Origin of the sequence: Brevibacillus reuszeri (assembly GCF_001187725.1) — a bacterium.
In the GTDB taxonomy this organism is placed as follows: domain Bacteria; phylum Bacillota; class Bacilli; order Brevibacillales; family Brevibacillaceae; genus Brevibacillus; species Brevibacillus reuszeri.
Genome location: NZ_LGIQ01000002.1, coordinates 57672 through 115342, shown reverse-complemented (window position 1 = coordinate 115342; position 57671 = coordinate 57672). Strand labels below are relative to the sequence as shown.

The window sequence follows — 57671 nt, the reverse complement described above, 5'->3', positions numbered from 1 at the left end:
TAATCAGCGTTACCCAAAGAAGCTATTCATTGATACCGGTTTTAATTTTACTGAAGTAAAAGCTCGAATCATTAACCCCTATACTCCCCCCAGCCCACAGCCCTCCTTGCGCGAGATCAAAATGATTAATGCTCCCGCACACATTCACCACTCCGGATTTAGTAGCTACAAATGCACATTGACACTGCTTTTCCCAGACAAGCATTCGTATAATGACTATTTGAGCTACGCTGGCTGGACTCATAAGTTTTACGATGAAAAAGGAAGTATTTATTTAGGGAGTGCAGAAGCAATAAAACCCACTGTACAAGAAGCAGGCCGCCGCTACAGCGTCACCGTCAATCTGATTCTTGTAAAAAAGGATTCCATTGAGCGCGAATCTCGCTTTCACTTTCAAGATATAGAAGGGCATTGGGCACAAAAGAATATTGAGGAGATGGCCCACCTCGGACTCATTACAATCATCACACGCGATGGGAAACCCGTCATTTATTTCCGCCCAAACGATTTTGTAACACGTGCCGAATTTGTTACCTTCTTGAATCGTACCAGGCGGTTAGTAGAGCGAATGATCCGGGAATAGCTATGGCTATTCCTTTTTTCTGTCTACTCTATATGATGAGGTGATGAAAATGATTAGTTGGGTTGATGTCAGTGAAAAAGATTGGTTTTTTAATGAAGTACATGAAGCAAGCAATTATTTGATGGCAGACGGTGAGCCTTTTATTCAAGGGATCGCTTACGGTACTTTTGAAAGTAATGCTCCTTATTTGTTTGAAGAACAAAAGGCTTCTAATGGACAAAAAGTTTTTACACTTCAGACCAAACTTGCACCAAGTGCAGAGAACCCTCTCTTTGTTTTTATAGACGGAACGCAAACACTTTATAGAGAGCTCCGTCCAAATAAAACAGATTCAACCAAGACAGACATTGAACTGTACCATGCTCCTTCCCCCAATTCAGTAGTTGCCTTTTCAAGCTATGGAAAGCCTGCTGTTGACCGCTTTGGAAAGCCTATTCCCTCCAACTCTTCTTCCTTCGCCTATCCAAGCAAGGCTCTGGATAATGGAAGAACTTATTATTACAATCCCTTCAGCCGTCAGTACAACGAGTATTTATACGCCTATGGACGTTCTTTGAATCGAATTGATATTCCCGAGGAAGAATGGAAGTCTGCCTCCGGTCAAGAGCTGGCGCGCAAATACATCGGTCTTAAACAAGATGTGTATATCGTAAGCCCTGCTCCAAGTGCAACCATCTATCTCCCATATAATTTGAACGGTGTACAGGTTCGATTCATTTACAACAGCTATGAAAATGGCGCATTGTTCATGAGAGGAGGATATTTTTCAGTAAAAAGTCAAGGAGTTTGGAGAAACGACCGCTTCTTTCCCAATGCTTACATTAATCGGGCAGAAGCTTGTGTACTCATAGACAGGCTTCGCCGTTCCTTTTATCAACGTTTTACCGATTCCAAATCACCTACGAATCTTTTAGAAGAATCCCACACAACCTATGAAGGTCAACGGGTGTTTCGATTGAATGGAACGTATCCAGCGGGTAAGCAGCTGTTAGTAGTAAAAGTGGACGGAAAAACCTTGAAAAAAGCAGATTATCAAGAATTTGATGACCATACTGTATTGTTCAACATACCTGTAGCAGCAGGGAAAGAAGTAACGTTCTTTTATAACAAGGAAGCAAGCTTGCGTTTTCAGGATGTCGGACGTGATAAGTACATGTACAACAGCAACACCGGGGAAAAAATTGCCCTGAATGGGGGACTTACAGGAAGTACTCCATCATGGTGGGCTCCTTCTGTTCTCTCACTGGAAGACGAGCGTTTTGGCAATAACGAAGACTATTTGGTGGAAGGAATTGAGATCAAAAACCTCGTCGATGGAGCAGCTGTCGTGAACAATATGTATGAAGTGTCTCCCTCCAACTCTGATGACAGTGAGAGATGGTTCATGCCCTATTCACTCCTCACACGCGCACAGGCTGTCTCCTTTTTGAATCGCTTTCGTCAATGGTCTTTGGAACGATTTAAGTAGGAGGGTGTTAGCAGATGATATCCAACGAATTACGAAGAATTCTTTCTGAAAGGCTTAAGCTAGGGGAATTATCCAAGCCTGCATGTCGCGTGGAAATAGATCGTCTCGTCTTCGTACCTGGCCGAACAGAAGAGCTCGATTTTATCAAAAATGATCCTGTACAAGAAACGACACTGACACGCACGATCATTCAAACACCTGCAAATGGCGAGACAGCTATGAGCACTATCCCTTTTGTCTTTCCCGTAGAAGGCAAAAGCATGAAAGATATTACTGCCTATATGGGAGACAATCGCAACCACAAGGGAATTGATATTGGGTGCCCGGTAGGGACTGCCATTAAAGCTTCTTGGGCAGGAAAAGTAAGAAAAGTGAGGATGACTGAAAAGTACACAAGCTATGGCTACTACGTAGAAATTCAACATGACGATGGCGTATGGACGAGATATGCCCATATGAGTGAAATCTACGTCAATACAGGCGATAATATTTCGCAAGGTACCATTATTGGAAAAAGCGGAAATACAGGTGATGTCCAATCTGCTGGCGTTTCTATCATGGGTACGTATGATGATCCCAATTCTCCCCGCTCGAAAGGAAAAGGAGCTCACTTACATTTTGAGGTTTGGAAGGGAAACGCTGTTCTCAATCCATACCCCTACATGAATGGGACAAAGCAAATGTTCGCCGCCTCTACCAATACTGGTTCGGGGGTTGTGACTGACTCTACCTTTGTTGGAACACCAGGCGCAACACTTTTTCGCGAAGAGTTTACCGATCGAACATGGTACAACAAATCGGTTTACAAAGTAGATGAGTTGACCAAGAAGCTGTCAATGATTGAGAGAAGCTCGACAGAGAATAGCAATCTAGCCTTTACCTTTGATCCAAATGGGTACAAGACTGGCTTGTTCCCCTCCCCTACTGTCACTACCGGCTTTAACCTGAAATTAACCTCGGTCCATCCAGGAATATTCAGCATGGGCTTTTCAACCGATTTTGGTGAGGGAGCAGGAGAGCTTCGCGTCTTATTCAATGGCAGCCTGCAAGTGAAGCTAAACAAATTCACTAGTACGGATAAGGTAGAAGTCCGCAATATCCCTTTTCCAAATGGCGAAACAGAGATTAGAATTGAATTATTTTGGAATGGAAAGCAAGTCAAGCATTTCTCTCTCCAATATATCGAAATAAAAGAATTACAAGGTCGACCTGATTTGTACGGAAATAAAGATAAAATGGACCCAACCGAGCAACGTCAATTTTTTGAGGAAAGAGACATCACCAGTACCTTTATGGCTGGTCAGCCTCATAAAGTATCCCTGCAGGTCGGAAAATTCGTTTATATGGACACCCTCACACTGGATAACATTACCTACATCGAACTAAACGACCAGTTTGAAATGGACTCCTGCGAAGCACGAATTACGATTTCAAACCCTGGCGGCTACTATAGCCCAGATTATAATCCGTTTTATTTTCCTGAGACCTACAAAGAGACCCCCTGGTCATACTTCGTGAATGGCTTCCATGTCGGCGTTCTCTCAGAAAATACACCCGTTCGGATTTTCATGGGCTATGGCCTTAATTTAATGCGGGTATTTACCGGACTCATAGATCGACTGGATTTAAATGGTGAAGAATCGACAATGACCATTTACTGCCGAGATATGTATAAAAAGATCTTGAACAAAACCTTGACGGAAAACAAGCAGTACCCGAAAAACGTTGGTCATCGTGAGCCCCATGATACGAGTGCTTTCCCTGCATTGTCCAGGCGTGACAAGATCGTTGCAATGGCGAAAAAGCAGTGCAAGCTGCAAGGACCAGAGCTCGATTACAAATTCTTGTTGGCCATCGCCCAGCATGAAACTAAAATGGGAACGCTCGGTCAAGGTCTTCCCCCCGGCGACTTTATTCTAGGCTACGGCTGCTATGACAAACAAAAATGCGATCCTCAGTATCAAGGGATCGAACGACAGCTCTATCGAGGAGCCGTCCGCTATCGAGAGGCCATGGCAAGCAGAGGCTGGCGCTTCTCATCTGTAAACGATGTCCGTTATTTTTGGCAAGGCGGTGATAAAGGAGCGTATCAGTGGGCATCGGATACAAATTGGTATAACAGTGTATGGAGCATCTATCAGCAATACCGAGCAAGTACCGAGTTCGACTCCATCCCAGAATGGGAGGATACCGCACCGGTTTTGACAGAGCCTGTTCCCCCGTCCCCATTTCTTAAATCCTCCATCGTCCAGGACTTGATCGCTCACGCTGGTATGTATGGATGGCGCAGCAATCCCCAAGACATCTTCTACCCATATGCAATCGTTCAAGAGACAAGCTATACACATGCGACTCAGGCAACCGGCAAGGTGATTAAAGCCGTACCAGATAAAGATGGTGAATTTGTGGAGGTCGAAGCGGAATCCATGCTGACCCCACTTGGCTGGAAAAACCCTTTCACTGAACCTCCAGGTCGTACCTTTGAAGCTTACAAATACAGAGTCAGCGAAGCCATAGCAGAGGTTATGAAGGATACCTCTTTCCGTTCCTACTGTGATCGCTACGGCACTTATCGTTTGGAAGAGATTGATATGAAGCGTCCGATAGTGGCTACTTATACCGAGCACGATCAATTAGTCACCATCCATAAAACCATCGACTTTACCAGAGGGCGCAGTCATCTCGTCATCCTGGATGAGGAAGAAAACGCGGGGCATTTTGTGGACACAGAGATTTTGATGGAGCTAAAAGGAGAATTGCGAACAGGCGTAATGAAGGTTCCATTTGCAAAAACAAAAGAACTGAAGCGCTTAGCTGCTCAACGCCTATTCTTTGATATCAAGCGTCTTTGTCGCACCATGCAAATATCTATCCCTGGGAATCCTGCACTTGACGTCCTCGATCGAATCTACATTATCGACTCGAATACAACCACCCGTGAAGCCTATACGATCAAAGGGATTCGTACGATGTTCGATGCGAGAAATGGCTATATGCAAATTCTGGACCTCTTCTGGGGCAATAATGAGGGGGCGATCCTGTAGTGGCAGGAATAGCAAATGATTACTTGATCTATCCCATCCTCGATTTAATTCGCGATGAAGTACAGCGTACCAGTTTTACGGTAGGTAATCCGTTTGCCGAGGAGCCATCTATACGCTTGATTCGTGACCACCCCCTTGATTCAGAAAAGGTGACAGGCATTAAATTATTTTACGAATCGGGATACATGCTAGATATTTCCCTCACCTTCGGCTCTACAGACATCTCCACGTTTCCTTTGGATGTAGATACCGATCACCCCGACTGGGAGTATTACTCACTCTGGCGATTAACCTCCATTGCTGCAGCTGGATATTCTTCTGATGGAAAAACGGTAGGATCTTACCTAATCCGTCTACTCTATGATACGAAGGGGCTCTTAACTGGAACAGATGTTCATCTGATAGAGAAAGCGAGGTAAGTGAACGTGGGATTCTCCGTTGTCTATTCGGGGGGCGGTGTGATTGATAAAGTCCGAGAGCTCCCCTACCCCCATTTTTCAAAGTTCACAGAACCATTCATTCGCGGAAGAATGCTGGACGTTACCGCATCCAAACAGGTTTTTTCCGATACCTACACCCTTCCCTACCCTACAGAATTTTTATCGGTTGCCTTTGCATCCAGTAACTACTGCATCGGTGATTACTGGGAGCTTAGCCTGGATGGTGTGAAGGTTTGCGAGACGATTTATACAAAAGAGCTCCCTGAATCGGTCTCGATGGGTAACAGCTTTGGGATTGTGTATCCGTTAAAGCCCAATGCGCAGGTACGCTTTGACTTCCACAACATTACTGGTACCGAAAAAAAGGTTTGGTACAATGTAAAATTTTTACGCAAAAAACTGTAAAGGAGGCGTACGGATGCCAAGTAAAAAAGTAGCCTGGATTGAGGGCGAGGTTACAGCTGATGTGCTCATCAATAAGCTGGCAGATGAAATCGCAAACGCCAAAATCCCGGATACCACGAACCGCTGGGAAAAAGTATTTGAAGTCAATGAAGACAAGTGGGTTACTTATACAAAAAACTCCGTGGCAAATACGCAAGGTACCTACAAGCATACAGATGGGAAGACCTATCAGGTGTACAAGCTACCTGATTTGCGAGATTTGAAGGCTGTTAGTGCTGGAACCCCCCTTGTTGATAAAGACGGATACATTTATGAAACGAATGGATACGGCAATACAAAAACCGGGAAGAAAATTCAAGTGAACGAATTTGTTTATACCGATGAGGAAGGCAATGAGATTACACTCTCCGTACCTGGGCTTCTGGTAGTAAACGTAAACGAAGATGATCCTACCAATACAGTTGGGAAGAAGTGCTATGTATTGCAGCAAGGTAAATATGAACTGGATGGGGTAACCTTCACTCCCAGTTCAGAGTGGAATGAGTATCGGCTCATCACCCAACTGCCCTCAGACTGGAATGACCTCATAGAAAAAAAGCAATGGACCGTTTATTACTATGGGTCAGCGAGTAGCTACTGGACTTACGTAAATGCTTCCCCTTACACATTTGGAATGGTCAAATACACCGCCAATCCCGTCCACTTCTACGACCGAACTGTCGTGCTAAAAACGGTTCCGGATGTCCCAACAGGCGAAGCTTCTAATGTATATTACGTCATGCTAAAGCACCCTACAGGTCAATACAACTACGTAGATGTGTACTATGGCAAAGAATTTACCGGAAAAAACCCCTCCGGCTCCTCAGCTGATACGTATTCACGAGCTTGCGACATTCGTACCGTCATCCACGGTAAAGTACCCAATATTATCAACCAAAAGGAAGCAGAGCTCCAATATCGAAAGTGGAACAATCCGGATGAAGAGAATAAATACAATCCCCCTCAAGAGGCATGGGCACTCGATTACGATGAAAAGGTAGAAATCAAAAGTCCCCCTTCTCACTTCTTTTATGGAGCAGATTCTGTAGTTTCCTGGGTCCCGAATAAAAAGCGCCGTCCCGATTACTGGGTCGAGTACAACATCTCTGTCAGCAATGATCGTGTAGCGATTGTCATTGTCGGAGATCCCTCCCCTGATATGGATGCCTACTACAACAGCTTTGCCTATATCGGAAAGACAATTCCATTCGCTGATTATGATCAAAAGGGCAATTTCGGTATTACGGTTGGCATGGGTGACCTAACAAAAGAAAAATCAGGATTCCTCCCTTCCGACATCAAGCAAGACAGCAATCAAACCTATTCTGGCTGGGGCCGCTATACCTCTAACGGCATGTATTCCTTCTCCATGCTGCAAACCCGAAGCTCCGTCTATTTCCAAGCTTATTATCCCGCCTTTATTACACAGCTCCCTAATTACAGTGGTGTAGGTACTATCCCACCTGAACTGTCCAAGATGGTTCTAGAGAAAAATGGATTCCAAATGTCTAAATGGACAAAGCGCTACCACGCCTCTCCCATTTATCTTGTGCATCAGTTCGAAGGCTATCGTGGATACCTCGACAGTGTCGTCGCTATCGAAGATCATAACCTGATTAACAAGGACGAGCTTGTAGTAGATACCGAAGAGCCAAAGGATCCACAAAATCCGGAAGCTGGAAACTGGACAGAGGTTTATAAATTCTTCAAAACCAATACCCCCGTCAACTTCTTCAAGTACTCCCCTAATCCCACTGATTCAACCATCGCTATCCTGAAAGAAGTATATTAAAGGAGGAACTCTCTCATGGCCAATTTTAAATATATTGAAAAAATCACGACTTCAAAGGAATTGCTCGACACCATCAAAACTGAAATTGAACAGATTACTGCCTACACTCATAACGCAGCAGCAGGTGAGACCCAAGAGAAATCCACATGGACGGTCATGACTGAACTTACCAAAAAAGATTCTACAAGTGGTAAAACCTCTGAGCTTGTGCTCAAAGGAAGCACCAACATCAATAACGTGAAGAAAGATTTCTATGTAAAATTTGTAAATCCTGGATTTACCAACCTAAAAGAGCACAGCTCTTTGACTGTGCAAGTACTTGAAGAATACAGCCCTACTGCTAAAACCTTTGCTACAGAAGGACACCCTGTAAATTTCGAGTGGGCAGATGAAAAATTTGTCGTCAATGGCAAGCCTACCGACCGCGACATCAACAAACCTGTTTACTTGTACATGAATGTTATGAATAATCGAATCGCCTTGGTAGCAGTGGGCGATCCAGCTGTCCACTTTGAAGATTATCGCAAAAGCTTTTTGTATGTTGGGGCATTGAAGCCTTTTAAATACAATATGGATGATGTCGGCGGTAATATCATGCTAACTGCAGGAGCCGTTGCTCCCGAGCCAACGCTTCCTATTTCCTCTCATGATTATGGTCAATACACTTCGTTTGGAAACAACTCCTTGCAAATGCTTGCAACCAAATCGGGCATTCGCTTCCAGAAGCACTACCCTGCCTTTATTACCCAAGCACCACAGCCTGGAAAGGCATATGTAGACAGTAAGCTGGGAGATACGGGATTGCTTCTGGAGCCACAAGGCTTTAATGCTTCTGCCTGGACACGTCGCTACCATCTGAGCCCTGTCTACGTTGTACACGGTTACGATGGATACCGTGGCAGTTTTGATCAGTGTATTGCTGTATCTAAAAACAACATCCTGCATCTCGATGAGTTGATCGTAGACGTAGACCCTAACGATACTACCAAAAAATACAAGCAAGAAGTATATCGTTACTTCGATCATAATACGGAGCAAAACTTCATGAACTATTCCGCCAATGTGAAAATGGGTATCGCGTTCTTGAAGGAAGTTCGTTACTAAAGAAAATCACTTTAAAACCGTATAGAGAGACAAGGGGGGAAACTAGAATACAGCTCTGGTATTCCCCCCTTCTTTTGGGGAGGTGAACCCTTTGACTATGATTTCTACTCTTGCAGCCTACCAATTCAGATTGGCTGATCACTATGCTTCGCTTCGTAAATATATAGGAAAAGTTACCTTTACAGCACCACCCTCCCGCAGCTATTCCTTCGTTTATATTCCATACGGGAGAAACTCGAGCATTCTCATGCTGGATTATTTAATAGCTAACCGAAAAAGCATGCCAGCAGACGTTCAAGAGTCGCTAGAGGAAATGATCCGATACGACACACGTCCAGCAAATCCCATGGAGCTTGTAGTCGTATCCGATCGTCCTAGCATAAAAGAAAGTAGCCTGTTTGAAGAGGCTCCAGACGCCGACCGTATCATCAGATCGCCTCTTCAGGTCGCTCGGCAAATTCATTTTTCAGATCGGCTGAAGTCAGTAAAATTGGATAAATTCAATCCTGCTACGATGTCTGTCCGTCTCGATAAAGATCAGCTTTACATCGATCTGCCAAAAGACAATGCAGTACGTACGAGCTCTGCTAAAGCCTCTATCATGAAAAAACAGGGGCAAGGCAATCGGACTGATCTCTTTCGGGCCAATCCAATAAATCAGTTACTTACCGGGGAGCGTCCGTCTATTTTGGATCTATTGGTTATGGATAAAAGAAGCGAGGGCAAGCGAGTGTTCTTGGCTCCTATGACTGTGCACCACGAGCGAGGAGCCGGTACACGATTCTCATCTCGTGACTTGTTCATCGATATAAGTACTGGTCAAGCCATTCGGATCACAGACCATCCTCTCTTTGTTGATCAGAACAATCACGTTGCAAAACGCCATGTTCACTTCCGGCTGACTTCCCATCTCATCCAATTATTTGAACGACTTCGTGCAAAAACTACCACCGTGCTCCGTGACATGGATTGGGCGTATCTAAAAGCGCGTCAGTACGAATCCATGCTGCACTTTCTCGACGATGCTAGCAGGTTTGAAAAACAGGACCTGATGATTCAGCATGTAATGAACGCTCACCGCACGGATAATCAGATCGGCTCTGTTTTCCATGATCGTTTTTCAGGGTATCGCCACTTCCTGAACGCTCTTTCTATAAATGCAGATACAAAGCAAGGATCTCGTGCTTACAAACAGGATTTGGTTGTGAACAGCTCTCAGCTGCGTGCAAATCGCCCTATTCAAGCAATCGCTTCCTTGCTCATTGATTTTGCCAAAGGTCAACGCCATTACATTACAGACTTGGCGATTCTATCTTCCAGACTTAGTGGTCAACGGACCATCCAGACAGATGCCTCTCTCCTCACATATTTTGAGCAGAGCCTTCGCATTCAAAATGAACCATTGTTTATCCCAAGAACCCTCTATTCCTCACAAAGAGAAAAAATTAGTCGTCTATGGACTCCCCAGCCATTTCAGTATGGGCAAAAACAGCTTTCTCGCCCCTCCTCTATCCGATTTGACGACATGCGGGGGGATCGCAATCCATTCCGTGTCACTCATTTGTGGGAGCGAAATCGGGAAATCGATTACAGTGGCTCCAAGGCACCGAAGCCCTCTTTTCTCTCCAGTGATGAGGAAATATACAGCTCCCTAGATTCAATTCGTCAGGGTATTTTGGATGACGAGCTGATCGCACATATTCAGAATTCACGTGATGCTTCGCTGGAAGAGATCATGCTTGCCTTGGTAACGAGAGAGCGTGATAGCATCATCGCTGAGGAAATCATACTCGCCACTATTCTTCGCGAAATGCCTGCTCATATTTTGGAGGATATTCTCGCATCGAAAGAGTTTCCGTCCTATTTAATGGATGAAATGATATTTGCCTCTCGTTTCTCCGATGGACAGAGCATTGTGGAAGTGCTGATAGAATGGGCTCTGACTCAGAAATCGTTTGCTGCACAAATCGATGAAGAATTCATTAGTGGAGTCCGTACGCGGATTCAAGCCCTGATCGATTCTGATGTAATGATTGCTACGACTTCAAAAGAACACCCTGGCATTCTCTCTTTTGACACGCTTCAGTCTACACGCCCCTCAGAGGTTACCTCACATATCGATGATGGACTTACAGGCGATCAGGAAGCTTCGCCATCCTATTTGGAAGAAGATATTGTTGGTGAAGATGAATTCCGCCCTGCTGTTCTTTCGATTAAACATCCATTTGGATATATGGACCCTGACCCATCGTATTTGTTTGAAGATCAGGATGCAGACAAATCTCAACATCCTAGCGAGCTCGATGAACCCGTCACAGGCTTGCTGCGCAGCAGACTTACAGAACTGTGCAGTGGGTACTTGTTCGGTACATCACCGCATGAGCGTACAAGCTATATCCTTGAGCTTTACGAATTGGCAGAAAGCTGTTCCCGAACAGGAGAAATTCTCGATGACGAATGGACCAAATATGCCTTGCTCGCTCTTGAACAAGCCATTGTACATGAGCAAATGTTTGCGTATAACCCTGAAGCCGCATCCGTTCTTTTTGAATCCATTCTCGGCTTTAAACAACCTGATCCGGCTGTAGTGAACATTGATTGGATCGCCTCGGACCAAAAGCGTGCTGCATCGCTAATTACCGAGATTGTAGGAAAAAAAGAGCTGGCGGACGCCATTCTCATGGAGTATTTACTAGGACAGAAGGAGCGACAAAAAGGGCATCTGGAGCAGCCAATTTTTTCAGTTCACGATTTCAAAAAAGCGTGGATGGATCGTATAGAAGAAGTAGGACAAGGATTTATATTTGACTACTCCAATGACATTCTCGAGGCAGAACATGATCCTGAGCATTGGTCAGGCGGTTTTGCTGTCCCGGAAGCATATGATCCGCATGATCCTTTCAATGAATATTATCCATGGACTACGGATCTGAATGCCCTTGCACTCGGACAGGACGATTGGAAACGGTTTGGCTCCGGAAAGTGGGAGCTTGATCCACTCCAAGGAAAATTCATCAGCACATCCGGTTCGAGCGGGATGGGTGGATACTATCGAAATGACTTTACGTATACCGACTATCAGTTTGAGGTCAATTTTAAAGTGGACAATCCTTTGGAGGATGACACTGCCGGTATTATCTTCAAATATCTCAACGATCGAAACTACTGGATGTTTGTCGTGAGTGGTGGTACCGCTAGAGGCATGGCTCGCCCTATGCAGCTTTTCAAAGTAGAAAACGGTATATCCACCTTATACGCTACCCCAATGAATCCATTCGCTTGGGAAAAAGGAAAGTGGTACACGCTGCGAGTGATCGTTACGGGCAATCGCATACGTGTCTGGGTAGATTACAACCTGCAATACGACTTTACCGATTAGAGGTGACAATAATGGGTCATACCTTTGGCGTTTTCTCCAAATCTGTAGGAAACGTAACATTTGGTAAAATGCGCTCCTCCTTGGTTGAGGGTGCCTTTCATCCAAATCATCCGAAACATCCTGAGAGTCCCAATCGACCACGTGCTCAGGACCGCTATGCGGGCTATCAAAATCCGTTGCTTGGTGACCCTGGCAAAGGACAAATCAGTCGATGGCAAAGCGTAAAAGTAGATTCTCTCGAAATTGTCATCGATCAAATGATTGAGCAGTTTCTAAGAGATAAGAAGTGGTACGCGAAGGTCCGTTGCCGCGAAGCTTTGTGGAATATGTATCGGAGACTGGAATGGTGGGTCAACCAACAAATTGATCCACAAAAAAACGACTACCAACGAGCACTCTTGATGGTGCGTGACTGCATTTACAAAATACTGAAGAACACCGAGCAGGAAGGTGGCACGCATCACGACGTTTCACTTCCTGTCTGTCCCGCCCCTTACTATCATCACTTCAGCGGATACTATCTCAATCATTATGACGCCATCGATAAGGAAGTCCCTACCTTTGACATGCGAGATCTACCTCTCTCAGATACATTTAACGGACTATTCCGCTACGTCTCATCCACTGAAGATCAAGAATGGCAAGTAGTTCATTCTGTCGGGACAAATGAAATGGCCGGAAACGAGAATATCATGAAGCTGGATGTTACGAGCCTCAAACATGGCAATTCCAGTAAGGTCACGTTTCAATGGCGCTTTAAAAAGCAAGGCTTCATTCGCTTTAAATACCTTGCGAGCACTGCTCCCGGTGACGGGCTGCTCTTTTTTATCAACAATAACCAGGTTGGCGGGGAATGGAACCAGAGTAGCAATTGGCAGGAAGCGAAATTCTCGGTAAAGCCAGGACAGACCTATAAGTTTGACTGGTTTGTACGTCGGATGAGTGATCGACGCTTTGGAAAGAATGCGGTTTATATCAAGGATGTGGAGTGCGTAGAGGTTGTGCAAAGCTTGGATGAGCAGACGCCGCCGGATTTAGATACAATCGGTCCTGATGCTTATGACATCCCTGGATGGGAATGGATTACTTTATCGGACAGTAGCATCATTAGCACCTTTTTTACGGGGATTAACGATAATCATCCTAGAAAGGTTCAGCGTATCATGGATGCAGAATGCTCGGGAGTATTCAGTTTTCAATATGAGATGGGAGTTGAGCCTCCCCCCTCCCCTGAACAGTCCTCTCTATTTTTCAATGACGAATTTACTTCTCGTAGCCAATCTGGGAGTACTGAGCATGGGAGTACTGCCGTCTCACAACACCAGAGTCAGTGGTCTTTGGATGGAAAATCTTCATCGACCCAAGAAGACTTCGCATCAATAGTGTACAATGTTGCTATCGGTGACGACTGTACGGTTGATTTTACAGGAATTATTGAGATGATTTGTCCCCCACGAGAAATTGACCATTATGAGGAGCGTACAACACAAATATCCACACCAATTCACTTCTCCTTTTCTGGAGAAAATCAATGGACGTGGAAAACGATTGATGGCCTTGGAGATGGAATTTATATAGAAGACCCGATTGTTTCTGGTAGAGGTGATGCGATCTATATTGTTAACCTCGAGGCAGACGGTTGGATGGATTTTAGCTATTTTACTGGTTTACGTGATACTGAGTCACTCCGCATTATCATTAATGATGTAGAACATCTCGTAGTATCTGGAGATGAATGGGAGGAAAATGTACGTATTCCATTAGAAAAGGGCACAAACACCATTATTTTTAGAATTTTAGATTCTTTGACAGAAAAACCTATTGAAGAAGAGTACCCTGGCACTTTTTCGTATGGCTCATCACGTGGTAAGCACACTACTCCTATGGGCAGCTACATTGATGTGGAACGTGAGTGGGATACTGATCGATACTCCAGCTCAACAGACGAGGATGGGTCTGAAAATGTTTATGAAATATTTCTTAATCCCGGTACAACATTTGAATTCTCCGAAGAACTAGAACTGAAAAAAATCATTGACGACTCAGAGCCAGATCTATACGAAACCGTGTTTTCGGAAGACTTTAATAAACAGGGAAATTATGCACCTGGAATAAGCGTTGCGGATAACTGGGAATGGGAAGATATTGTTACACGTTACCAAGGTCCTGGTCATGGAGGAGACGGTGTCCTTAAGGTAGAGAACAAGAATGGTACTCGCAATCGGCTTTATCTGGATGATGTTTATCTCGATGAACCAGGCTATGTCAAATTTGAGTATGGTGGCTCTTTTTCAGAATACGAGAATCTACAGCTATATGACAATGGTCGGTTAATTTGGACTGGAAATGAAGGAACGAGTGATCCTCTTGGCATTACAGTAAAAGTACCTCTTGGCTCTGGAAAGCATTCGTTAAAATGGGTATTCGAAGATTATGATGAGATTAGAGTTCCAGATACAACAAATTATGTCCCCCCCAAAAAGCCAGACCCTATAACGGGAGGGGAAGTATGCTATTCAGCTGGGACAGAAAAGCATTTAATCCATTATAATGACTATCCTAATATACCTGGACATGGTTCATTTAATGCTAGAAGATTTTCGCTGAATTATACTACCAGCAATAGTCGTAAGGGTCCTACAATTCTTTACTATGACGGATCAAAACCTATTGGGATTGGTACTGAAACAAATGGAAGAACGATTAGTAGGAACATTTATAATAGTGGGTCCTCAATTACTAAAGCAAAATATTCAGAACGATTAAAAGTATATGCTGGCAAAGGCTACGATGTTCCTAATTCTTTTGATGTACCAATTAAGGGTTGGTATTTCAAGCCTGATAAAAACACCACAGATCCAAGGCCAATTCATTATGATAATACCTACGTGCTAACTTCAGAACAGGTTCAGCCTAATAAAAGAATGAGCAAGGCCATGTGGTATGCAGCCTATGATAGTATTGGCAACGAAGATATATTTGTTGAGTTTGAATATCTATTTTACACTCACGATCTAAATAATGGTCAATCCAATTCTAATTATCAAAAATACACATCACAAAGATATTTAGGCAGAGTTTTACGAGGCCGCCTTAATAACTCTAATGAAATAACATCTACCGATTCTGTTTTTTCACTCACATACAATCAAAATACTGCTGGAAGCATTGGTAAAATACAACTCCCTACTGAAATTAATAATTGGGATAAGAGACTAGTCTACGGACCGAAAAGGCTTAATAATTATTATTCTCCACATAGTGTTGGTACCTATTGCGTTATTTTTGACTTTTATGCCCTAGCCAAAAATTTACCTATACATGGAATAGGTAAAAAACCATATTACCTAGCTATCCGTAATCTAAAGCTAACGTCTACCAGACCACGTAAATTCAGTAACGATTTCGACGAAACCAAAGTTGAATTTACAGTAAGAAATAGTAGCGGTGTTGTCCGAAAAGAGATATATTCAGCAGGGAACACCGGCGTTTCAGAATACTTTATTAATATTGATATCCCTCAAGGTAGATGGTATGGCATAGATTATAAGCTTCTTAAAGGTAAAAGCTATAAAGGTGGTCTTGAAGACAACGGTGGCCTCTTTACTTTAAGTCGTGGAACAGTTGAAGAGACATGGATCGATTACTGTATAGATAAAAAAGGAACCATGTATCCAAGCCATAACTCCCCTTATGAGCCTTCTACCCAACCTCCAACTCGTGTCATCATACCAGAAGACTCGTGGTGTTGGATTGATACCATAGAGGTAAACCAAGAAAAAAGATCAAGATCACTTCGCAGTAATACATTTACCCCTGCTTCTACTTCAAAAAGTAGTTTAAAAGCTGCTTCAAAATCCTATGTCCGTGTACGCGTCTACGATGACGATAATGGAACTCTTCTCTCCGATAAAAAATACGCCGACTTCGATGATGTTCAACTTATCAAAGCAAACATTAAAAATGAAACTAAAAAAGGAAAGAATTATTCGATAAGAGTTAAATTTTTTGGTAATTCTGATGCAGAAGCACGGTTAACCAATGGAGAATACACGTTTTATGACAAGCTTCCGCTCCCAAAATCAGTGGCGTTTGTCTATGATTTGAAAACCACAGCCAACGTACCGATCTGGATGGGCGGTTGTAACGGTAGCAAAATCCATGTAAATGTTTATGACCAATCAGGTTTAAAGATCCAAACAAACTCTTTCGAGACTTCTGACATCCACGAATTTGCTATTGAAGGGCTCTCCAAGCCGAATATATCCAAAGTTCGCGTTGAAATCCTGACTGAGCAACGTGGTGAGGTAAGTGAGTGGACAGGCAAAGAATATTTGACCACCTTTAAACTCAGAAGTGCGAGAGCCATTGAGAATTGGACAATCACTCCCTCCCCTTTTCATAGCCAATTAGACTTTTTCATTGATGGAGTAAAAAAAGGCAGCTATACAAATGCCGGTGGTACCCCTACTTTCTTGGTTGATAAGGGGAGGCATGTTTTCACTTGGGTATTTACAGCTCATGGCAAAGGAGAGGTTTGGGATTATTGCAACATCGATTTCATCAAACTAACCAACTGGATCTGTGACAAGGTATTGGTTACACCCTACTGCGATCCTGGCAATGGTGATAAATGTGTAGAAGCACTCATTAAATGCTTGCTAGCCCTTTGGAAAGAACGTCCTGAGGCATGTGTGATCGGTAAACGAATATGGCTATTTACCTAAGGGGGTAACTCTATGAGTGTAGTTTCTCTTCGAAGGTCGGGGTTCATCTACGAGGATCATTTCGACTCCCCTTCTCTCGATTCCCAATGGAACATGACTCCGAATGATTCAACAAGATGGTCTCTATCTGAAAGCTCTGGCTCGCTCCGTCTCAAAAGCGGAGCGCAGCCTCTCTATCTGTTTTTGGACGTGCTTTCTTCTATCAAGCAATTTGTATTTGATGTGAAAAATTCATACAACCCAACAGAACCTGGAAATACTGGGGGCATTGCCGTCTTTGCGGACAGCAAAGATTTTTTCCATATCGAAGAGTATTATGATAGTTCACTTGGTACCGCCAAAAGCTATCCATGGCTCCGCCTAGTTCGCAGTCTTAATACCTATTCCGCTTATTGGTCAGATGATGGGGTTATCTGGAACATCATTGGTTCAGAAGAATTTAATCGATTAGCCCCTAAGATCGGCATCTACCTCGCCAGCTCTTCCAACGATTATTTGGACGCCCAGCAAGTACGGGTGTTTTCCCTCCCAGAAATCACCGTATCCAATCTATCTCCGAATACCTTTGTCGAGCTGCTTGATTCACAAGGCAACGTCGTTGATGCAAAAACATGTCGGACTGGCAACACCTCTATTCGCTTTGACATGACCAAGCATCCAATTCCATTTACTGGCTCCCTCCGATTTATTGAAGCTGATGGCAAAACAGCCATTAGCTCCAGCGAGACGTTCGAGATGTGGGGTGGAGATGAATATAGCTTTTCTCCTTCCCTTACCCTCTTCTTTATTGATGTGGAGAACAACGAAGTCCAGCTGCAAGACAACACAGAGGAATTTCTTGGGCACATGCTGCAAGGACAATATCGGGAAATCAAAATGCTTGCTCGCAATACAATGAAAAGTGGAACCTTTACCAACATAAAAGCGGTTCTTACGGCTTACGCTGGCACAGATCAGTATAAGAGACTAGTCGAGGTCGCTCCTGATAATCAAGGCACTCCCGGTAAATGGAGTGATACCTTCACGCTGCCCGATACAGTTCCAGGACAGGAGCATGTATTCTGGGCCCGTATCTCGCGCGAAACTGATCCTTTGCTCATCGAAAAGACGACACATGTTCATTTTGGTCTTAATTTGTCTTCCTTCTATTCTATTTAACTCTCCTCGTATACTGACCACAGGATAATTTGCCCTAATTAACGTTACCAAATGAGAAGGAGTGAAACATATGTCGGTTAGGATAGTCCGGACAGGGACTGGGGTGGTCAAGGATCACCATGAATTAGCCAACAAGGGGATGCGTCCCCACGCTGAGATCGATTCATACCTTCAGGAAATGGACGACGCCAGAGAGAATAAGCCCAGCTTGAAGGCTCGATTTGATGATCTGATCAAAAAAGATGACGAGCAAGATCGTCGTCTGAATGGGATAACTGACGGAGTTACTTCTATTCATGGGGCTCTTACTTCTGTCACAAATAAGCTAAATGCTGTTGAAGCTACAAATCAGGTTCAAGACAGCCGTCTCTCACAAATTGAACAAAAAAACCTGCAGCAGGATCAAGCGATCTTAAAGCTACAGGGAGATGCTTCCTCGAATCCAAACGCAGAGGTAGTGGCAGCTCGTAAAGACAGAAACGGCAAAATTTTTCCTAGCTTGAAGTCTAGGCTCGATGATATGCAAAGCAAGATTGGTACGGGTGGGAATGGTGGCGGCGGTGGCGGTTATCTGGATATCCAGACCCCTATCAACGTCATGAAGAACTTCTTCCGTGATGCAGAGGGGCAAAACGTCTCTGTAATACAGACCGGTAGCGTGTATGTGGACGTCTTCAAGGATGGAACAGGGATTGACCCAACGAGGTCTACAGGATTCCTGACAGTGGGTGGTAAGGTATCAGGTGGAATTGTTGATATCACGCCCGTTATGACGGGTCCTAACTCACCTTCACCTTATGTCGCAACTGCTTCGAACGCATATGATATCTACTATGCGTGGAAGGCATTTGATGTTGGTACGAAGGATGGTTATTGGTACTCCTACTCTAAAGAGGCAGGTAAAGGTACATGGTTGCAGATAGACCTCGGTGAGCCCAAGTCCGTATCTAAGGTAGACTTGCAGTCAGGGCTAGTTAGTGGATCTAATTGCGGATTAAAGGATTGGGAAATCGTTGGATCAAACGATGGAACCAATTTTGAACCTGTAGTAAAAGGGTTGCACCCGAACGATACCAGCATTAAAGAGTACCAAGTACCTGCACCAAAAGCATACAGGTACTATCGTATCAACGTGCTAACGAGCCACTATACTTATGCACTGGTGAAGCGATTTAAACTTTACGAAAACGTTGACGACTGTACCATTATAACGAAAGAAATATCTGTACCTACAGGTGTAACTAAGACGATTGTTACATCAGAGTTTGCAGGGTTACCAACGTTCGACATCTCTCTTAATGACGGAGCTATTTGGAACTCTGTCGATCTGAATAAGTTACTCGACCTGTCGGGTCTGTCAGGTTCTAAGATGAGACTTCGCGCAACGATCAGGAAAGAAGATTACGTAGAGTCTCTGGGAGTGACATGGTTTACCGATGACACCCTTATGACTGTGCCGAGCGCTGGTGGAGGTGGAGGAAGTAAGATAGAGGCTGACCCAGTTATCGGCTCTATGCTACTGTACGATACTGTAAACCTCATGAGGACAAATTTCCGACAGTCAGAAGTAAGAAACGTATCTAGGTACTCGCTAACCAATATGGTTATTGATTCCTTCAAGGATGCGGCTGGGATGGATCCTGCTGTCAACTCTAATGTATTTGTTTCAGGCGGGTCTCTCTTCTCAGGATTTAGTGGCAATATTATCCCTACGATGACAGGTGATACGACTCCAAGCGGTAAGGCATCTGCTAGTTCGTACAGTACTGCTTATAACACCTATCCTTGGTATGCCTTTGATAAAAATACAACTGGAACAAATTCAGTATGGGCACCTCAGAATACCTCCACGGGCTGGCTACAGTATGAGTTTCCTTCTCCTAAAATTGTATCAAAGTATACAGTACAGGCCCCTAATGCGACAGATGTTAACCTCCAAGGGTCTCCAAAGAACTGGACATTCGAGGCGTACGATGATGCAAGTTCCAAGTGGATAGCGCTGGATACTCGTACAAATGAAACTGGATGGACGCCAAGTCAGATTAGGCAGTATGTTTTCTTCAACACGAAGGAGTACACAAAGTACAGAATAAACATTACTGCAAATAATGGTCACTCTCTATTGCTTGTGCAGGAATTAGGGATGATGGTAAGCGAAGCCTCCTCCCCTGTAACAATAGCGGAGAAAATAACAAACACCATTTCTAAGATAGTTGTAGTGGCTGAGTTTGACGGACTCGTTACGTTTGACTTGACAATTGATGACGGCCTCACTTGGCTGAAAGATATAAAACTTGATTCCCTTGTCGACATAACAGGCTCAGGTAAAAGTATCCGAATCAGAATGAACATCGCAGAAGGAAGCAAGGTAAACTCGCTAGGATATGCGTGGTTCGATGACTCTGTGGAGTTAATCAAGATAACTCCTGCTACAGGAGGCGATGGCGGCGGTATAGCCATGATACAGGTGGATAAGGTAGGCGTAGTAGCGTCACCTCAATTCCCTTCGGAAGTTAATATAACCATACCTGAGACAACAGACTTTAAGCTCCCGCCTATAGAAGTACTGAGGTTCACTCCATCTGCGAATGATCAGGTCAGCACAGTGGCTACATTCTCTAGTACGGAAGCATGGAATTATGATCATGACAAGTATGTTGTGCTAGACGGTATCATGCACCTAAAAACTGCATTCGATTTGGACGTGGTGGAAGAGTTCTCTCTCCCGTCTGGCAATACCGTGTACTCGTTCACGGTGAATGCAGAGGACTTTATTGACATCGAGAGGATAGAGGTGACCTAAAAGTGGCAAATATAGGCCAGGCATTAAACAACCCAGAGGCTGGGTGGAAAAGAATAGATAACACTCATAGAGCCATAACCTACACAGGTACTTGGAATACTGAAAGTGGGGACTGGAACTACGGAGGCTCTGCCGCCTACAGTTCCACCGCTGGAAGTAAGCTGTCTTTCCGATTCTATGGCGATAAGCTAAGGATCATAGGAGGGATGTACACTGGCAGAACTACAGCTACTACTGTTCGTATAGATGGCATCTTGCAAGGAACGATCAACGAAAATAATAACTCAACGAATGGAGTTTCTCGTGCGCTGGTATTTGAAAAGACAGGTCTATCTAGAGAAGGCCATTTATGTGAGATAACGGTAGTTGGCTCAGGCATGTTCCTGTTCGATGCTATTGATGTTGATACGGTAAGTACGCTTGCTACTTACTTCCCTAAGACGGTTGGTCGTCTCCGTTCATCTATAGAGACTATGGAGGACGGGGACTTCATCCCCTTTCGGATAGATGTAGATACAGTATGGACTTACACATTAAATGACACTTCTGTCCCAGAGGTTCCATTAACTGGACTATCTAATACCGCAGGACAGAAAGGATTTCTCTTTCTAATAAGGGTAAGTAAGGGTATTCTCGTCGCGGACAGGGTAGGTGTAACTGGCGTGTCATGGGATTCGTTGAATATAGGCAATCTCATACAAGGAAAGTATGCCAACACTGGTAACTTAGTTCCTGTTTTGACATCTAACACAAATGGTTCCGTTGTCATATCTGCTTCTTCCATATACCAGCCAACGCAGGACGCATATAAGGCTTTCGATAGAGTCTTACAAGGTGACACCTCTAGGTGGCTGTCGAAGATAGGGTTCCCTCAATGGTTGCAAGTAGACTTAGGTACAGCAAAAGTCACTACTACTTATACTATAATTGCAAGTCAATACCTAGCGGCAAGTCCGAAAGCGTGGACATTCGAAGGATCGAATGACAGTACTAAATGGGATGTGTTGGATACAGTAAGAGGCCAGATCGGGTGGGACGCTACTAAGCGGATTTACCGATTTGAGAATCGCACCCCTTATCGGTATTACAGAATACTAATCACTGAAAACAATGGGTACCAAGGAAATTACGGGATTGAAATTACTGAAATGGAACTACTCTATGAGCAAGGTGTGATTCGATCCTTGACGGGCGGGGTTGGGTTCGCTGACGCTAACGGTAACTTGTCAGCTACCAATAAAGGATTGGGAGCATGGCCTCCCAATAACGAATGGGATAGATACATCATTAACTTCCCCTCACAGTTGATACAAGCAGGGAAGACATACACAGACGTATTCAATCTTGACTTGAATGTTGTTACATGGTGTCAAGATACGCCTAGTATTGGAATGGCGCACCCAGACGGGGGTTTACCAAACCCTTCCACTAACTTGGCAAGAATCCATAGAAATTCGATATTTGCGTGGGCCACATCTAACTGGGGCTCTGAATGGAACGGTACAAAGCAAGGATTTCGTCCAGTACTTGAGTACAGGGAAGGTGAGTAGGTTGGCTATCACAACTAATAAGGTTGTTGCTTTCTACAAGGGAGCAGGCACAAACACCACATGGAAAGACCAAAGTGGTAACAACAGGGACGGTGAGATTTCTGTCACTTACCTCCCTGTTCCGTTCAAGAAGTCATTTAAGACAGATGTACTTACTATGCCTAATGCCACTTACGCTAACGTAAAGATTGCAAGGACAGGATCTATGGACTGCTCCATTAGCGCCTTGGTTAAATACGATGTAGCTACTTCTAGCAATAACTTAGGAATATTCGATAGCGGTAGGATGACAGTTAACTTACTTGGTACAGGAGAGATTAATGTACTGTTTAGTGACAACACAACTAAGAAGAAGTCTACCAAATCCATACCTGTTGGAATATGGGTTCACTTGTTCATTGATCAGGCGGCTCGTAAGATTTATATTAACGGTCAGGATGTGACCACAGACTTATCAACAAGCTGGTCTCTAAGCGCATTCGCTGATAGCTACATAGGCAGAGGATACTACGCTACGGCACCTATGTCATATGCGTACTTCAAGTTGTTAGATGGTACTGCTCCTTACAGTATAGCTGATATAAGAGACGAGGCAGACGAGGCGAAAAAGACAATCGTAGGATTAAAGACAGACTTTAAGAACATGGCAATAGGAGACGCTGTGCTCTTAAAATACTCAGGTGTCTCAGGATATGTAGGTACGATCACTACGGTAGCCGATTTAATACCCCCTTCTGTTATACCACCAGCGTCTGCCGTCACTACGAGCGGGTGTTTCTACGCATACATGGTAGGCAATGCAAGAGAAGGAGAATTAATTCTAGCCAGTGATCGCAACGTTCAGACTAGTATTACTCACGATACCCTCAACAGCTACGGTATCGCCAGTGGTAACGGGTTACCTATTACAATTGGCACCGCATTAGACAGCATGGTCTCTGTAGGAGGAGGAGGCTACTGTACACAGAATACAGTTACTGTAGTTAATGCAGGAGGAGCAAGGACTGAACTAGGTATATCGTCAGGTAAGTACTACTGGGAAGTGTCAGTCATTTCAAAAGGACTAATGCTTACTGGCATAGCAAGTGCAGGGGTACCTATGTCAAATCCAGTCAGTTCTTATGTGCGATCTGTAGGCATGAATGCTACTAAGTATGACGGGGCTAATACTCCCTACGGAGAAGCGTATAATGACGGTGACGTCATAGGTGTCGCTCTGGATATGAATGCAGGTACTATTGAGTTTTATAAAAATGGCATAGCACAAGGCGTAGCCTTTACGGACTTGAAGACTTTCGGCACAGTATATCCAATCATCTTTAACGGAAGCAGTTCTGTGACCCTAAAGGCTAAAATTAACTTTGGGGCAGAGAATTTTAGATACGATATCCCTACAGGATACGGTAGACTGGCACAGCTTTCCCTGTATGACATAGCAATGCGTCTCCCTACGGGTGGCGTATCAGCAACAGAGACTGCCGATAGCGAGTGGGATAAGTACATTCTTAATTCGACTATGGGCGGTGCCCTGATCGACGCTGGGGATAATTCGGTATGGAATTGGAGCGGTATATACTCATGGACAAGCACTGTTGCATTATCTGCAGCTGGTAATAGGTCAGTTAGGGGTCATACGTCAGCTAGTGGCTATGCCTCCTATGCATCCTCTTCTGCAACCCTAGCTAACAGTGGATTCAGGCCATTTTTCATTGTGTCAGAGTCTAAACGTATTCGTTTCTTGGTCGTAGATGGGACTGAGGTAAAAACATTCCAACGAGGAAGTTGGGAGTCTGTAGGCACAGAACCAATTACGGATGTTATTGCGTCTTCCTTCGGTATGACTGACGTAGCTTCGTTCCTCCCTCACTTGAAGAAGCTAGAAAATAGATCGAACATTAGGATCATTGTCATAAAGGAGATTCAAGGAAAGACGTCAGCTTCTATGGAAGGGGTGCCGAAGCCAAAAGTTGTGAAGATGAAAAATGACATAAGTCTGCTACATTCCTCCAACATAGATTCTATAATGTTAGTGGGTTCTAGGTCAGGCAGCGGTGTCGTTAAAGTAGCTATAAGCACTGACGGTGGAGAGGTATGGGAGACGAATAGAGGTACAGGCTGGGAGACAGTAGATACAACCAGTCTTACGGACTTCAAGTCTAGAGGGATGACTATCGAGGAGTTTAATTTAGTCAAGGATTGGTTAGCCAAGGTAGGTTCTAGAAACATCCTAAGACTGGCTTTCTACCTAGAACAACAAACGTCTGCCGATACAGCTTTTGTTGACACCTTATCTATGCAGTTAGATTTAAAAGGCTCGTGGGACGTAGCTACTCAGGGAGTTGACTACAAATACGGATATAATAGTAATACGAACCTGCGTGTGTTACTGATGTCCAATGGAGACTTCAAGATCAACTTCGGCGGTGGCGGTGGTTCTACCATTACCGAAGTAGATGGAGGTACTTTCTAATGACGGTAATCCCTATTCGATTTAAACGAGGCATGAAAGAGAATCTCCCTGTATCGGCTGATGCAGGAGAGCCTCTCTTCACGGAAGATACACACGAGATGTTCATAGGTACTGGGGACGGAATCGTTCCAGTGTCTGATCCAGCCCTCAAGAGGAGGGTAGATAAGTTGGAACAGAGCAGAAGTACTGTCACCAAGACCTACATCGAAGACTTCCTGACGACTAAGAGAGTAGATGCTGAGAAGACTACTGCTGTAGTAGGTGTAGGTAAATTACGCACAGGCAAGTCGACATCATTTGATGAGGATTTTAGTACTTCTGATTACTTTGATTCAGATAATTCTTTTGGGGTCGCGTTAGATACGGCTAAAAATAAGGTAAAGCTAAAAGATGGCTTTACGTTAGGTTCTTTTCGTAGTACTGCCATACCAGCCGCAGGTGTAGAGAAAATAACAATGAAACATCAGGCTATAACACAGTCTGTGCTAGGGGTACAGAGTAAGGTTCGAGTTGTGGATGACATGACAGGCTCTTACTACCAACCACTTGGGCTAGTTGATCGTGCAGGTAGAGACTGGGTGGTGTCATTTATTGTATCCAAGGGATACCATGTATCTGTTAGAAACGCAGACGGCACTCTCGTATTCTCTAAGGTAGTATTTAACCTAACTGCTACTATGCCTAGTAGTGGGAATATGTCACACAGCATAGCAGTTGATTACAACAATAGGGTTTGGATAACTGCTGTTGACAGCAATAGCAGTACGAGGAGCGTTTACATTGGAGTCGTAAATCCAGATGGTACCGTGTTCATGCCTTTGACAACGACACTAAGCGGTACAAGTACCTTCCCCTCTAATGCCACTGTAGTGGATACAAATGGAAGAATATGGTCTATGATTTGTGGAAGCACTTCAACAGCCACTAGGTTCATTGTATTTAATCCAGACGGCACTACGTATATACCGTTAACTACATTAAAATTCTCGGGTGCCCTGTCTTTCCTTACAGCTTTAATGGACAGGGAAAGAAATATAATACTGGTGGTTACAAGTTCTGGCGGTAACGTATACCTGACAAAGATAGGGCTAGATGGAGTAGTAATAGGAGCCGCCAGTGGTCAGCAATTAAACATAAGTGGACTATCACACCAAAACATGGATGCTTTTATAGACATGGACTCTGGAAGTCTTGTTACTTTTTGTAGTACATCAACGGGGCTATACTTCTACAAGACTAACATAGACAAACCAGCATCCTCATCGCCTACAGCTTACTCTGGCTCTTTTACAGCCCTTAGAGGAAGCGCTGATGTGTACAACGACAATGGTGTAGTACGCGTAGTGTATGTACACCCCACAACGACCAGACTAAGCCATCTAGCATTTGACGTTTCAAGATTTACTCTAATAGAACCTGAGACCGTCATGCAGGAGGGATTGAGACCGTCCATAGGCAGAGATTCATCGGGTAAGTTACAGGTTCTATTCGATACAACCGAATATGACAATAATTTCTATCAAGTAAAGAAGGTTGTATTTGATTCCGTCAATACTACAGTCTCATTTACGGCTTCAAATGACAGAGGGATAAGCTGGATTGAGGTACCTGACGGTGTGGAGGTATCGTTCCCGACTAAGGGAGACAGCGTGACCTTATGCGTGGAGTTCACAGCACCGAATGGGAGCGTATCTTCCGAGTTAATAGGGTACGGTTTCGCTACAGGAAGTAGCGGGATTAGCTTAACTCAAGAGTTTGTTAGCTCAGTACTCCCTTCCGTCTCTCCCATATCTGACGTGACTCTTACAGCCGAGCAGACACTTAACGGCGGCTCTGTCGATTGGTTCGTCACAAACAATGGCGGCTGGGACTGGATTCCAGTAACGCTAGGTGAGCAATTATCTTTCCCTAACCCTATAAATGCCGACCTTCGTGTTAAGGCAGTACTTACAGCCCCATTCGAGACGAAGGGTTCTCCTGTAGTAACCTCATATATTGTTGTGAGCTCTAACATGCTACTTAATCCTGACATAGCAGACCCAATGCTTCCACAGAGGGTAGTAGACCTTGAGATAAATCTGTTGAAGACGAACTTCAAGTTAATAACCTACATGAATGCCCCGAAATACGGGTTGAAGAACGTGATCGTGGATACGTTCACTGATCTTTCTGCCGTAGACATCGCAAAAAGCCAAGCCGTGTATGACCATGAACAAAAAAAATTCACAACGGGGATCGTGGACATCGTACCGCTAATGACTGCTAATAATGCCCCAGCTCCTTTTGTAGCAGCTGCAGATCGTGTGACCTACGGGGCTGCTTTTGTGTTGTTTGATAGAAGCACTGCAACCTATTGGGGCTCAACCTCCAATGATCCTCACTGGATTAGCATCGATTTAGGCGGCGCGGAACAAACCATCGATAGATATCTCCTGTCAGGCATGTCTAAATATGCCCCTACCAGTTGGCTCTTGCAAGGCTCAAATAATGGTTCTGCATGGGAGACTCTTCATTCTGTTTCAGGCTATGTATGGACCAATTACGAAAATAATGAATTTACCATTCCCATCTCAAACATAAAGCCTTACAAATACTATCGAATCTATATTACTGCCTCTCAATATGGCCTTGGAGTAACCCAAATTTCTGAATTAAGACTCCAGAGGGCAGTAGACCAAAATTTTCTTCAATCTAAACCCGAAATCACTAAAACACCCCCAAGCAAAATTGTCATCGTTGGCGATGAGGTGGTTGCAGGGGGAAAAATTGAATACCATGCCTCTCGAGATGGTGGAAACACATGGACTGTCGTACCTGCAGAAACATTAACCGATATTTCCAGCCAGCCTGTTGGGACGGAGCTTGTCGTCAAAGCTACGATTCATGGAAATGCTGAACTCAATGCCTGGGGTTATTACTATGAGTAAAAACTCTTTAACCATCAATGGAATAAAGAAACGGAGGATTATGCGTGACGCTGCCAATCAAATTCAGACGGGGACTAAAAGAGAACCTTCCCACTGACGCTTTGGCAGGGGAGCCTCTTTTTACAACCGATACACACGAGCTTTTCATGGGGACAGGAGATAGCGTTGTTCCAATCGCTGCTACTGATCCGGAGCTGGCCAAGCGGGTAGACGAGCTTGAGCAAAGTAGAAGTACAGTAACGGAAATGTACACCGAGACCTTTGACGGAACCGGTTATGTAGATTTGGAAAAAACGACTGCTGTGATTTCAGCCAATCGTGCTCGAAATGCCAAAACTGCCGATTTTACTGAGGATTTCTCAACTACTAAATACTTTGATGCTGCAAACTCTGTCAACATAAACTATGATACTGCGAGTGGAAAAGCTAGTTTAACTCCTGGTAAAACAAACGGTATTCTTGCCGTCAGCCCTATATCCACCATGTATAGTAATGAGGTTACCATCCATGCAGCTACCACAACTCCCTCCACAATGGCGTTCTCCTCGGAGATAAAAGTAACCACTGACGATACAATATCATATGTGCACCCTATGGGGTTTACGGACAGAACCAATCGGACTTGGATTGTTTCTTTCGTCAAAGGCAGTGGGATTTACGCGAAAGTAACAAATCCGGATGGATCACTAGCCTTTGAAAAGTTTCTCCTCCCCTTTCCTACAGCAGATTACAATCCGTGGACTTCAACATCATTAGGTACTCAACAAAGTTCTTTCATAGTGGATTACAATAACAGAGTATGGTTTTTGACTGGTGTAAGCCTTACATCTCCAACTCAAACTAGGAAAGTTTTGATCGGGGTTGTGAACGGTGATGGTACAACTTTCTTAGATTGGTTGGAATTAGATTCTGCAGTACATTCCTCCGGTTTTTTTAAATCAACATCCTTGTGTGTAGACAAGGATAATAATATTTGGGTTTTATACAGTTTTTCAAGTAGTAAATTTACACTTCAAAAATTCGATTCGAATTGTAATCAGTTACTCGCTCCATTTGAGACCCCTGGGCGTGGTACCGTGAGTTCATTTTGGGCAGCTAGATTATTCTACGATGTTCCTACACACGCTATCATAATTGTGTATTCAACAAGTGGTTCATCATTTATATCCAAGGTCTCGGCAGTAGATGGAAGTACTCTCCTTACTCAAAGAACGCTTGATTCTACTACAATTAAAGAAGGCTGGAGTGCAATACACGACACCGATACAAATACAATAGTAGTAATCGGTTCACTAGTTAGCACTGCTAAACCCGCCAATGCCATGCGGCTCTATAAAATAGACACAGCCACACTAAATGTCCTTCACACGGTTACGTTCGAAACAAAGCCAGCCGATCGAGTATCTACCATCGTCAAAGACGGCAATACGTACCGATTTAATTTTGAATTCTCAACGACGCCGGGCATTTTGCGCTCCATGGCAGTTAATGCCTCTGATTTGAGTATCGCGGACGAGGATACATTGATCTCAAGAGACGGACGTTTCCCGTATTTGTTCAGAGATAGCTCGGGCACGCTTCAAACGCTTTACCATCCGAATTGGGTCAGCGGCAAAAATTCTTCTGTTCATTTAGCCAGTTTTGTCCCTACTCCTACTGAAATTCGGTTTGAAGTATCCAATGATAATGGCGGAACATGGCTACCTGCAGCTCTAGATCAAAAAATTACCTTCCCTTCCCCAAGCAATCTCCTACATGTTCGGATCATCTTTACCTCCCCTATTGGTACGATGTCACCTGAGCTTACTCGCTACAATTTAGTTATTGGATCACCCTCAGGAGAATTAATTCAAGAGCTGGTAAGCACGCAATTGCCATCAGTTTCACCGATACTCCATGCAATTTTGACAGCAGATCAGACGTTAGACGGGGGAACTATTGATTGGTTTGTAACCAACAACGGAGGTGCGGATTGGATACCTGTTTCATTGGGGGAACAAATAGGCTTTGCCAATTCCATTAACAGTGATCTGCGAGTCCGGGCAGTGCTCACTTCCCCTGATAGTTCTAAGACGGGGCCTGAGATCAGGAAATATACCATCGTCAGCTCTGACATCCTGCATGGAACCGCAAATAGCACGGAGGTGGAGTCATATTCCGAGAGATTTAACACTCTTACTTATGTAGACACCGGGAATACTTCTGCAATTGTTTCAGGCGGACGTATTAAAATCGGACCAACCCCTAACTTTTCAGAAGATTTTTCCTCTACCGCTAACTTTGACAGCATAAACTCCATTGGCGTTGTAGTTGATTCGAAAGCTAGAGTAGTAAAGAACATGTCTGGTACTCGAAATGGCGTGTTTTATGCAAGGCCACTCCATGTCCCTGAGATGAACCGAGTGACAATTGACTATACAGCAAATGAACCAAGCACATATGGATTCTTTTCTTCCGAACGCTTTACTACGGACAATACAAAAAATTATGCATGGGCAAAAGGGTTCGTTGACAGAACCAATCGCACATGGAGAGTCGCTTGGTACAATAGCGGTATTCACGCAAAAGTGACTAATCCCGATGGAACGATTGCCTTTGATAAAACTATTTTGTCAACAAATGAAGTACTAACCAGTGTTCCAAATATTACCAGCATAGATTGTATTGTCGATGCGAACAACAGGGTCTACTTCACTTATCATGGTACAGCAGGTGCTGCCCGCCTCATGATTGGCTCAGTTAACAGCGATGGCAGTACGTATATAAACTGGACGTATATTCCAATGGGCTCCACAGCAGGTATCATGCACAGCCATATGACTATGGACAGTCAGGGTCGAATCTGGGTGTGGAGAGCTCAGAACTCCCAGGGAAGATGCGTAGTTATTAACTCTGATTGTTCAGTAGCAATTCCAGATTTCATGTTTACCACGTCCTCAGTATCTACTGTATGGTCTAGATACGATTCCGTACGTAAAAATATGTATGTCATGTGGTTTGGTGGATATTCACTTTACGTAACTCAATTCAATGAGTTGGGTACGGTTATGAAACAAGTTACATTAGGCAGTCAATATTATTCCAATACTTCTGTATTTGGATTTGAGTATGATGTTTTAGCCGATCGATTTGCCATTGTACATGCAGGCCAGATCACTAATTCTTCTCCTTTCGAACTCGAAATTCTCTCCTTTGACCCAGACACCCTAGCCTCAACATCCCCCATCAAAGTCCCAGGCATTACAGCAGATTACGTATCCGCCACAGGATTTGTCGATAATGGAGTGGCGAACTTCATTTATAAATCCGCTAAGGAAACGGCCTACAAGCTCATCAGCTTTAAGGTCTCTGATTTATCGATCATCGATTCCACTACTGTTGTAACCAATCAAGCTGGAGACCATCTCATTTTCAGAGATAGTAACGGCACTGTTCGTTCATTAGCGTCTACCTTGGAATACGGTGGTACTAACAAGCAATATAAGGAGTATGTCTACGAGGGTACAAAAACATCCGTTACGCTAGAGATTTCCAATGATTACGGCGTAAACTGGCATACGGTAACATCCGGTGATGAGATTGTCTTTCAAAACGCTGGAACTCTCCTAAATATCCGAGCTATATTCGACTCCCCAACAGAAATCATCTCTCCAGAATTAAGTGGCTATTCCCTAACAACAGGAACTCTTACTGGAGAGATCGTCCAAGAATTCATCAGTACGCGAATCCCTTCCGTTACGCCTATTCAAAAAGCTACATTAACTGCCGTAGAAACCTTGAACGGTGGAACGATTGATTGGTATATGACGAATGATGGTGGCGCCACCTGGCTACCTGTTTCATTAGGTCAGCCCGTTTCCTTTGAAAACACATTCCATGCAGATCTGCGCGTAAAAGCTGTGCTAACAATGCCTTCGGACGCTATGTACTCCCCAGAGATTGTTGAGTATACTGCCCTCAGCTTTAATGTAACAACAAAGCCTAGACCCTATGCATTCCGGGCAACTGTTGCAGGAGCACAGTCATTCGATACCCAAGTAAACACCAAAGTGAATTTCAATGTGGAGGAATATGATTTACGAGACGAATATAATCCAACTACTTCAACGTATGTTGTGAAGCAATCCGGTCTGTATATGATTTCCTCCTCCATTTTAACAAATAGCCAAAATACTTCCTCGAACAGACAAATTCTTTATGTATGTAGAAATGGAGCACCTGCCGCAACCCTTTACAACTCAATGGGAGGCAATTCCGTATCAGCTTCAGGTTCAACCATCTTACATTTAAAAGCTGGTGAAACGGTAGAAATCCAGCTCTATAGCCTGCAATCAATCAGCACATTGTACAGAAATTCTTCAGCCAGTACGGATCATTACTTCACAATCAGCAAAATTGGATAAAGGGAGTGGGGCTGACTACAGGCCTCACTCTTTTTCTTAAACAAACGAATCTAGCTGTGAGCATTTCTTTCAATCTGTCTACTCTATAGATAGACCCACTGAGAAGGCAGGTGAACACGGATGTTACAAACATGGATCAACTCTTCTACACTTCCAACGGTAGCATCGAGTGTGCTGACCGCAGTTGTCACCTATCTCATCGCTCGCCACAACAACAAGAAAGAGTTGATGATCACAGACAGGCAGCAAATCTCTCAAGAGAATCAACAGATTCGCCAAGAGCTACGCCTGGAAATGGACAAGCTGCGCGAAGAGCTCCACGTCTGGCGCAATCGCTGTATGGAGCTGGAAACAATCGTGCAAGAGTGGCGAGATAAATACACGACACTCGTTGTAGAGCGGCAACAGCTGGAGTATCGCGTAAAGGAGCTTGAAACAGAGCTGAAGACATATATGCAAGGGAGGGTGGTGTAGATGGTTCCTATTCAACCATACCTCCTGCCAATCAATCCATTCAGTCGACCAGGCAAAAAGCTGCGTGCTGTCAAAGGAATTGTGATGCACTACACAGCAAGTCCTGGGGCACCTGCTCTTAATATCTCCCGTTACTTTGCCAGTTTAGCCAATCAAAATCCAAATGATGGTGTAGAAGATCGTTATGCAAGTGCTCATTACTCTGTTGACGATCTGTCTATTTATCAAAACGTCCCAACAGATGAACTGGCCTATCATTGCGGCTCAACGACCTACACAAAAGAGGCTTTGACCCGCCTCGGGAGCTATCCGAATGATTCTACCATCGGTATTGAAATGTGCATCGACAAGAAGGGCGAGATTACAGAGAAAACTTTTCAGCAAGCCGTTAATCTGGTTAGCATGCTCTGCAAGCAATTTCACTTAACTTCTTTGGATATTTGGACGCACAAAGGGGTTGTGGGATGGAAGGACTGCCCTCTACCTTGGGTTCAGAATCCGAATGAGTTTGAGCGATTTAAAAAAGCGGTCGAAGGGCAGTTATCCGCAAAAGCAAAGCCTTCCTACCCGAAAATAAAAGCAGTCGTAGGAAGAGATCTGCCAGCAATCATCGTTGATCAGGCTACACACATTATTTGGACATGTCTGCCATTGCTTAATATCAAGCATGAGTATAAGGGAAACGGATTATTCCTGATTCATGACCGCCTTGTTCAAGGTGTCGTTTACGAGGGCGATACCTACCTCCCTTGGGGGCAGATTTCCCCTCCAGACATTACCCCTTTTCAAATAAGTGGCGGATGGATGTTTGTCTACAAGCCATAACCGCGATCAACTCCCCCTTCCCCCCTCTAATAAAAATAAAGGAGGCACATTCCATTGGTAGACCACCTCATTAACAATCTTAGCTTACTTACATGCATGGCCATTCTGGTTGAAGCCGTAACCGAAATTTTTAAGACTGCTCTCCCTGATCATATCAAGGATCGATCCTCGTACGTCCTCTCCATTCTCATCGGAATTTCTCTCTCTTTTGCCCTCGATGCAAATCCTCTTGCCTTAGAGGGTAACGGCTATTATGTTTCTGTCATTGTGGCTGGTATCCTAAGCAGTCGCGGGGCTAATTACCTGAATGGGGTCGTAAAAAAGCTAAAAACAGCCTCGCAATAACACTCCTCCCCATGTCATCTTCTTCTACAACGCCTGCCCCCTGCAGGCTTTTTTTCTGTGAAAAACATCGAGACTTTTTTCATAACAGTGGATGTGGCCGTTTTGTTTCATGAATGATTTCCCCACACGTATAGCCACACGAACCAAACAAACCCTATAAGAAAAATTCCCATTGAAAAACCATAACGTTTACGTTAAGGTTATAGTTGTAATTAAAACGATTCGTGATGAACTTACAAAAGGAAAGGAGGAAAATCCATGTATCGCATTGAGGAAGTCGCACAAAAAACGCATATGACCAAGCGCGCGCTGCGTTATTACGAAGAGCTGGGACTCGTTTCTCCCTCTGGCAGAACGGATAGTGGCTACCGGATGTATACAGACGCGGATGTCGAGCAGATTTTGCACGTGAAAGATATTCGCGATTTACTCGGAGCTTCGCTTGCAGAGATCAAAGACATGATGGAGCTTAGTCGCTTTTACGATGAACAGCGCGATTATTACAATCTGCACTACAAAGACCGGGAGCCCCATGGCGTGGAGCTGCTCAAGCGAATCGAGACTTTAAAAACATTGGAAGAAACATTGACGAGCCAACGCACTTTTTTGCAAAACAAAATGTCTCGGATGGCTGAGCTCTTGAAAAGCTACGATGAAAAGCTCGATCGAATCGTGAACAAGAAAAATGAATTGGAAGCAAAACATCAGGGAGGGAACAACTAAATGTCTGCGGATTCTCATTCATTACGGACGATTTTGAAGCAACCCAAATCGGCTTACGCGGTTGCTTTTGCCTGTGTCGTGGCTTTTATGGGGATTGGGCTGGTAGACCCGATCTTGCCAGCGATTGCTGCCAAGCTGGATGCCACACCAAGTCAGGTATCGCTGCTGTTCACCAGCTACATGCTGATGACTGGCGTAACGATGCTTATTACCGGCTGGCTGTCCAGTCGCATCGGTCCAAAAAGAACCATGCTGTTCGGCTTGCTTGCTATTATTCTCTTTGCATTTTTAGGTGGTATGGCGAATTCGATTAATGGAATCGTCTGGTTTCGTGCCGGCTGGGGGATCGGGAATGCTTTCTTTATCTCGACCGCACTGGCTGTGATCGTGAGTGTCGCAAGCGGTGGTACCGCATCTGCGATTGTTTTGTACGAAGCGGCTATTGGACTGGGGATGTCTGTAGGTCCGCTTTTGGGAGGCTTGCTCGGGGGAATTAGCTGGCGCGGTCCCTTCTTTGGGGTTTCCGTGCTGATGGCGATTGCCTTTCTTGCTGTTTTTGTTTTACTCAATGATGTTCCGAAACCGAAAAAGCGCACATCTCTGCTCGATCCATTCCGTGCGCTGCGCTATCCTGGGCTGTTTACGATGGCGATTACCGCCCTGCTTTATAACTTTGGTTTCTTTACGCTGCTAGCTTACTCTCCATTCGTTCTGCACATGGATGAGCACAGTCTGGGCCTCGTCTTCTTTTTCTGGGGCGTCCTGCTTGCCATTACATCCGTCATTGTTGCACCAAAGCTGACTGACCGATTTGGTTCGGTTCCGACTTTGTATGTCATGCTACTCCTACTTGCCGTCGATTTGGCGTACATGGGATTTTCCGTTTCATCTCAAACAGCTCTGGTTGTCGCCATTGCAGTTGCCGGGGCGATTTTGGGGATCATCAATACAATTTTGACGACTGTTGTCATGGACGTGGCTCCTGTCGAACGGGCGGTTGCTTCTTCTGCCTACAGCTTTGTCCGCTTCGTAGGCGGCGCTATCGCTCCCTGGCTCGCAGGAAAGCTGGCAGAAATGTACGGCTCAACCGTGCCGTTTTATGTCGGGGCTATCGTCGTCGTGATCAGCATTCTCGCCTTATCCACGGGACGTCGCCATTTGGCTGCGGTAAAATAATTCGCTTCTCCATGTAAAAAGCACCCGCATTCGATGCCGTACGATATGCATCGAAGCAGGTGCTCTCTTTTTTTCTCTTTATACTTCTTCGATCAATCGCGCCAGTAACGCAGCGCGGATCGGTATTTCACCCAGTTCGATCCATTCTTCCGGCGAGTGCGCGTAGCCACCCTTGGTACCGAGTCCATCCAGCGTCGGAATCCCGCATGCAGCGGCAAAATTCCCGTCACTGACGCCCCCCGTACCCGATTCCTGCAAGTCCATTCCCAGCTCGCTCTTGCTGATGGATTGGGCCAGCGAAAATAAAGCTCCAGTCTCTTCTGTTCGTTCCATCGGTGGACGGCGAATGCCCCCCGTAACGCTAATGGTCGTGCCGTTAAGCGTCGGTGTGAGCTCCCGAATCACTTTTTCGATCCGTTCTGCTTCATCCATGGAAACGATGCGTACATCAATGCCTGCCTCGGCATAATCCGCCACAACATTTGATCCGATCCCGCCCTTGATTACCCCGACATTCACGGTCGTTCCTTTGTTGTAGTCGGTCAAGCTGTGCAGAAATTGAATCTGCCGAGCCAGCTCTTCAATCGCTGAGACTCCCTTTTGATGGTCCACACCAGCATGAGCAGAAATTCCCTGAACAGCGAGTGTAAAATGCGCACTGCCCTTGCGCCACGTCTTCAATGCGCCAATCGGCTCCGTCGGTGGCTCCAGAACAAAGCTGGCCACGGAACGTTCCGCTTCCTCCTCTACCAGCTGTCTGGAAGTTGGACTGCCGATCTCCTCGTCGCTGCTTAATAGCAATACAATCTTTTTATCAGCAGGCATACGACCTTGCTTAACCAAAGCCCGCAGCGCAAACATCGCTTGCAGTATGCCTGCTTTCATATCATAGACACCTGGTCCAAAAGCTTTTCCGTCACGGATGGTAAATGGTCTGCGAGCCGCTTCTCCCTCCAGCCATACGGTATCGTAGTGGCCGATGATCAGAATTTGCTTTTCGCCTTCACCAAGCGTACAACGCACCTGATCGCCATATGTGGCATTCGGGATCAGCTCTGCCCTTCCACCTGTCAGCCGTTGAAACTGAAGTGCGAACCAGCCCGCCATCCGGTCGCCCAGCGCTTTGTCTCGCGAAGGCGAGTCCATGTTGACCGCTTCTTCCAGCAACTGAAGAAAGTGAGTCATGTTGTCTTGCAAATAAGTGTGAATTGACATAGTGCCTCTTCCTTAATGAGATTGTGAATTGAGTCCGAACAGGCGCTCTAGTCCGTACACTTTTTCGAGCAGCACGATAAACACCAGGCTCAGCAGGATCACGACCGCAGAGATGGAGGCCACCAACGGGTCCAACGTCTCCTGCATATAGGTAAAGATCGCGAGCGGCAGCGTGGTAGTATCCGGCGCTACCAAAAAGAGGGAAACCGTTACATTATCAAACGAGGTCAAAAACGAAAAGATCATTCCTGACACAATCGCTGGGCGCAGCAGCGGGAGCGTGATGTCCCAGAACACCCGAAGCGGATGGGCGCCCAGCATGTAACCCGCTTTTTCCAGCGTATAATCGAACGTGCTCAGTCCCGTCAGTACCAACCGCACAACGTACGGAATGGAGATCAAAATATGGGCCAGCAACAGTCCGGTAAATGTTCCTGCGATGCCAATCCGGGTAAAAAACAGCAGCGCTGAAATCCCGATGATCAGAGATGGCACCGTAAGCGGCGAGAGCATCAGTGCATTGATGACTCCACTACCGCGAAACTTGTACTTGGATAGGGCAAAAGCAGCCAGCGTTCCAAGGAATGTCGCCAAAATGGCAGTGATCGCAGCCAGCTTGAGACTCGTCCAAAGTGATTCGATAAACTCTGGTCGATCCAAAATCATCGAATACCACTGCAAGGAAAAGCCCTCAGGTGGAAATGCGAGATACCCAGCCGCTGTAAACGAGCTCGGGACGATGACCAAAAACGGCAGATTGACCAAAATGAGCACAAAGAATGTGATGAGTCCGAGTACGTTGATCTTTTTCATGACGCAAACACCTCTTTATACCGCTTCGTTTCAATCAGTCTCGTATAGAGTGTCACCAGGAATATCGTGCTACCCAAAAGCAGGAAGGCAAGTGCAGCACCAAGTGGCCAGTTTAGTGTAGCCATAATTTGTTCATAGGCGATTACTGGCATAACCTTTACCGATGTTCCACCCATGAGAGCCGGCGTGACAAACGCACTCATCGACAAGCTAAAGACAAGTGTCGTTCCAGCGATAATGCCTGGCAAGGTCAGTGGCAGCGTCACTGTAAAAAAGGTGCGGGCACGTGATGCGCCGAGAATCGAAGCCGCTTTGGAAAGCGACGGATCAATCGCGTACATGCTCGTAGCCAGTGCCAAAACCATGTAGGCAATGAATGAATCGGTCAGACCAATGACAACCCCCAGCTCGTTGTACAAAAGCCGCAGCGGTTGCTCGATGAGACCAAGCTTCATCAGCGTCTCATTGATCCAGCCCTTTTCTCCAAGCACAACCACCCAGCCAAAGTTGCGAATAACTACACTGATCAGATGGGGCGCAAGAATAAACATCGTGACAATTCCGCGCATTTTTCCAGTCGCCTGTGCCATGTACATCGCCACCGGGAACCCGAGCAGCAAGGTAGCCAGCACCGTCCAAAGGCTGACCCGAATCGTCCGCCACAAAATTTCCAAATAGAACGAATCCTGAACAAAAAGCGCATAGTTTTTCAGCGTAAATCCTTGATTGTCATCCTGGAAGCTGAGCATAAGCATAAGCAGCATCGGCAGGATAAAAACACCTAGAAGTACAATCATCGCAGGTGCAGTCAATAGTGTGATCGAGAGACGTTTGTTCATCCGTCATCCCCTCTCAGCAGGCATGATCAGCACGTCTTCTGCATTCCACTTGCAGTAAACCGTAGTACCTGCTTCCCGTTCTGCTGATTTGTCGGTCATCTGGACTTTGACAGAAAGCGTGTGCTTGCCTGCCACAACTTCGCACTCGGTGTACGAGCCTAAAAACGAAGCCAGCTGTAAGTGTCCTTCTACCAGATTTGCACCTGTATGCATCCCCGTGTCCGACAGTGTAATCTTCTCAGGTCGTACAAACACAACCACTTTTTGCTGAAGGGAGACTTCTCGCTGCTGCTTGGCTGCCTGGATCAACAGACCGCCTGTCGTTCTCACCTTGACGCCATCTGCGTCGATGCCGATGACTTCGCCCTCCATCCGATTCGTTTTGCCAATAAAGGTATGGACGAATTCAGAAGCAGGCTGATTGTAAATTTCGAGTGGTGTACCAATCTGCTCGACAAAGCCGTGATTCAAAACCACGATTCGATCCGAGAGAGCGAGCGCTTCCTCTTGATCGTGTGTGACGAAGATCGTAGTAACACCGATTTCCTGATGCAGTCGCTTCAGCTCATCGCGCAGCTCCTCACGCAATTTCGCATCCAGGTTACTGAGCGGCTCGTCCAGCAATAAGAGCGAGGGCTCGATCACCAGCGCACGCGCTATGGCGATACGCTGGCGTTGTCCACCAGAGAGCTGCTTCGGATAACGGTCGGCGACATTCGGCAGCTTGACCAGCTCCAGTACGCGCTTCACACGCTCCTGCATCTCTTGTTTACCTATTTTTCGCAGCTTCAGACCGTAGGCAATATTTTCTGCGACCGTCATGTGCGGAAACAGCGAGTACGTCTGGAACACCATTCCCAGCTCGCGTTTATAAGGAGGTACTCCATTCATGCGCTGGCCCTTGATCAGCAAATCGCCGCCATCCGGGTCCAAAAATCCGGCAATCATGTTCAGTGTCGTGGTCTTCCCGCAACCAGATGGACCGAGAAAAGCGATAAACTCCCCTTGCTCCACCTGCAGGTTGAAGTCTTGAACCACGACATTGTTTTGAAATTTTTTCATGATGCCGCGTAGTTCGACGTCAATCACCTTGGTCACGTGCATACCTACTTTCCTGTTTTAGGTGCAATTTCTTTATTAAAGCGATCCAGCCAAGCAGATGTTTCTTTGCTGATTACATCGTAGTCAAAATTCACGACTTTACTGCGGTCAAATTCTAGCGTTTTGGCTACGTCATCCGGCAGCTTCACAGAAGTAGCTGGGTTGTAGTACAGCTTGGTTGCGTACATTGTTTGAACCTCGTCTGTCAAAAGGAAGTCGACGAACGCTTTTGCAGCCTGTGGATGCTTGGCATCCTTCACCAGCGTAGCTACGTTCGGTACGATATTGCCGCCCTCAGACGGGAAAACAAACTCAAGTGGCAGACCTGCTTCTTTTTGAGTCAAGCTGCGTGCCATTGTCCAGGTTGTGTAGGCAGCTGTTTTGCTTTGCAGGTTTTGTTGAAGCTGCGCTGCGCTTTTCGCAAAGGTAGGCATGTATCCTGCAATCGTTGCCATTTTTTCGAAGCCTGGTTCAATCACTCGCTCGGAACCGCCATTGGAGTACGCAAGCATGATCATGGTCGAGCGTCCGAAGTTACTTGCTACATCTGTCATGGTGATGTTGCCCTTCACTTCAGGCTTGGTCAGATCATTCCAGGACTGTGGAACAGGCAAGCCTTTTTCTTTTACCAGTTCGCTATTGTAAGAGATGCCCATCGGCGTGAAGTTAACGACGACCCCACTATCCTCTGTTACCTTCAAATCATCCGGAACATTTTTCATATTCGGGATATCCGCTGCGGAAACCGCTTCCCACAAGCCTTCTTGGCGTCCCTTCTCCTGTTCGCCGCCCTCAACGATGGTCAGGTCGATTTGTGGAGAGTTTTTCTGTGCTTTTACCTTTGCTACGATCTCAGTCGATACTCCAGATACGTATGTAAGCTTTACATTCGGGTACTTTTCGTTAAATTTTTTGAAGACCTCGTCCTTCATCAGCTTTTCAACAGTTGCACCGTTTCCTGCAACGACGAGCGCGTCTTCTAGCTGAACCTGTGTACCGCTGCTCTCCGTGGTGCTGCCAGCTGCAGGTGCTGGAGTTGGCGCTGGAGTTGATGTTTGCGTGGTGGACGAACCACATCCCGCAAGCAGAGAACCAGTTAAAGCGAAAATGGACAGTACGGATAATGCCTTTTTCTTCACGTAAGTCGACCCCCGATTTGTCTAAGTTGTTCACGAATAGAGAACGCTGTTTGCTATTCGAGAACGATAGTGCTATACTATCACAAAGAAACTGACTATTCAAGGTAATCATATTAAAAGAACCATTGCCTCAATTCGAAGAACAGGCTTATGATAAAATCACCACGATCGATGCCTGCTTATAGAGAAGCTAGAAACGACCATTTTCTACCCGTTTCAATAGGACTAATGCACGCAAAAGGAGACGTTTCCATGGATCAAGTGTTGTCTTCTGTTCGAAATAGCTGTCGGCTGTTAAAAATATTTCTCGATTCTCCAAAAGAGCTTGGCGTAACGGAGCTCAGCAAAAAGCTTCAGCTGTCCAAAGGTGCTGTTCACAAGCTGCTCTCCACCTTGGAATCAGAGGGTTTTATTCGGCAAAATGAAAAAAACAAGCAGTATACGCTAGGTTATACACTGCTTGAGCTCGGCACCAAAGTGCTGACTAATCACGATATTGTCGATTTCTCCAAGCCGTTTCTAAGCAGGCTTGTCTCCCGCACAAATGAGCTGGCTGTCTTGTGTGTGCAAGACTCCAAGGACGCGATTTATGTCGCAAAAGAAGACTCGCTTCACCCGATTCGATTCACAGTCGAGTCCTTCCGGCGTTTCCCGCTCTATTCAACAACGGCGGCGCGGGTGCTGCTCGCCTTTCAGCCTGAATCGTTCCAAGACGAGATTTTGGAGGAACCGCTGAAAAGCTATACGCCTCATTCATACACTTCGATAGAGGATATTAAAGGAGATCTTGTGGCGATCAAAGAACGTGGGTACGAAATTAGCTCCAATCGCCGCAACAATGGAGTAACAGGAATCGCGGCTCCGATTTTTGATTCTACGGGACACGTCACAGCGTCCATCAGCGTCATCGGTCCAACTGATCGCGTGCTGCCGAAAAAGGAAGAGATTTTACAAGAAACACTCGATACTGTCAGAGAAATGTCCGTCCAGCTGGGCTATCGCTTATCGTAATCATCGGCCGTTAGAGATCCTTTGCTACGACATGCCACATGGCAAACAACGCAAAAAAACCTCCCACACATCGTTTGAACTACGATGCATGGGAGGTTCATTTTTTACTCACCTAGCTGCTTTGCATACTTTTCACGCATGGACTCCCAGTGAGACCACGGCCAGCCCTTCACCTCACCAGCCAAGGTTTCTGCCAGAAGGTCGAGATGCACATGCCAGCCCGCCAGCATGTAAGAAAGACGCTCTGGGACACGAATCGTATGCTTCAGCACAAGCAGACAGCCATCCGCTTCCGGCGTCAATTCCCACTGCACTACCGATTCATTCGGATCCTCGCTGTTCCACGTATACGCCAGAACGCTCGGCGATTGTACCTGAATCACTTTGCCATTCATCACATCACCCGTATTGGCAAAAGTAAGCTGAAATCGCCCGCCTTCTGTCAGCTCTACCTCCGCTGCCGCCAGCCAATCTACCAGCTTTTGTGGCTCTGTGAGCGAATCCCAGACGGCCTCTACGGTATACGGCAGATGCCTTTCGAAGCGTATCGTACTCCCACCTGCAATCTGCTGAACGGTTCCATCCATCTTCGCATCCTCCTGTCAGATAAGATTGCTTATGCTTAAAAAAATGCGACCAATTGTCGCCAGAGTGCAATCATCACGACACCTGCAAGCAATGCCCAAACGATTTGCTTCTTCCACAGTCCAACAGCGAGGGCAGCTACTCCCGCCACGATATACTCCGGGCTCCACGTCCCATTTGGCGTGTGGAACAGAATTGGCGGTATTGTCATCGAGCTGAATACTCCCACTGGAACCATCGCCAGTCCTCTTTTCAGCCAAGCAGGAATCTCCCAGCGGGAACTGATTACTAGCATCGGAAATCTCGTCAAATAGGTTATGATGGCCATCAATCCGATATACAACAGAATTTTATCGTTCACCGCTCACCGCTCCTATCCCCACTGCCATCAATGTTCCTGCAATGACCGCAACTGTTGCTCCGCCAAGGGCATACCCGAGACAAGCCACTGCCACAGCACCGAGGGCAACCTTGATGTGAAAAGATGAGATGAGATTGACGGCAAGAAACCCGAGAAACGTAGCGATAAACGCAAAATCGAGCCCATACGTTTCTGTCTGGGTAAACACATTCCCAAACCAGGCACCCGCAAACGTACTCACATTCCAAATGACATAATCGACCACACTGGCTCCCGCAAAAAAGGAAAGACTCGGTTTTTCCCCCGATGCCAGATAAGTCGCTTTCAGCGCATAGGTCTCATCATTTAACGTACCCGCCATCAGCGAAAGCTTCCACGGCGCAGTTCCACTAAATTTCGGTCCAAGTCCGAGTCCGTATAACAAATGTCTGGCATTGAGCAGCAAGGTAGAAACCAGAATCGGCCAGCCGACGATCCCCTGAGAAATCAGCCCAACTGCTGCAAACTGGGATGAGCCCGCATTTACTAACAGCGAGAACAGCATCGCCTCCGTCACTCCCAAGCCGGCTTGTCTTGCCAAAATCCCGAAGACCAGCCCATCTACAATCCCGGCAGCAGCTACCGGGAGAATTTGTCTTGCTCCTTTTCGAAATAACATCTGTGACACCCGTGATGCTCTCCCTTCTCTTCCCCCATACCCGATCTATAAGAGCTTTTATTTCCCTGCAAATTCCGCTTGCAAATAAGGTCCCCATGCCCCCTTAAGAAGGCGTATCCCCTCTGTCATCTCTTGGATGGATTGGCCGCCAAAGCCAAATTGAAAGGTAGGCAACCCTTTTTTCGTCGGATCAACCCATTTGTGCGCGGTTGGATAAACCTGCACGCCTACAGAAGCCGCGATTTTCTCCAGCTCGCGCGACATACAGGCACTATTCACCTCGACCGTAACCGAAAGTCCCGCATCCTGCCCTTTCACGCGGACACAGGTTCCCAGCTCTTCCTGCAAAAGCTGCAGCATCGCTTCATGCTTTTTCCGATACAGCGTCCTCATTTTACGAATATGGCGCTCCCAATCTCCGTTTTTCATGAATAAAGCCATGGTTTCCTGATGGATGCGTGAGGCTGTTTGGTCAAATGATGCCAGCTTTTCATGATAGCTAGAAAGCAGCTCATGGGGCAGCACCATGTAGCTCATCCGAATAGTGGGCAACAACGCCTTGGAAAAGGTGCCTAAATAAATGACACGCCCTTCCGTATCCAAGCCTTGCAAGGAAGGAATCGGCTTTCCGTTGTAGCGGAATTCCCCGTCGTAATCATCCTCCATGATAAAGCTCTGGGATTGATTCGCCCAATTCAGCAGCTTGACCCTTTTGGCATAAGGCATCACGATTCCTGATGGGTCCTGATGCGAAGGCGTCACGTAGACCATGCGTGCTCCACTTTCAGTAAGTGCTGCTACACTGATTCCGTCCTCCTCTAGCTTTATCGGCAGGATTTCATAGCCTAGCTGTAAAAAAACAGTGCGCACCCCCTGATAGCAGGGCTCTTCAATCGCGACGACCCTCTCCCGATTCCCGAGCAAAAAGCCCAAGATACAAATCAGCACCTGTGTCCCCGATCCGATTACAATTTGCTCTGCTGTCACCTGAACACCGCGAGCTCTCCTGAGATAGCGGGCAATCTCCTCCCTCAGCTCTGGCTCGCCTTGGTAGTGTCCATAATAAAGCACGCTTTTGTTTTCACGCTGCATCACCTGGTTGCTGTATTTACGCCATAATTCATATGGAAAATAATCCGAATCAACCCGAGCCTGATGAAAATCATACTGGATCGATAGCGCATTTTCTTCCGTGCTTGTTTCTGCTTTGTATGGAATCTGCTGCTGCGCATCCTCTTCTGTTTGCCGTTGCTTCAGCTTAATCGGACCATCCCACTCCATATCCACCACATAAAATCCGCTTCGCTCTCTACTCTCGATATATCCTTCTGCCAACAGCTGATGATAAGCGGTTTCTACAGTCGTTTTGCTTACATGCAAAAACTTGCTCAAGGCTCGCACAGAAGGCAGTCTTGTTCCTGAAAGAATACGTCTGCTTTGAATTTCCGTACAAAAATAGCGGTATAACTGCAAATAGAGCGCATCATTGCTCTCTTCAAATCGTGGACTGATGTCTAGCATGTCGGACCTCCTCTGCCATCTGACCTGTTTGTTCAACATGGATTTGTTTCTCCCACAAAGAGCAAATATTCTCTACTCTTTACTATAGCAGAAGACTTGCATTAGAAAAGAAAAACCGATAGAGTTTCTCCCTCCATCGGTCTTGCAGCACTTATGCGAGATATGCTTCACGTACTTGAGGATTCGCAAGCAGGATGTCCGCATCGTCTTTCATAATAATCTCTCCGGTTTGAATCACATATCCACGATGCGCTACTGATAGCGCCTGATTTGCGTTTTGCTCAACCAAGAGGATCGTCATGCCTTCTTTATTCAGCTCCGTAACGATGTCAAAAATTTGCTCCACCAAAATCGGCGCCAGACCCATCGACGGCTCATCCAGCATCAAAATTTGCGGCTTCATCATGAGTCCACGAGCGATAGCAAGCATTTGCTGCTCACCACCAGACATCGTCCCACCCTTTTGATCAATCCGTTCCTTCAGACGAGGAAAGTAGGCAAAGGCACGCTCAATCCCTTCCTCGATTACCTTTTTGTCGGAGACACCGAATGCACCCATCTCCAAATTTTCACGCACCGTCAGCTTTGGAAAAATTCTGCGTCCCTCCGGCACATGGGCAATGCCTGCTTTGGCAATATCATGCGTACGCAACTGCGTGATATCCTTCCCGTTAAACAGGACCTTACCTTGCTTCGCACGCGTCTGTCCACAGATCGTTTTGAGCGTGGTTGATTTCCCTGCGCCGTTGGAGCCAATCAGTGTTACCACTTCACCCTGATTTACCGTGATGCTTAATCCCTTCAACGCGTGGATGCCGCCGTAATAGGTATGAACCTCTTGCAGTTCCAACAATGCCATATCTCTTCCCCCTCCTACGACACTTCCGACGCGCTTTTTCCGAGATACGCCTCAATTACGTTCGGGTTGTTGCGGATTTGCTCCGGTGTGCCCTCTGCGATCTTGCGTCCATAGTCCAATACGTGAATATATTCGCTAAGGCCCATGACCAGCTTCATGTCATGCTCGATCAAAATAATCGTCAAATCCAGCTCTCTTTTCAGACGGCGGATAAAGTCCGTCATCTCGACCGTTTCACGCGGATTCATCCCCGCTGCCGGCTCATCCAGCAAAATGATATGCGGATTCGTCGCCATCGCCCGGGCAATTTCTAGCCGTCGCTGCAAGCCGTATGGCAAGCTCCCGGCCGCTTCGTTGGCAATATGCGCAATCCCCACATACTCCAAAAGCTGATAAGCTTCTACTTTCGCCTTTTCTTCCTCATGACGGACGCGCTTGGTGTTGAACAAAATTCCGAGAAGTCCGGCAGATAGACGGCTGTGAACACCGACCATGACGTTTTCCAAAGCCGTCATCTGCTTGAACAGACGAATATTTTGAAACGTACGGGTAATGCCGCGACTGGCGATCTGATCGGGACGCAGCTTTTTAATACTCTTGCCGTTCAGCAGGATTTCGCCCTCATCTGGCTCATAGAAGCCGGTAATCATATTGAAAAATGTCGTCTTGCCAGCCCCGTTCGGACCGATAACGGCCGTAATGCTTCCTTTTTCAATGGCAATTGAAACGTCTTGATTGGCTACCAGTCCACCAAATCGCTTCGTCAAATTTTTCGCTTCCAACAATGCCATGCTCTACCCCTCCCTGTCCGTTACGACTGTTTGCCAGAAGACGCCTGCGTGAGCTTGGCCAAAATGCCGAGCTTGTCTTTGGTAAACTGGCTGTTTTTAATCGAATCAAGATCATTTTTCTTGCGCTTGGCCGGTATCAATCCATTCGGTCGATAAAGCGCTACGAGAATCAGCATGATCCCGAAGACGAGTCGCTGGAACTTGGACGGGTCCAACTGGTTAGGCAAATTAATGATGCCGGACTGCTGCAAGCTGTGCAGGAAATTGGAGAATTCCTTGAGCAGCTGCACTTGCAGAATCGTTACGAAGGCGGCACCGAGAACAACGCCAGGAATACTTCCACTGCCCCCCAAAATAACCATGACCAAAATTCCGATTGATTCCATCAGCGTAAACGATGTAGGGTCAATAAAGGTTTGCTTGGCTGCAAAGATAACGCCAACCACGCCTGCAAATGATGCTCCGGTTGCAAAAGCAGCAAGCTTTGTATTCAATAACGAGATTCCCATCGATTGTGCAGCCAGCTCATCCTCGCGAACAGCTACCCAGGCTCTGCCCAAACGAGAGTGTTCAAAGCGGATGTTCGCTACGACGATAAACGCAATGACGAACAGCACGATGAAATAGAAGTAAAACGGTGTCCCCATTTTGATCCCGAATATCTCTGGTGATGGAATCGGTGTAATTCCTTGTGGACCGTTCGTGATATTGATCGGTTTGTCCAGGTTATTGAAAATGATGCGAATAATCTCGCCGAAGCCCAAGGTAACGATAGCAAGATAGTCACCTTTTACCCGCAAAACAGGCAAGCCGAGCAATACCCCGAATATCGCTGCTACGATCAAGCCTACAATCAGGAACGGCCAGAACCACTCACCCGATAGCGGAAACAGATTTCCTGCAATAAATTGATTCGCCTGCGAAGTGGAAAAGATCGCATAAGCGTAGGCACCAGCTGCGAAGAAAGCTACATAGCCAAGGTCCAGAAGCCCCGCAAAACCAACGACGATATTCAGGCCAAGTGCCATGGCTACGTAAATGCCTACCTGTGAAGCTACCTCCATGTAGTAGCGGTTTTCCCCGGCTACCAGCGGAATAATAATGAGCAGAACCGCTGCCCCGATAATCATTCTTACCGTTTTGGAAGCATTGGTGTAATAGACGAGAACAATAGATGAGAGAATCCCGAGAAACGCGATAACGGATTTGTCCATAAAATGCAGCGCTGCTGCAAAAGCAACGATCCAAACCAACGTGACGACGAGTGGAATGCCTTTGAACGATTTCCATGCCATGTTTGCCATTGGATTCACCTACACTTTCTCTTTCACAGCTTCGCCAAATAGCCCTTCCGGCTTGAAGAGAAGCACGAGGATTAGAATACTGAATGCAAACACGTCTTTGTACTCGGCACCAAACGCTCCGTTCGTCAATGGTCCCATGAACGCACCGGAGAGCGATTCCAGCATTCCGAGAAGAATACCGCCAACCATGGCGCCTCGCAGATTACCGATCCCACCCAATACGGCAGCAGTAAATGCTTTCAGCCCGAGAATAAAACCAATATACGGGTCAATCGTACCGTAGTTTTGTGAAAACAGTACCCCTGTTGCTCCACCCAGACTGGAACCGATCAAAAAGGTCAGCATAATCACTTTGTCTACGTTGATTGTCATGAGCGAAGCCGTGCTTTGATCCTGGGCAACTGCACGCATCGCAATCCCCCACTTGGTTTTGCCCACGAACAAGGTAAGAGCAATCATCATGATAATCGCAAGAACGATCACCACCAAGCCCTTTGTCGGGATCGACGCCCAGCTTCCCAGTGGAATGGTCCCTGTGAATAATGCAGGTGTGTTCAAATAAAATTCGTTGCGAGCAAGCGCTTCTGTAAAACGGACCAGGTCCTGCAGCAGAAAGGATACACCAATGGCAGAGATCAATGGAACCAAACGAGGTGCGCCACGCAGCGGACGATACGCCACACGTTCAATTCCTACCCCGAGTGCTCCGGTGATTACCATCGCAATAACAAGTGTTATGAATAGTGCGACAAATGGATTCATGCCTTCCAGTGCTCCCAAGGCGTCAGAGATCAACAACACCTCTGTTCCCACAAAAGCACCCACCATAAAAATTTCTCCATGAGCGAAGTTAATAAATTCCAAAATCCCGTAAACCATCGTATAACCAAGTGCTACGACAGCGTACATGAAGCCGAGAATCAATCCGTCCACCAACACCTGAGGCAAAATGTTTAGCATCATGCTTATCTCATCCCTCATTTCCTTTGTATACTTGTTTAAATTTTCTGCATTTAATGTAACGACTGAACATGGGCCTCTTCCGTATACGTAGAAAAAGGGACGTACACCTATGTGCCGCCCCTTGCTATATGAGGCATGATCAATCGTACTATGATGTCGGATGCTTCTACTTGGTTGTGCTGGTTATCCTATTCTTGCAAAAAGAATGCTTTGGTGGTTGTACAGTTTTGAGGGTGATGTTTACGTATTCATGCATTTTCGGAAATAGACTTCCAGAGGCTTTGTTCGCGGCAGTTTCGTCGTACTCTTCTGCCCAGTTTGTCCCTCTTGTCGACTTTTGCGGACTTATGCTCAAAAAAAACCACAAATAGGATAAACTGGATATTTCAATCATATCAGAAGAACCTAAGCCGTCGCCACACATAAAATAGGACTTTCCACCCTCTTATGTGCAAGCTGCCTGCTGGATGTAGACCTCCGGAACCACCTTAGATCAGGGGTCTTGCTGTTATCTAGTTCGTACGATTCTATCGTTCTTCTGTTTGCAACCCTTTCTACCAATACCGCAGATTGAATGCTTTCGTGAGAGCTTTTTGTCATGCGGAATGGAATCCCCCTTTATCTTTGTTTAATCATTATTGTAAAATAAATCGGAAAATTTACAAGAGAAAAAAATATTCTCTTCAGATACATATCCAACATGCACATGAAAATAGTGCTTCGATTACTCGTAAACTTATCTTTTGAACTGAATCTTTTATCCTAGAGGAAGCGATGGAACCAATAATTTTCCACTTTTCACGTCAATAATTCCTTCTGAAGTAAGCCTCGCGTACGGCAAATGAGTAGCCGTAAAGAACAGAATCGAATATAGCGGATCGAGGTGAGTATGTCCTTTTTGTCGAAGCTTCTGGGTCAACTCCTCCGCCATCTCGATTACTTCCTCCATGGGAGCATCTGAGAATCGTCCAGCCAGAGGCAGTGGACATTCAACTGTGATTGTCCCCCCATCAACGAGTACTACACCTCCGCCAATTGCTCTCATCCGATCCAGTGCTTGCTTCATCGCGTCGGGATCACGTCCGATAACGATCCAATCCTCTGAAGCCGTATAGGAGCTCGCCAAGCCTTCCAAGTCAGAGCCGTAGCCGTGCAATACTGCCAACGTTCGTCTTCCGCCTGTCGGATCGATACTTGCGATGTATGCCAATTGCGGGTCGTGCTCGATCGAGACATAACCATTCTCATCGATCGGCAGCTCCGTCATTTCCAGTCGAGTTATGACTGCATTCAGCATGTACAGGACAGGTGTTTGTTCAGCTTCGGGACGCAGCTGGAACCAGTCAGCTGATGTTTGTTGCTCTAATCCATCAACCGGCGGAAACTGTACCTTCTCCCATTGTGCCTGAACGGTCGGAGCAAGCAGAGTATCATTTCTCGCTGCGCACTTTCCATTTGCGATTACAAGTTCAGGGGTAGGCTCGTATTTATCTGGTAAAACGAGTAAATCTGCCAAACGACCAGGAGCAATTCCCCCGACTTCCCCATCCATTCCGTAATAGACAGCCGGATTAAGTGACGCCATCACGTAGGCTTCCTCAGGCGGCATTCCCGCTTCAATCGCCACTCGAATCGTCCCATCCATCAATCCGTTCCGATGCATCGGCGGCGTACTGCCATCCGAGGTCAGCATCATCCGCGGCGACCAAGGCTGCTCCAGCTCCAGCCATCCTTTGACCAAATCAGGCAAGTCAGGACGAATCGAGGAGTGACGCAGCGTAGCGTACATGCCTAGTCTGAGTCGATAGAGTAAATCCTCTGCGGTAATTCCTTCATGACACGCAGTAATGCCCGCAGCCGACGCAATATTTAGCGTTTCAACGGACGCACCCGGATGATGACCCTCCATTCGTTTTCCCAGATCAAGCGCATGCTTTAAGCCGAACAGTATCTTCTCATCTTCGGACAGCACGCCCGACCAGCTGGTAAGCTCGCCGCCCTGTACCACAAGCGGATGCTCCAGCATACGTGCCAAGCCTTCTTTGGTAAATTGCGGATGGTCCTTGCCTGTTTGTGGGTCGAGCCTCGCCCAAAAAAATTGTTTGACAGGATGCTCAGCTAACGATTCCATGATTTCCTTTACTTGCCCAAACGGGAGATTCATCAACATCAACGAATCAGAGACAAGTGTAGTCGTCCCATGCTTGAGAGCGAAATCGGCTAATGTGTACGGATTGTACCATTGAAAAGGATGAGCATGCGGCTCGATATAGCCGGGAACCACATACTTTTCAGTTGCATCGATAATCTGGGTGTGTTCATCCACAAGCGGTTCTTTTTCTCCTACATAGGCAATTCGTTCGCCAGACGTGACAACATGTACCTGCATCCATTCCTTCGTATATACATTGAACACATTCGCACCCTGAATCCACAGGTCAGCTGGTGCTAATCGTCTACTTACCCGCATCAGTTTCACATGGGCTTCGCTTGATAAAGGCCTTACGCGCATTTTTCTCTCTCCTCGCCGTCCTGATTTCGTCGTTTGACCAACTGAATGCTCATTCATTTATGTCCTTACTGCTTCGTCACTCCTTGTCACTTCCCCTGCTTGTTTCGTACACCGTAGCAACAATTTCCACGGGTGTGATTGCAGAAAGAGCCACAGACTAGCCTTAAGAAGAAGCGACAGGAGGCTTATGATTATGCAAAAAAATGTAGGAACCACTGATGCGATGATCCGGATTACAGGCGGTTTGCTCGGCTTGGCCTACGGAATTGGCAGAATGAGTCGTCGTCCGTATAACACGCCGTGGTTGTTGCTATCGTTTTCGGCAATGAAGGTAGCAGAGGGTGTCACTCGCGTTTGTCCGATGTACAAGGCAATGGGAGTAAATACGATTCATTCGAATGGCATGCAAAACATCGTGGACAAGGCTAAGCAAAAAGGCATTCAGGCTGTGATGAACCAGGTCACCCGCTCCATTAACATGACTGGCGGCACAGACAAGGATCAGGAAATCAAAGGCCAAGCGATGAGCAAGGACAAAACCAATCATGCGGAAACCGCACACGCCAGTGCAAATACCAATCACACAAAAAGCGCCAGCACTTCCCGGGAAAATGAAGCCTCCCGCAAGCCGGAGCTGACAGCAGAAGACGAGCAATTAGAAAATGCCGCGCGTGAATTCATCTCCTACCGATCCCAAGACAAGGACGAACAAAAATCCAACACGTATCCTACTTACTCTTAAGGAGGCTACACCTATGCTTACAGTTGGACCTCCCTTATACGAATGGCTGTCCCACAATTTTTTTGTCATCGCCGCCATCATTGGCGTCATTGCTGTCATGGGCTACTACGCCTACAACCTCACCAGAAAAAAAGGGAGATACCGCCAGTAAAGCGGTATTTTCTTTTTTAAAAATACAGCTAAAGCGGTATTTTTCTTTTTTATCTCGCTCCTCCTTGAGTAAGCCTCGATGGAGGTTTTTTTATTTACACATTTAGTTGCTTAGCTTATAATTGTCAAAGCAAGTATTTCGGATGAAAGAAGGATCGCACCTTGATTGAACAATGGAAGGATGAACCGATTGGATTTCTGATCGGCAATACTTATCGGCGAATGATTCACCACGTCTCTACTTATCTGCGGGAGTTTGACCTGACTACCGAGCAATTTGCTGTGTTGTTCAGGCTTCGTGAGCAGGATGGGATCAACCAAAAAGAGCTGGCTCTTCGCTCAGCCAAAGATCAGCCTACCATGACACGGTTGCTCGATAATCTGGCGAAGAAAGGATGGATAGAAAAAAAGCCCTGCCCACAAGATCGGCGCGCTTTTTTGATTACTCTTTCTCCAGCTGGTCGGGAATGGGTAGAAAAGGCGATTCCTGTTGAGGCGACTGCCGTTGCAGAGATATTAGGGGACATCCCAGCGGAGCAATTGGATTTTTTGAAGGACATTTTGCTACGAATTAACGCAAACATAAACAGTCATACAAAAGAGTAGGAGTGACATCATTGGGAGAGGCTAGAGAGAAACTGTGGACGAAGGATTTCGTCCTTTTAACTGTTTGTAATTTGATTTTGTTCAGTACGATCCAGATGCAGACCCCGACCTTCCCGGCGTACGTCAAACAGGCGTTTCAGGCAGATGATTTTATCGTCAGTCTCGTCATCAGCCTATTTTGCTTCGCAGCAGTCATTGCCAGGGTTTTTACCGGGGAAGCATTGAAAACGAGAAGCAGCAAGCTGCTTGCGATTATTGCTTTATGCTTTGTCGGGCTTGCAACAGCAGGGTATTATTTGGCGGGCGGTATCGCCTTTTTCTTAATGATGCGCATGCTTGTCGGAGTCGGCTTCGGCATGGGCAGCACCACTTTTCCCACGATTGTTTCCAACGTAATTCCGACGAAACGAATTGGCGAAGGAATGGGCTACTTTGGCTTGTCCACGAGTCTGGCTATGGCACTCGGTCCGATGATTGGTCTTGCCATTTTAAATACATTCGGCTTCGGCTCCATGCTCTTCACTGTCGTTGTGTTAATCGCTCTTATTTTTCCTTTGATGCAGCTTATACGTGCTTATAACAAACCAATCGTGCCTTCGCAAAAAACGGCAGCGCCTGCTCCGAAAGGACTCGGACGCTTTTTTGATCGTAAACTGCTGCTGCCTGCTACCTTGAATTTTTGTCTGTCAATTACGTATGGTGGTGTGCTCAGCTTTTTGGCCCTGTATGGAAAAGAAGCACACATCGAAAATGTCGGTGCCTTCTTTTTGTGCAACGCCATTGCGATGGTTTTGATCCGCCCGTTTTCCGGAAAGCTGTTTGATCGCAAAGGACATATGGCGGTATTGCCACCAGGAGCGATTTTCGTCGGCATCAGCCTGCTGATCCTGTCGCTTGCCGATACACAGGCTATTTTGCTCGTATCCGCCTTTTTCTACGGCTTAGGGTATGGCACGATTCAACCCTCTATCCAAGCGTGGATGGTTAAGCAGGTTACTCCAGAGCAGCGCGGGATGGCTAACGGCGTATTTTTCAACTCCATCGATTTGGGGATCGCGGTCGGCTCTATGCTTCTTGGTGTTCTGGCTACCCACTCGAACTACTCGGTCATGTATCGTTGGTCAGCTATCAGCATGCTCTTGTTCCTCATCGTTTACTTCCTTTCGCAAATGATTGCAGCAAAAGGGAAAAAGACAGCAGTGGCTACGGAAAAAGCGAGCATCTAAACGCAAGAAACCCAGGCTAGCAAAACTCGCAGCCTGGGTTTTTTATTATTGTTCTTGATGCTTCATGGCTTTCGCCGCGATATCTGTTCGGTATTGAGCACCTTCGAAGGATATCTCCTGTACGGATGCATACGCTGCTTCGCGCGCTTTCGCCAGATTTTCACCAATGGCTACAACGCCAAGCACACGGCCTCCATTCGTCACGATGCCTTCGTCAGTCTCCTTTGTCCCTGCATGAAACACAGTGACCCCATCTCTTACCTTGTCCAAGCCTTGAATGACTTCGCCTTTTGGATACTCACCCGGATAACCTGGCGCCGCCATAACAACGCACACCGCACTGCTTTTTTTCCAGGTCACATCTACTGCGTCCAACTCGCCTTTTATCGTCGCAACGAAAATATCCAGCAAATCGGTTTCCAAAAGCGGCAGGAGAACCTGTGTCTCCGGGTCACCAAAGCGAGCATTGAATTCTACTACCTTCGGGCCTTGCTCGGTTATCATCAAGCCTGTGTACAGAATGCCTTTGAACGGAATCCCATCCTGAGCCATACCTTTGGCCATCGGCTTTACAATCGTTTCCACGACCTCTTCTACCAGCTTGTCGGACATTTGGGGAACTGGTGCGTACGTCCCCATCCCGCCCGTATTCGGTCCAAGATCATCGTTAAAAATCCGTTTATGGTCTTGCGAGGTAATCATCGGCTTCACGGTTTCCCCATCGACAAATGCGAGCAGCGACAGCTCTTCCCCGCGCATGCACTCCTCAATGACCACACGTGCTCCTGCCTCACCAAACACATGATCCTGCATGATCTGGCGAAGTGCTTCCTCTGCTTCCTGAAGCGTTTCGGCTACAACAACACCTTTGCCCGCAGCGAGTCCGTCTGCTTTCACGACAATCGGTGCCCCTTTTTCGCGCACATAGGCAATCGCAGATTCATAATCAAGGAACGATTCGTACTCCGAGGTCGGGATATTGTAGCGTTTCATCAAGCTTTTCGCAAAGCACTTGCTTCCTTCGATCAACGCAGCTTTGGCGTTCGGTCCATAGATTGGCAGATTGCGCTCCTGGAAAAAGTCTACAATGCCGGCCAAGAGCGGATCTTCGGGACCAACCACCGTCAGGTCAATTCCTTCATCCTTGGCAAATTGAGCGAGTGCAGCAAAATCGTGGACGCCAATCGGTACGTTTTGTGCCAAGCCAGCGATACCGCCATTGCCAGGTGCACAGTATACCTTTTTTACCTTTGGGCTTTGCAACAGTTTCCAGGCAATTGTATGCTCACGACCGCCGCCGCCAATTACTAGTATTTTCATCGTGTATGATCCTCCTGTAGTAGAGGGATTAGTGTTTAAAGTGACGAGTACCCGTAAAGACCATCGCTATTCCAGCGCGATTGCAAGCGTCGATGGACTCTTGATCGCGGATGGAGCCTCCTGGTTGAATAATCGCAGTGATTCCTGCTTGTGCCGCTGCTTCCACTGTATCTCCCATCGGGAAAAAGGCATCAGAAGCCAGGACGGAGCCGACTGCTGCGGCACCTGCCTGCTCGATGGCAATTTTGGCTGCCCCTACACGATTCATTTGACCAGCGCCAACACCAATGGTCATATCGTCCTTTGCCAGCAAAATGGCATTGGACTTGACGTGCTTGACTACTTTCCACGTAAATTGAAGCTGAGCCAGCTCTTCTTCCGTTGGCTTGCGATCAGTAACTACTTGGATTTCGTTCTCTTCCAATTGCTTGTAGTCAAAGTCCTGAACCAAAGCGCCACCTGCTACAGGAGCAACACGGAAACGATTGTCCTCTTTTTTGCCAAGCTCGCTCAGAGCCGGGATGCGCAATAGACGCAGGTTCTTTTTCTCAGTGAGCACAGCGAGCGCTTCTTCAGTAAAATCAGGAGCAATGATGATCTCCAGGAAAATTTCCTTCATTGCCATAGCTGTTTCACCATCAATCGGACGATTGGCAGCAACAATTCCTCCGAAAATCGAAACGGAGTCAGCTTCATACGCCTTTTGATAAGCCTGGCGAATATCACTGCCAATGCCTACCCCACACGGATTGGAGTGCTTGATCGCCACGACAGCAGGCTGGTCGAATTCACGAACAATCGCCAAAGCCGCGTCTGCGTCGTTAATGTTATTGTAGGACAGTTCTTTTCCATGCAGCTGCTGTGCATAACCGATGCTTAGGCTGCTAGCCAATGGCTCACGATAAAAAGCAGCACGCTGATGTGGATTTTCACCATAACGCAAGTCTTGAGCCTTTTCATAGGTCACGGTGTAGCTCTCTGGCAGCAGCTCGCCTACCTGCTCGCTCAAGTAACGGGAAATCAGCGCATCATAGGCCGCTGTGTGGCGGAATACTTTTGCAGCCAGCTTGCGGCGCGTTTCCAATGTAGTATCGCCGTTTGCTTCGATTTCTTCCGCAACCTTTTCATAGTCGCCAGCATCTACGACAACGCTGACAAACGCATGGTTTTTTGCGGCAGAACGCAGCATTGTCGGCCCACCGATATCAATATTCTCAATTGCATCTTCATATGTCACATCTGATTTTGCAATCGTTTCTTTGAAAGGATACAAATTTACGACAACCAAATCAATGGTTTCAATGTTTAAGTCTTTTAATTGCTGTTGATGTGCTTCGTTATCGCGTACAGCCAAGAGGCCGCTGTGGATATTCGGATGCAGCGTTTTGACGCGTCCGTCCAAAATTTCCGGAAATCCAGTTACCTCAGAAATGCCAATGACAGGAACACCTTCTGCTTTTAACAGAGAAGCCGTACCTCCGGTTGAAATGATTTCTACTCCGGCAGCAGCCAGTCGACGGGCAAATGGAATCAATCCAGTCTTGTCAGAAACGCTGATCAACGCTTTTTTCACACTCACGGATAGAACCTCCTGACTTTTATTAAACACGAACATTCCTTTCTTATTAAAACATAATTGTACGCTTCTATCAAGGTTTTCATCCTAGAAAGAAACCTCTATTATGGTCTATTCGTGAGCTGTGTAAGCAGTGTTTCTAGCACAAGCTTATTCAAAACAAACGCAGCCGCCTATGCCTGTTTGGCACTCGCGACTGCATTCATCCAATTCCTCTATAGGATACTAGCGCTTTTTCTTGCCTTTTCCGGATAATTTTTTCACCCGCTCTGCCAGTGACAGATGCTTGCTTTTTCCAACAGCCCTTGTAGGCTTCCTGGCTTTGCTCTTGATGCTTTTCGCCTTTACGTCTTTGGGCATCAATTTACCCAAATCATCCATGGTCAGAGACTTCCCGCTTTGCACATGGTCTTTGACTTTTTCCTTGGTTTCTTCTGGCACGTCTAGCCCCATCTCGGACAGCTCATTGAGTACGGAGTCAAGACTTCCCCCGCCCTTTGGCATTTTTTCGGCCAGCTTCATAATATCGTTTAGCGTCCATTCT

42 protein-coding genes (2 of these 42 cut by a window edge) are annotated in these 57671 nt (G+C 46.1%); 25 read left to right on the top strand and 17 right to left on the bottom strand.

Going from position 1 to position 57671, the window contains the following annotated elements; translation table 11 throughout:
• From ADS79_RS01080 to ADS79_RS00985, 20 genes are all read left to right on the top strand, one after another.
• Positions 1-583, top strand: partial view of an S-layer homology domain-containing protein gene (locus tag ADS79_RS01080; protein WP_049736569.1) — the 3' portion only. The gene continues 29 nt to the left of window position 1, outside the view; 583 of the gene's 612 nt are visible here — the last part of the coding sequence; its start codon lies beyond the left edge, outside the window; its stop codon occupies positions 581-583.
• Positions 584-632: 49 nt separating this feature from the next.
• Positions 633-2051, top strand: coding sequence for a hypothetical protein (locus ADS79_RS01075; RefSeq protein ID WP_049736568.1), 1419 nt, complete (start codon positions 633-635; stop codon positions 2049-2051).
• 14 nt (positions 2052-2065) lie between these two features.
• The gene (locus tag ADS79_RS01070) at positions 2066-5095 is read left to right on the top strand and encodes a M23 family metallopeptidase (RefSeq protein ID WP_049736567.1); all 3030 of its coding nucleotides are present in this window, start codon (positions 2066-2068) and stop codon (positions 5093-5095) included.
• On the top strand, positions 5095-5514 hold the full coding sequence (locus ADS79_RS01065; RefSeq protein ID WP_049736566.1) for a hypothetical protein: 420 nt from the start codon (positions 5095-5097) through the stop codon (positions 5512-5514). Before ADS79_RS01070 ends, ADS79_RS01065 begins: the two co-directional genes overlap by 1 nt.
• A gap of 39 nt (positions 5515-5553) precedes the next feature.
• Positions 5554-5940, top strand: coding sequence for a hypothetical protein (locus ADS79_RS01060; protein ID WP_236699841.1), 387 nt, complete (start codon positions 5554-5556; stop codon positions 5938-5940).
• A 13-nt stretch (positions 5941-5953) separates the two neighbouring features.
• Positions 5954-7771, top strand: coding sequence for a hypothetical protein (locus ADS79_RS01055; protein WP_049736565.1), 1818 nt, complete (start codon positions 5954-5956; stop codon positions 7769-7771).
• A gap of 15 nt (positions 7772-7786) precedes the next feature.
• Complete coding sequence (locus ADS79_RS01050; protein WP_049736564.1) at positions 7787-8875, top strand: hypothetical protein; 1089 nt, start codon at positions 7787-7789, stop codon at positions 8873-8875.
• 97 nt (positions 8876-8972) lie between these two features.
• Positions 8973-12254, top strand: coding sequence for a DUF1080 domain-containing protein (locus tag ADS79_RS01045; RefSeq protein ID WP_236699864.1), 3282 nt, complete (start codon positions 8973-8975; stop codon positions 12252-12254).
• Between the two features lie 11 nt (positions 12255-12265).
• Positions 12266-16981, top strand: coding sequence for a hypothetical protein (locus tag ADS79_RS01040; RefSeq protein WP_049736562.1), 4716 nt, complete (start codon positions 12266-12268; stop codon positions 16979-16981).
• 12 nt (positions 16982-16993) lie between these two features.
• Entirely contained in the window at positions 16994-18139 is a 1146-nt protein-coding gene (locus ADS79_RS01035) for a beta-xylosidase family glycoside hydrolase (protein ID WP_049736561.1), read from the top strand.
• 70 nt (positions 18140-18209) lie between these two features.
• Entirely contained in the window at positions 18210-20942 is a 2733-nt protein-coding gene (locus ADS79_RS01030) for a discoidin domain-containing protein (protein ID WP_049736560.1), read from the top strand.
• 2 nt (positions 20943-20944) lie between these two features.
• Positions 20945-22492 carry a discoidin domain-containing protein gene (locus ADS79_RS01025; RefSeq protein ID WP_049736559.1) on the top strand — a complete coding sequence of 516 codons (1548 nt, stop codon included), beginning with the start codon at positions 20945-20947 and terminating at the stop codon, positions 22490-22492.
• A 1-nt stretch (position 22493) separates the two neighbouring features.
• On the top strand, positions 22494-24962 hold the full coding sequence (locus ADS79_RS01020; RefSeq protein WP_049736558.1) for an SPRY domain-containing protein: 2469 nt from the start codon (positions 22494-22496) through the stop codon (positions 24960-24962).
• Positions 24962-27889, top strand: a complete 2928-nt coding sequence (locus ADS79_RS01015; RefSeq protein WP_049736557.1) for a galactose-binding domain-containing protein — start codon at positions 24962-24964, stop codon at positions 27887-27889. Before ADS79_RS01020 ends, ADS79_RS01015 begins: the two co-directional genes overlap by 1 nt.
• Before the next feature lie 44 nt (positions 27890-27933).
• Positions 27934-32292 (top strand): C1q-like domain-containing protein, encoded by a 4359-nt coding sequence (locus tag ADS79_RS01010; protein WP_049736556.1) that lies wholly within the window; start codon positions 27934-27936, stop codon positions 32290-32292.
• Between the two features lie 120 nt (positions 32293-32412).
• A complete protein-coding gene (locus tag ADS79_RS01005; protein WP_049736555.1) occupies positions 32413-32766 on the top strand; it encodes a hypothetical protein in 354 nt (117 codons plus the stop codon).
• Positions 32767-33591: a peptidoglycan recognition protein family protein gene (locus tag ADS79_RS34050; protein WP_084765535.1), complete on the top strand. Its 825-nt coding sequence runs from the start codon at positions 32767-32769 to the stop codon at positions 33589-33591.
• Positions 33592-33645: 54 nt separating this feature from the next.
• Positions 33646-33936, top strand: a complete 291-nt coding sequence (locus tag ADS79_RS00995) for a hypothetical protein (protein WP_236699840.1) — start codon at positions 33646-33648, stop codon at positions 33934-33936.
• 258 nt (positions 33937-34194) lie between these two features.
• The gene (locus ADS79_RS00990; RefSeq protein ID WP_049736554.1) at positions 34195-34659 is read left to right on the top strand and encodes a MerR family transcriptional regulator; all 465 of its coding nucleotides are present in this window, start codon (positions 34195-34197) and stop codon (positions 34657-34659) included.
• The gene (locus ADS79_RS00985) at positions 34660-35835 is read left to right on the top strand and encodes an MFS transporter (RefSeq protein WP_049736553.1); all 1176 of its coding nucleotides are present in this window, start codon (positions 34660-34662) and stop codon (positions 35833-35835) included.
• A 78-nt stretch (positions 35836-35913) separates the two neighbouring features.
• Here ADS79_RS00985 and ADS79_RS00980 read toward each other — a convergent pair whose 3' ends face one another.
• The 5 genes from ADS79_RS00980 to ADS79_RS00960 are packed head-to-tail and all read right to left on the bottom strand — an operon-like array spanning position 35914 to position 40942.
• Complete coding sequence (locus tag ADS79_RS00980; RefSeq protein WP_049736552.1) at positions 35914-37050, bottom strand: M20 family metallopeptidase; 1137 nt, start codon at positions 37048-37050, stop codon at positions 35914-35916.
• A 12-nt stretch (positions 37051-37062) separates the two neighbouring features.
• Positions 37063-37863, bottom strand: coding sequence for an ABC transporter permease (locus ADS79_RS00975; protein WP_049736551.1), 801 nt, complete (start codon positions 37861-37863; stop codon positions 37063-37065).
• Entirely contained in the window at positions 37860-38702 is an 843-nt protein-coding gene (locus tag ADS79_RS00970) for an ABC transporter permease (protein ID WP_049736550.1), read from the bottom strand. Before ADS79_RS00970 ends, ADS79_RS00975 begins: the two co-directional genes overlap by 4 nt.
• 3 nt (positions 38703-38705) lie before the next feature.
• Positions 38706-39800 (bottom strand): ABC transporter ATP-binding protein, encoded by a 1095-nt coding sequence (locus ADS79_RS00965; RefSeq protein ID WP_049736964.1) that lies wholly within the window; start codon positions 39798-39800, stop codon positions 38706-38708.
• Between the two features lie 8 nt (positions 39801-39808).
• Positions 39809-40942 carry an ABC transporter substrate-binding protein gene (locus tag ADS79_RS00960; RefSeq protein WP_049736549.1) on the bottom strand — a complete coding sequence of 378 codons (1134 nt, stop codon included), beginning with the start codon at positions 40940-40942 and terminating at the stop codon, positions 39809-39811.
• Between the two features lie 252 nt (positions 40943-41194).
• Here ADS79_RS00960 and ADS79_RS00955 point away from each other — a divergent pair, with 252 nt between their 5' ends.
• Complete coding sequence (locus ADS79_RS00955) at positions 41195-41953, top strand: IclR family transcriptional regulator (RefSeq protein WP_049736548.1); 759 nt, start codon at positions 41195-41197, stop codon at positions 41951-41953.
• Between the two features lie 104 nt (positions 41954-42057).
• Here ADS79_RS00955 and ADS79_RS34045 read toward each other — a convergent pair whose 3' ends face one another.
• The 9 genes from ADS79_RS34045 to ADS79_RS00905 all read right to left on the bottom strand — a co-directional run bounded on the left by ADS79_RS34045 (position 42058) and on the right by ADS79_RS00905 (position 51507).
• Positions 42058-42540 (bottom strand): SRPBCC family protein, encoded by a 483-nt coding sequence (locus ADS79_RS34045; RefSeq protein ID WP_084765533.1) that lies wholly within the window; start codon positions 42538-42540, stop codon positions 42058-42060.
• A gap of 35 nt (positions 42541-42575) precedes the next feature.
• Positions 42576-42899 carry an AzlD domain-containing protein gene (locus ADS79_RS34040; protein WP_236699839.1) on the bottom strand — a complete coding sequence of 108 codons (324 nt, stop codon included), beginning with the start codon at positions 42897-42899 and terminating at the stop codon, positions 42576-42578.
• A complete protein-coding gene (locus tag ADS79_RS34810) occupies positions 42889-43557 on the bottom strand; it encodes an AzlC family ABC transporter permease (protein WP_236699863.1) in 669 nt (222 codons plus the stop codon). The genes ADS79_RS34040 and ADS79_RS34810 overlap by 11 nt, the downstream gene beginning before the upstream one ends.
• A gap of 57 nt (positions 43558-43614) precedes the next feature.
• Positions 43615-45078: a MocR-like pyridoxine biosynthesis transcription factor PdxR gene (gene pdxR, locus ADS79_RS00935; RefSeq protein ID WP_049736547.1), complete on the bottom strand. Its 1464-nt coding sequence runs from the start codon at positions 45076-45078 to the stop codon at positions 43615-43617.
• 151 nt (positions 45079-45229) lie between these two features.
• Positions 45230-45937, bottom strand: coding sequence for an ABC transporter ATP-binding protein (locus ADS79_RS00930; RefSeq protein WP_049736546.1), 708 nt, complete (start codon positions 45935-45937; stop codon positions 45230-45232).
• 14 nt (positions 45938-45951) lie between these two features.
• Positions 45952-46728 (bottom strand): ABC transporter ATP-binding protein, encoded by a 777-nt coding sequence (locus ADS79_RS00925; RefSeq protein WP_049736545.1) that lies wholly within the window; start codon positions 46726-46728, stop codon positions 45952-45954.
• Positions 46729-46748: 20 nt separating this feature from the next.
• Positions 46749-48032 carry a branched-chain amino acid ABC transporter permease gene (locus ADS79_RS00920; RefSeq protein ID WP_049736962.1) on the bottom strand — a complete coding sequence of 428 codons (1284 nt, stop codon included), beginning with the start codon at positions 48030-48032 and terminating at the stop codon, positions 46749-46751.
• A 9-nt stretch (positions 48033-48041) separates the two neighbouring features.
• Positions 48042-48992, bottom strand: coding sequence for a branched-chain amino acid ABC transporter permease (locus ADS79_RS00915; RefSeq protein ID WP_174769598.1), 951 nt, complete (start codon positions 48990-48992; stop codon positions 48042-48044).
• Positions 48993-49752: 760 nt separating this feature from the next.
• The gene (locus ADS79_RS00905) at positions 49753-51507 is read right to left on the bottom strand and encodes an adenine deaminase C-terminal domain-containing protein (RefSeq protein WP_049736542.1); all 1755 of its coding nucleotides are present in this window, start codon (positions 51505-51507) and stop codon (positions 49753-49755) included.
• Between the two features lie 193 nt (positions 51508-51700).
• Here ADS79_RS00905 and ADS79_RS00900 point away from each other — a divergent pair, with 193 nt between their 5' ends.
• From ADS79_RS00900 to ADS79_RS00890, 4 genes are all read left to right on the top strand, one after another.
• Positions 51701-52249 (top strand): YgaP family membrane protein, encoded by a 549-nt coding sequence (locus tag ADS79_RS00900; protein ID WP_049736541.1) that lies wholly within the window; start codon positions 51701-51703, stop codon positions 52247-52249.
• Positions 52250-52262: 13 nt separating this feature from the next.
• On the top strand, positions 52263-52400 hold the full coding sequence (locus tag ADS79_RS35495) for an EYxxD motif small membrane protein (RefSeq protein ID WP_162839496.1): 138 nt from the start codon (positions 52263-52265) through the stop codon (positions 52398-52400).
• 161 nt (positions 52401-52561) lie between these two features.
• A complete protein-coding gene (locus tag ADS79_RS00895; RefSeq protein WP_236699838.1) occupies positions 52562-53005 on the top strand; it encodes a MarR family winged helix-turn-helix transcriptional regulator in 444 nt (147 codons plus the stop codon).
• A gap of 11 nt (positions 53006-53016) precedes the next feature.
• Positions 53017-54231 carry an MFS transporter gene (locus ADS79_RS00890; RefSeq protein ID WP_049736540.1) on the top strand — a complete coding sequence of 405 codons (1215 nt, stop codon included), beginning with the start codon at positions 53017-53019 and terminating at the stop codon, positions 54229-54231.
• Between the two features lie 45 nt (positions 54232-54276).
• Here the strand turns inward: ADS79_RS00890 and purD are convergent, their stop codons facing one another.
• The 3 genes from purD to ADS79_RS00875 all read right to left on the bottom strand — a co-directional run.
• Positions 54277-55551, bottom strand: coding sequence for a phosphoribosylamine--glycine ligase (purD, locus tag ADS79_RS00885; protein ID WP_049736539.1), 1275 nt, complete (start codon positions 55549-55551; stop codon positions 54277-54279).
• A 28-nt stretch (positions 55552-55579) separates the two neighbouring features.
• Entirely contained in the window at positions 55580-57130 is a 1551-nt protein-coding gene (gene purH / locus ADS79_RS00880) for a bifunctional phosphoribosylaminoimidazolecarboxamide formyltransferase/IMP cyclohydrolase (RefSeq protein ID WP_049736538.1), read from the bottom strand.
• A 222-nt stretch (positions 57131-57352) separates the two neighbouring features.
• Positions 57353-57671, bottom strand: partial view of a hypothetical protein gene (locus ADS79_RS00875; RefSeq protein WP_236699837.1) — the 3' portion only. It continues 32 nt past the right edge of the window; the window shows 319 of its 351 coding nt (coding positions 33-351); the start codon falls outside the window, past its right edge — the gene reads right to left on this strand; its stop codon occupies positions 57353-57355.

What these genes read in the sequence shown, in the direction of transcription:
- ADS79_RS01075 (WP_049736568.1), top strand. Translation starts at nt 633, where the DNA reads ATGATTAGTTGGGTTGATGTCAGTGAAAAAGATTGGTTTTTTAATGAA.
- ADS79_RS01070 (WP_049736567.1), top strand. Translation starts at nt 2,066, where the DNA reads ATGATATCCAACGAATTACGAAGAATTCTTTCTGAAAGGCTTAAGCTA.
- ADS79_RS01055 (WP_049736565.1), top strand. Translation starts at nt 5,954, where the DNA reads ATGCCAAGTAAAAAAGTAGCCTGGATTGAGGGCGAGGTTACAGCTGAT.
- ADS79_RS01050 (WP_049736564.1), top strand. Translation starts at nt 7,787, where the DNA reads ATGGCCAATTTTAAATATATTGAAAAAATCACGACTTCAAAGGAATTG.
- ADS79_RS01045 (WP_236699864.1), top strand. Translation starts at nt 8,973, where the DNA reads ATGATTTCTACTCTTGCAGCCTACCAATTCAGATTGGCTGATCACTAT.
- ADS79_RS01040 (WP_049736562.1), top strand. Translation starts at nt 12,266, where the DNA reads ATGGGTCATACCTTTGGCGTTTTCTCCAAATCTGTAGGAAACGTAACA.
- ADS79_RS01035 (WP_049736561.1), top strand. Translation starts at nt 16,994, where the DNA reads ATGAGTGTAGTTTCTCTTCGAAGGTCGGGGTTCATCTACGAGGATCAT.
- ADS79_RS01030 (WP_049736560.1), top strand. Translation starts at nt 18,210, where the DNA reads ATGTCGGTTAGGATAGTCCGGACAGGGACTGGGGTGGTCAAGGATCAC.
- ADS79_RS01015 (WP_049736557.1), top strand. Translation starts at nt 24,962, where the DNA reads ATGACGGTAATCCCTATTCGATTTAAACGAGGCATGAAAGAGAATCTC.
- ADS79_RS01005 (WP_049736555.1), top strand. Translation starts at nt 32,413, where the DNA reads ATGTTACAAACATGGATCAACTCTTCTACACTTCCAACGGTAGCATCG.
- ADS79_RS34050 (WP_084765535.1), top strand. Translation starts at nt 32,767, where the DNA reads ATGGTTCCTATTCAACCATACCTCCTGCCAATCAATCCATTCAGTCGA.
- ADS79_RS00990 (WP_049736554.1), top strand. Translation starts at nt 34,195, where the DNA reads ATGTATCGCATTGAGGAAGTCGCACAAAAAACGCATATGACCAAGCGC.
- ADS79_RS00985 (WP_049736553.1), top strand. Translation starts at nt 34,660, where the DNA reads ATGTCTGCGGATTCTCATTCATTACGGACGATTTTGAAGCAACCCAAA.
- ADS79_RS00980 (WP_049736552.1), bottom strand. Translation starts at nt 37,050, where the DNA reads ATGTCAATTCACACTTATTTGCAAGACAACATGACTCACTTTCTTCAG.
- ADS79_RS00975 (WP_049736551.1), bottom strand. Translation starts at nt 37,863, where the DNA reads ATGAAAAAGATCAACGTACTCGGACTCATCACATTCTTTGTGCTCATT.
- ADS79_RS00970 (WP_049736550.1), bottom strand. Translation starts at nt 38,702, where the DNA reads ATGAACAAACGTCTCTCGATCACACTATTGACTGCACCTGCGATGATT.
- ADS79_RS00955 (WP_049736548.1), top strand. Translation starts at nt 41,195, where the DNA reads ATGGATCAAGTGTTGTCTTCTGTTCGAAATAGCTGTCGGCTGTTAAAA.
- ADS79_RS34045 (WP_084765533.1), bottom strand. Translation starts at nt 42,540, where the DNA reads ATGGATGGAACCGTTCAGCAGATTGCAGGTGGGAGTACGATACGCTTC.
- ADS79_RS34810 (WP_236699863.1), bottom strand. Translation starts at nt 43,557, where the DNA reads ATGTTATTTCGAAAAGGAGCAAGACAAATTCTCCCGGTAGCTGCTGCC.
- pdxR (WP_049736547.1), bottom strand. Translation starts at nt 45,078, where the DNA reads ATGCTAGACATCAGTCCACGATTTGAAGAGAGCAATGATGCGCTCTAT.
- ADS79_RS00930 (WP_049736546.1), bottom strand. Translation starts at nt 45,937, where the DNA reads ATGGCATTGTTGGAACTGCAAGAGGTTCATACCTATTACGGCGGCATC.
- ADS79_RS00925 (WP_049736545.1), bottom strand. Translation starts at nt 46,728, where the DNA reads ATGGCATTGTTGGAAGCGAAAAATTTGACGAAGCGATTTGGTGGACTG.
- ADS79_RS00920 (WP_049736962.1), bottom strand. Translation starts at nt 48,032, where the DNA reads ATGGCAAACATGGCATGGAAATCGTTCAAAGGCATTCCACTCGTCGTC.
- ADS79_RS00915 (WP_174769598.1), bottom strand. Translation starts at nt 48,992, where the DNA reads ATGCTAAACATTTTGCCTCAGGTGTTGGTGGACGGATTGATTCTCGGC.
- ADS79_RS00905 (WP_049736542.1), bottom strand. Translation starts at nt 51,507, where the DNA reads ATGCGCGTAAGGCCTTTATCAAGCGAAGCCCATGTGAAACTGATGCGG.
- ADS79_RS00900 (WP_049736541.1), top strand. Translation starts at nt 51,701, where the DNA reads ATGCAAAAAAATGTAGGAACCACTGATGCGATGATCCGGATTACAGGC.
- ADS79_RS35495 (WP_162839496.1), top strand. Translation starts at nt 52,263, where the DNA reads ATGCTTACAGTTGGACCTCCCTTATACGAATGGCTGTCCCACAATTTT.
- purD (WP_049736539.1), bottom strand. Translation starts at nt 55,551, where the DNA reads ATGAAAATACTAGTAATTGGCGGCGGCGGTCGTGAGCATACAATTGCC.